General features: G+C 45.3%; 48 protein-coding genes and 1 riboswitch (2 of these 49 cut by a window edge). Of the genes, 6 read left to right on the top strand and 42 right to left on the bottom strand.

All coding sequences use genetic code 11. The annotated features are described in order from the left end of the window. From AC3WTJ_RS24045 to AC3WTJ_RS24035, 3 genes are all read left to right on the top strand, one after another. Nucleotides 1-943, top strand: the 3' portion of a protein-coding gene (locus tag AC3WTJ_RS24045) for an MFS transporter (protein ID WP_492523961.1). 299 nt of this gene lie to the left of the window's left edge; only the last 943 of its 1242 coding nucleotides appear in the window; the start codon falls outside the window, past its left edge; the stop codon is at nucleotides 941-943. Nucleotides 944-1011: 68 nt separating this feature from the next. Continuing rightward, a complete protein-coding gene (locus AC3WTJ_RS24040; RefSeq protein WP_492523960.1) occupies nucleotides 1012-1533 on the top strand; it encodes a hypothetical protein in 522 nt (173 codons plus the stop codon). Nucleotides 1534-1622: 89 nt separating this feature from the next. Then, complete coding sequence (locus tag AC3WTJ_RS24035; RefSeq protein WP_492523959.1) at nucleotides 1623-2249, top strand: nitroreductase family protein; 627 nt, start codon at nucleotides 1623-1625, stop codon at nucleotides 2247-2249. Between the two features lie 157 nt (nucleotides 2250-2406). Here AC3WTJ_RS24035 and AC3WTJ_RS24030 read toward each other — a convergent pair whose 3' ends face one another. The 7 genes from AC3WTJ_RS24030 to AC3WTJ_RS24000 form a co-directional block, all read right to left on the bottom strand. Continuing rightward, entirely contained in the window at nucleotides 2407-4650 is a 2244-nt protein-coding gene (locus AC3WTJ_RS24030) for a glycosyl hydrolase family 95 catalytic domain-containing protein (RefSeq protein WP_492523958.1), read from the bottom strand. 15 nt (nucleotides 4651-4665) lie between these two features. Further along, complete coding sequence (locus AC3WTJ_RS24025; RefSeq protein WP_492523957.1) at nucleotides 4666-5544, bottom strand: carbohydrate ABC transporter permease; 879 nt, start codon at nucleotides 5542-5544, stop codon at nucleotides 4666-4668. Between the two features lie 19 nt (nucleotides 5545-5563). Then, nucleotides 5564-6496 carry an ABC transporter permease gene (locus AC3WTJ_RS24020; protein ID WP_246239323.1) on the bottom strand — a complete coding sequence of 311 codons (933 nt, stop codon included), beginning with the start codon at nucleotides 6494-6496 and terminating at the stop codon, nucleotides 5564-5566. A 115-nt stretch (nucleotides 6497-6611) separates the two neighbouring features. Then, nucleotides 6612-8252 (bottom strand): extracellular solute-binding protein, encoded by a 1641-nt coding sequence (locus AC3WTJ_RS24015; protein ID WP_492523956.1) that lies wholly within the window; start codon nucleotides 8250-8252, stop codon nucleotides 6612-6614. Nucleotides 8253-8454: 202 nt separating this feature from the next. Continuing rightward, the gene (locus tag AC3WTJ_RS24010; RefSeq protein ID WP_492523955.1) at nucleotides 8455-10779 is read right to left on the bottom strand and encodes a helix-turn-helix domain-containing protein; all 2325 of its coding nucleotides are present in this window, start codon (nucleotides 10777-10779) and stop codon (nucleotides 8455-8457) included. Nucleotides 10780-10864: 85 nt separating this feature from the next. Next, nucleotides 10865-11992, bottom strand: a complete 1128-nt coding sequence (locus AC3WTJ_RS24005) for an alginate lyase family protein (RefSeq protein ID WP_492523954.1) — start codon at nucleotides 11990-11992, stop codon at nucleotides 10865-10867. A 119-nt stretch (nucleotides 11993-12111) separates the two neighbouring features. Continuing rightward, a complete protein-coding gene (locus tag AC3WTJ_RS24000) occupies nucleotides 12112-17052 on the bottom strand; it encodes a chondroitinase-B domain-containing protein (RefSeq protein ID WP_492523953.1) in 4941 nt (1646 codons plus the stop codon). A gap of 542 nt (nucleotides 17053-17594) precedes the next feature. On the opposite strand from AC3WTJ_RS24000, the gene AC3WTJ_RS23995 reads away from it, so the two are divergent. Continuing rightward, entirely contained in the window at nucleotides 17595-18248 is a 654-nt protein-coding gene (locus AC3WTJ_RS23995; protein WP_492523952.1) for a FusB/FusC family EF-G-binding protein, read from the top strand. Nucleotides 18249-18308: 60 nt separating this feature from the next. On the opposite strand, the gene AC3WTJ_RS23990 is transcribed toward AC3WTJ_RS23995, so the two are convergent. The 15 genes from AC3WTJ_RS23990 to AC3WTJ_RS23920 form a co-directional block, all read right to left on the bottom strand. Next, complete coding sequence (locus tag AC3WTJ_RS23990) at nucleotides 18309-18614, bottom strand: hypothetical protein (RefSeq protein WP_492523951.1); 306 nt, start codon at nucleotides 18612-18614, stop codon at nucleotides 18309-18311. A gap of 75 nt (nucleotides 18615-18689) precedes the next feature. Then, complete coding sequence (locus AC3WTJ_RS23985) at nucleotides 18690-19181, bottom strand: NAD-dependent epimerase/dehydratase family protein (protein ID WP_492523950.1); 492 nt, start codon at nucleotides 19179-19181, stop codon at nucleotides 18690-18692. Nucleotides 19182-19306: 125 nt separating this feature from the next. Next, nucleotides 19307-19795, bottom strand: coding sequence for a cupin domain-containing protein (locus tag AC3WTJ_RS23980; RefSeq protein WP_492523949.1), 489 nt, complete (start codon nucleotides 19793-19795; stop codon nucleotides 19307-19309). A gap of 17 nt (nucleotides 19796-19812) precedes the next feature. Next, complete coding sequence (locus tag AC3WTJ_RS23975) at nucleotides 19813-20049, bottom strand: tautomerase family protein (protein ID WP_127450801.1); 237 nt, start codon at nucleotides 20047-20049, stop codon at nucleotides 19813-19815. A 49-nt stretch (nucleotides 20050-20098) separates the two neighbouring features. Further along, nucleotides 20099-20839 carry an SDR family NAD(P)-dependent oxidoreductase gene (locus tag AC3WTJ_RS23970; RefSeq protein ID WP_492523948.1) on the bottom strand — a complete coding sequence of 247 codons (741 nt, stop codon included), beginning with the start codon at nucleotides 20837-20839 and terminating at the stop codon, nucleotides 20099-20101. 51 nt (nucleotides 20840-20890) lie between these two features. Then, nucleotides 20891-21520 carry a DsbA family oxidoreductase gene (locus AC3WTJ_RS23965; RefSeq protein ID WP_492523947.1) on the bottom strand — a complete coding sequence of 210 codons (630 nt, stop codon included), beginning with the start codon at nucleotides 21518-21520 and terminating at the stop codon, nucleotides 20891-20893. Then, the gene (locus AC3WTJ_RS23960) at nucleotides 21517-22062 is read right to left on the bottom strand and encodes an NAD(P)H-dependent oxidoreductase (protein WP_492523946.1); all 546 of its coding nucleotides are present in this window, start codon (nucleotides 22060-22062) and stop codon (nucleotides 21517-21519) included. The genes AC3WTJ_RS23965 and AC3WTJ_RS23960 overlap by 4 nt, the downstream gene beginning before the upstream one ends. Nucleotides 22063-22092: 30 nt before the next feature. Then, a complete protein-coding gene (locus AC3WTJ_RS23955; protein ID WP_492523945.1) occupies nucleotides 22093-22416 on the bottom strand; it encodes an NIPSNAP family protein in 324 nt (107 codons plus the stop codon). 92 nt (nucleotides 22417-22508) lie between these two features. Further along, on the bottom strand, nucleotides 22509-23078 hold the full coding sequence (locus AC3WTJ_RS23950; RefSeq protein WP_492523944.1) for a TetR/AcrR family transcriptional regulator: 570 nt from the start codon (nucleotides 23076-23078) through the stop codon (nucleotides 22509-22511). Nucleotides 23079-23305: 227 nt separating this feature from the next. Then, nucleotides 23306-24154 carry a DUF6454 family protein gene (locus AC3WTJ_RS23945; protein WP_492523943.1) on the bottom strand — a complete coding sequence of 283 codons (849 nt, stop codon included), beginning with the start codon at nucleotides 24152-24154 and terminating at the stop codon, nucleotides 23306-23308. A gap of 37 nt (nucleotides 24155-24191) precedes the next feature. Beyond that, nucleotides 24192-25037 carry an ABC transporter permease gene (locus AC3WTJ_RS23940; protein WP_326060017.1) on the bottom strand — a complete coding sequence of 282 codons (846 nt, stop codon included), beginning with the start codon at nucleotides 25035-25037 and terminating at the stop codon, nucleotides 24192-24194. Next, nucleotides 25034-26215: an extracellular solute-binding protein gene (locus AC3WTJ_RS23935; RefSeq protein WP_492523942.1), complete on the bottom strand. Its 1182-nt coding sequence runs from the start codon at nucleotides 26213-26215 to the stop codon at nucleotides 25034-25036. The genes AC3WTJ_RS23940 and AC3WTJ_RS23935 overlap by 4 nt, the downstream gene beginning before the upstream one ends. 24 nt (nucleotides 26216-26239) lie before the next feature. Beyond that, complete coding sequence (locus AC3WTJ_RS23930) at nucleotides 26240-27271, bottom strand: ABC transporter ATP-binding protein (RefSeq protein WP_492523941.1); 1032 nt, start codon at nucleotides 27269-27271, stop codon at nucleotides 26240-26242. 35 nt (nucleotides 27272-27306) lie between these two features. Then, nucleotides 27307-28131 carry an ABC transporter permease gene (locus tag AC3WTJ_RS23925; protein ID WP_492523940.1) on the bottom strand — a complete coding sequence of 275 codons (825 nt, stop codon included), beginning with the start codon at nucleotides 28129-28131 and terminating at the stop codon, nucleotides 27307-27309. A 5-nt stretch (nucleotides 28132-28136) separates the two neighbouring features. After that, the gene (locus AC3WTJ_RS23920; protein ID WP_492523939.1) at nucleotides 28137-29168 is read right to left on the bottom strand and encodes a LacI family DNA-binding transcriptional regulator; all 1032 of its coding nucleotides are present in this window, start codon (nucleotides 29166-29168) and stop codon (nucleotides 28137-28139) included. A gap of 241 nt (nucleotides 29169-29409) precedes the next feature. Between AC3WTJ_RS23920 and AC3WTJ_RS23915 the strand changes: the two genes are divergently transcribed. Then, nucleotides 29410-30954 (top strand): glycoside hydrolase family 26 protein, encoded by a 1545-nt coding sequence (locus AC3WTJ_RS23915; RefSeq protein WP_492523938.1) that lies wholly within the window; start codon nucleotides 29410-29412, stop codon nucleotides 30952-30954. Between the two features lie 77 nt (nucleotides 30955-31031). Here AC3WTJ_RS23915 and gudD read toward each other — a convergent pair whose 3' ends face one another. Then, complete coding sequence (gene gudD / locus AC3WTJ_RS23910; protein WP_492523937.1) at nucleotides 31032-32399, bottom strand: glucarate dehydratase; 1368 nt, start codon at nucleotides 32397-32399, stop codon at nucleotides 31032-31034. Nucleotides 32400-32573: 174 nt separating this feature from the next. Between gudD and AC3WTJ_RS23905 the strand changes: the two genes are divergently transcribed. Beyond that, a complete protein-coding gene (locus AC3WTJ_RS23905; protein ID WP_492523936.1) occupies nucleotides 32574-33437 on the top strand; it encodes an alpha/beta fold hydrolase in 864 nt (287 codons plus the stop codon). 51 nt (nucleotides 33438-33488) lie between these two features. Here the strand turns inward: AC3WTJ_RS23905 and AC3WTJ_RS23900 are convergent, their stop codons facing one another. The 19 genes from AC3WTJ_RS23900 to AC3WTJ_RS23810 form a co-directional block, all read right to left on the bottom strand. Next, on the bottom strand, nucleotides 33489-33872 hold the full coding sequence (locus tag AC3WTJ_RS23900) for a hypothetical protein (RefSeq protein WP_492523935.1): 384 nt from the start codon (nucleotides 33870-33872) through the stop codon (nucleotides 33489-33491). Nucleotides 33873-33955: 83 nt separating this feature from the next. Beyond that, nucleotides 33956-34094: riboswitch (cyclic di-AMP (ydaO/yuaA leader) on the bottom strand. 58 nt (nucleotides 34095-34152) lie between these two features. Beyond that, nucleotides 34153-34983: an alpha/beta hydrolase gene (locus AC3WTJ_RS23895; RefSeq protein ID WP_492523934.1), complete on the bottom strand. Its 831-nt coding sequence runs from the start codon at nucleotides 34981-34983 to the stop codon at nucleotides 34153-34155. 54 nt (nucleotides 34984-35037) lie between these two features. Further along, on the bottom strand, nucleotides 35038-35520 hold the full coding sequence (locus tag AC3WTJ_RS23890; protein WP_492523933.1) for a MarR family winged helix-turn-helix transcriptional regulator: 483 nt from the start codon (nucleotides 35518-35520) through the stop codon (nucleotides 35038-35040). Between the two features lie 24 nt (nucleotides 35521-35544). Continuing rightward, the gene (locus AC3WTJ_RS23885; protein WP_492523932.1) at nucleotides 35545-36657 is read right to left on the bottom strand and encodes an oligogalacturonate lyase family protein; all 1113 of its coding nucleotides are present in this window, start codon (nucleotides 36655-36657) and stop codon (nucleotides 35545-35547) included. Between the two features lie 25 nt (nucleotides 36658-36682). Then, complete coding sequence (locus AC3WTJ_RS23880; protein WP_492523931.1) at nucleotides 36683-38395, bottom strand: DUF8769 domain-containing protein; 1713 nt, start codon at nucleotides 38393-38395, stop codon at nucleotides 36683-36685. An 82-nt stretch (nucleotides 38396-38477) separates the two neighbouring features. Continuing rightward, complete coding sequence (locus AC3WTJ_RS23875; protein WP_492523930.1) at nucleotides 38478-40031, bottom strand: extracellular solute-binding protein; 1554 nt, start codon at nucleotides 40029-40031, stop codon at nucleotides 38478-38480. Between the two features lie 46 nt (nucleotides 40032-40077). After that, the gene (locus tag AC3WTJ_RS23870; RefSeq protein WP_492523929.1) at nucleotides 40078-40974 is read right to left on the bottom strand and encodes a carbohydrate ABC transporter permease; all 897 of its coding nucleotides are present in this window, start codon (nucleotides 40972-40974) and stop codon (nucleotides 40078-40080) included. A gap of 12 nt (nucleotides 40975-40986) precedes the next feature. Further along, complete coding sequence (locus AC3WTJ_RS23865) at nucleotides 40987-41964, bottom strand: ABC transporter permease (RefSeq protein ID WP_127450834.1); 978 nt, start codon at nucleotides 41962-41964, stop codon at nucleotides 40987-40989. Between the two features lie 96 nt (nucleotides 41965-42060). Further along, nucleotides 42061-44397, bottom strand: a complete 2337-nt coding sequence (locus AC3WTJ_RS23860) for a helix-turn-helix domain-containing protein (protein WP_492523928.1) — start codon at nucleotides 44395-44397, stop codon at nucleotides 42061-42063. Between the two features lie 188 nt (nucleotides 44398-44585). After that, complete coding sequence (locus tag AC3WTJ_RS23855; protein ID WP_492523927.1) at nucleotides 44586-46025, bottom strand: PAS domain-containing sensor histidine kinase; 1440 nt, start codon at nucleotides 46023-46025, stop codon at nucleotides 44586-44588. Between the two features lie 77 nt (nucleotides 46026-46102). Beyond that, nucleotides 46103-46735 carry a class I SAM-dependent methyltransferase gene (locus AC3WTJ_RS23850; protein WP_492523926.1) on the bottom strand — a complete coding sequence of 211 codons (633 nt, stop codon included), beginning with the start codon at nucleotides 46733-46735 and terminating at the stop codon, nucleotides 46103-46105. Nucleotides 46736-47021: 286 nt separating this feature from the next. Further along, the gene (locus tag AC3WTJ_RS23845; protein ID WP_492523925.1) at nucleotides 47022-48422 is read right to left on the bottom strand and encodes a sulfatase family protein; all 1401 of its coding nucleotides are present in this window, start codon (nucleotides 48420-48422) and stop codon (nucleotides 47022-47024) included. A 70-nt stretch (nucleotides 48423-48492) separates the two neighbouring features. Then, the gene (locus tag AC3WTJ_RS23840) at nucleotides 48493-50163 is read right to left on the bottom strand and encodes an ABC transporter substrate-binding protein (RefSeq protein ID WP_492523924.1); all 1671 of its coding nucleotides are present in this window, start codon (nucleotides 50161-50163) and stop codon (nucleotides 48493-48495) included. 22 nt (nucleotides 50164-50185) lie between these two features. Further along, nucleotides 50186-51079 carry a carbohydrate ABC transporter permease gene (locus tag AC3WTJ_RS23835; protein WP_127450845.1) on the bottom strand — a complete coding sequence of 298 codons (894 nt, stop codon included), beginning with the start codon at nucleotides 51077-51079 and terminating at the stop codon, nucleotides 50186-50188. A 28-nt stretch (nucleotides 51080-51107) separates the two neighbouring features. Next, entirely contained in the window at nucleotides 51108-51923 is an 816-nt protein-coding gene (locus AC3WTJ_RS23830) for an ABC transporter permease (RefSeq protein WP_397369014.1), read from the bottom strand. Nucleotides 51924-52219: 296 nt separating this feature from the next. Continuing rightward, nucleotides 52220-54547 (bottom strand): helix-turn-helix domain-containing protein, encoded by a 2328-nt coding sequence (locus tag AC3WTJ_RS23825; RefSeq protein WP_492523923.1) that lies wholly within the window; start codon nucleotides 54545-54547, stop codon nucleotides 52220-52222. A gap of 172 nt (nucleotides 54548-54719) precedes the next feature. After that, complete coding sequence (locus tag AC3WTJ_RS23820; RefSeq protein ID WP_492523922.1) at nucleotides 54720-55751, bottom strand: zinc-dependent alcohol dehydrogenase; 1032 nt, start codon at nucleotides 55749-55751, stop codon at nucleotides 54720-54722. 44 nt (nucleotides 55752-55795) lie between these two features. Next, entirely contained in the window at nucleotides 55796-56788 is a 993-nt protein-coding gene (locus AC3WTJ_RS23815; RefSeq protein ID WP_492523921.1) for a hydroxyacid dehydrogenase, read from the bottom strand. Between the two features lie 42 nt (nucleotides 56789-56830). Next, on the bottom strand, nucleotides 56831-57671 hold the 3' portion of the coding sequence (locus AC3WTJ_RS23810; RefSeq protein ID WP_492523920.1) for a Gfo/Idh/MocA family protein. Its footprint extends 188 nt past the window's final position; the window shows 841 of its 1029 coding nt (coding positions 189-1029); its start codon lies beyond the right edge, outside the window — the gene reads right to left on this strand; the stop codon is at nucleotides 56831-56833.

Here is a 57671-nt window from a genome sequence, read left to right as displayed (position 1 = left end):
CGGGTACTTCGTCTTTGGCTTAGGAGGTGCCCTATGGATACTATTTGCCGGACGTATCATTGAAGGTATTACTGGCGGAAGTATAAGCACGATTTTCGCCTATTTTGCAGACATCATTCCGCCGCAACAAAGAACCAAATACTTCGGATGGGTGAGCGCCGTTGTTGGTGTAGGCACGGTCATAGGCCCAACTTTAGGTGGTTTACTTGCCAAATTTGGTTATGCTGCCCCCATGTATTTTGGAGCTATTATTACCTTATTGAATGTTGGTTTTGGATTGCTATATATGCCTGAGAGCCTTGACAAGAAAAATAGGCTGAAAGAGATTACCTTTGTAAGGTTAAATCCATTTGCGCAACTCACAAACCTGCTTTCCATGAAAAGCTTAAAAAGATTGCTTATCTCCGCGTTCTTACTGTGGATTCCCAATGGATCTTTGCAGGCTGTTTTCTCTCAATTTACCATGGATACTTTCAGTTGGAAGCCTGCACTAATCGGTCTTATGTTCTCAATTATCGGATTCCAAGATATTCTTTCACAAGCATTGATTATGCCGAAGCTTCTGACAAAATTAAGAGATGCACAGATCGTCATTCTTGGGATGGTTTCGGAAATCATAGGTTACATCCTTATTGCGTTATCGGCTTTGTTTACTTTCTACCCTCTTTTTATTGCTGGAATGTTTATATTCGGTTTCGGAGATTCGATTTATGGACCCTCCTTCAATGGGATGCTGTCCAAATCTGTCGATGCAAGTGAACAAGGCAGGATTCAAGGTGGCAGCCAGTCTATTCAAGCATTAGCGCGAATGATTGGACCTGTTATCGGAGGACAAATCTACGTCTCGCTAGGCCATGCTGCACCTGCTTTTATGGGGATGATTCTGATCGCTGCGGCGATATTTGTTTTGTATAGGGGGACGATGCATAAGCGCGTAGTGTAATTAAATTTTTCCATAATTGAAACATTCTTCATCTATGTTTCGTCTTTGGTTGCGGAGGTAGATCTGCAATGAAGAAACTTATCATATTGTTTGCATTAATTATTATTCTAGGAGCTTGCAGTAATATGAAAACTAGTAACTTAACTGAAACTTATCCAGTTGTCACTGAATCAAGTGATTCGGTAGAATCACTTGAACTCAAAACTAGTTTAACTTTTCCTAATGAAGATATATTTTCAGCCACTTTAACTGCTCCAGACATAATACATTCAAATGAAATGATTAACGTGGAAGCCTTATTGAATAATTCATCCGACCATTCATTTACTATTGATCATGCATCAGGGGTGTTTTATTTTATTGTTAAAGATAAAAGCGGTAAACAAGTAAATACTTTTGTGATGCCTTTAATAGCTAAATCCCAAGTGTTACTTGGTCAGGGTAAAATAAAAGAAATTTATACATTCAAAATCGAAAAAACTGGAACCTATGAGATTTCAGCAACTGCTAAATTCAAAATAAATAATGAGAATATTGAGAAATCATACAATATAAATACTAATAATATAAAAATTAACATAATTAATTAATTCAATGTATTCATTGACATTCATCCAAATATAGGCATATGATTCGTTTATACTATAAGTCTTGTACATCCTATAGGAGGCATCCATCCATGAGTGATTTTTCAACAATTGTTAAAGAGCGTAGGTCTGCCAATAAATTCATCCCGAATATTGAAATTCCTAATGAAGATTTGACTGATATCCTGAACACGGTAAAATTTGCTCCATCTGCTTTTAACCTGCAACATGCCCACTACATCATCGTTAAAGACCCTGCTATAAAAGAGGAAGTTTATCAAGCGGCTTATAAACAATATAAAGTTCAAACGGCTTCGGCTGTTATTCTCGTATTAGGAAACCTAGATGCTTATAAAGATGCCGCTAGATTAAATGAGGGATTACTGCAACTCGGAGTGATCAGCAAACAGGAATATGATATGACGGTGGAAGATGTTACGAATTTTTATGAAAATCGAGGCGACGGCTTTAAGCGCGACGAAGCGATCCGAAATGCCAGCCTCTCGGCTCAACTGTTCATGCTCGCTGCCAAGGAAAAGGGCTGGGATACTTGCCCGATGATCGGATTTGACGCGGAAATCATGCGTCAAATCCTGCATATTCCAGACAATTATGTTCCCGCCCTGCTCCTCACGATAGGCAAAGAAGATTTAGAGAAACGCAGACCGCGTGGCTATCGCAAACCAGTGGGAGAATTCACTAGTTTTGATCGCTTCTAGAATGTAGCAAACAAAAAGAAAAAAAATCCCGGCGAGGAAGATCTCGCCGGGATTTTTTGTGCTAACGGATTGAAATGACCTTATTCACTGCTTTCAGCGCAGAAATTGCAGCTAAAGGGCCTTACCTCCGCTACGGTTAACGGATGGTAACGCTCGGTCACAATCGGCCAGAGTGAAATCCGTAAAGCCTCCACGGCTTATGTCCCCCAAAATAACATGATACCTTGTCATTTCCTTGGACAGACTGCACACGCAGATCGGGTACTGCTTCGCCAACGAAAAGAATAACCTCTTCACCTGCATGCAAATCCAGCGATATTTCATCGTCGATGAACGATTCACCAGACACTCGAACCGTTTTATCATTAGCGATAATGTTCCAGCGCACAAACCCCTTCCACCCCGTCTTAACCAAGCATGGCTCTCCTGCCAAACTTTTTACTCGGATCCACTGGGTGACGGCCTCTTTGCGCACGGCGCTGACCAGGAAAGCTCCTTCCGCTCGCAAATCATGGAACGCCAGCTCCCTCCAAGCTTCCGGCACCGCCGGAAGCACACGCAGCTTGCCGCCCCAGCTCTGAAGCAGCATATCTTGTATCGACTCGGCACCGGCCAGCGGTGTTTCGATCACCGGTCCCGCTTCCTTGTACATCGTATTCGGCTTGATGATCAGCAAAAGCGATTGCAGCAATCGCAATGCCTCATCCCCCCAACCAAGAACAGCAGCAATGGAAGCTGCCCCCGTCATGCTGAATCCCCGCAGATCGCCTTCTTTGCCCAGCCAATGGCGCAAAGAAGTTGCGATTAGCTCGTGCTCTTCTTGTGTCTCTCCTCCAGTCAGGTGCAGCGGAAAAATCGCCAGCAAGTGGCTGAAATGACGATGCCCGTAAGCAAGCGGCATATCTTGCCCAACCATATACCCTGTCTCATCGACGGGTAGCGGAACCAGCTTCGCCAGGATGTCCTCCCAAACCGGAATTAACGAATCCTTTATAGCCAGCTTTTGACTAATATGCAGCAATGTCTCGCATCCCCAGCGGAGCAAGGATAGATCATAATGGCAATCCCGTACGGTGGTGCGCATAAATGATCCGTATTCCGGTGAAATCGTCGGAGGCAAATGAAGGAATCCGTCTGTCCCCTCCTCTAACAAATGCCGATAATAGTTTACACTGCGTTTTAAAATCGGGAATAAAACTTCCCCCAGTATCCTTTCATCCATGGAATATCGGTAATGCCGCCAAATACTATGACAAATCCAAGTCAAATTTCCGACCTCATCCTCGACTTGGGCCTTCAAATCAAAGCTGCAGCTGCGCCCTAATCCAGCCGAATCATGCCGGCAATCTTCCGGTACATTCAGAATCAAATTATCCCAGTTGTCAGTTAAGGTACGAATCAGTGACTCTCCCATTGGCAAACGATTAGCTGTATATACCGGCGAGTAACTCATCTGCACGTTCATATTGAACCAAACACCTGGCCATGGTGTGGATGTGAGCCATGGTCCTTGATTATCGATTAATGGCTTGTCCGGTCTGGTTGCCGATGCCAATTTGTACATTTGAATCCAATAAAAGCTTTCAAGACGGCCATCCGGCAATGAGACAAAGCTTTGGCGATAATACTGATGCCACCAATCACGGTGGGCCTGCACCCATTCTTCAAAATCGGCAGCCGATGCCTGCGCTACAGCCTCTACAGCTTCAGTAATCGCCGATTCATTGTGCCCATTGGCAATGGAAAGCCAGCAGATGCGGCGATTCGGAGAAATCTGCACATCCTTCCAAGCGGTCACGCAGCCATCCTCACCCGAATAGCGCTGGGTACAGACATGTATGCCGTCCGCTACTTCCATGTGACCCACTTCAGTCGCAGGAATATATTGATTAAAATTCACACCGTCTGCATTTTTGAGTACAGGGTCAACTTCCGGATAGGCATACCAGGCACATCGGGCAGCGCTTTCGCCGGGAGATGTCTCAATCTCTACAGCTATTACCGGATAGAGACTATGTACAAGCGAGCGAAGCTTGACTTCTCCGCTCGTTGTTGTCAGTGTCGCCTGCAATTCAGCATTCCACAAGCTAACCCGCATATGTGTCGGATGATAGATTCTTCCTGACAATTCCAGATCCAGCTCGCCGAGCGGAACACGAGGCGGAAATCCGGGTTTGTCCACCCGATTTGCCGTCACATCCGTGCGGCCGGTAACCATGCGGAGAACATGCCGTTTGCTTGCATGCTCTTCGCCATAAATCATCGTACCCAGTAAGCCGTTGCCAAGGAAGGCCCCTTCATCCCAGCTAACCGGCTTTACTACCCATTCCATATCGTTGGCTGACATGAAACGTTCCCAATCTACCTCCATATGAATCGCCGAACTGTTGCTTTCTTTCACGCCTAGTCTCCTCCTTTATCCCTTGATGGCACCAATAAGCGCACCTTTGACGAAATATTTCTGCAAAAATGGATAAACGAACAAAATCGGAACCGTAGCAACGATAATCGTCGCATACTTCAACGTAGCGGCAAGCATAGCCGCATCCCCGTCTGAAGCCCCTGTATTCGCATTGGCTTCCCCTTGCAGCAGGATCTCCCTTAGCACTAATTGCAGCGGATAGAGCGAACGCTCCTGCAAAAAAATCATTGCATTGAACCAGGAATTCCAATGGCTCACACCGTAATACAGCAGCATCACGGCGATTACGGGCATCGAAAGCGGCAGTACGATTCGGAATAAAATGACGAAATCGTTCGCTCCGTCCATTTTGGCCGACTCCTCCAGTGCATCGGGAATGGCTTCAAATGCGGTCTTCATCAGAATCAAGTTGAACGTATTAATAGCCTGCGGAATGATAAGCGCCCACAGGGAATCAACAAGCCCAACTCCCTTGACCGTCAAGTAGAGCGGGATCAACCCTCCGCTAAAGAACATGGTAAAGATGATGAATAACATAAGCGGCTTGCGGTATTGCAAGCTTTTGCGCGAAAGAGCGTAAGCTCCGAATGAGGTCAGAGTAATATTAAGCGCTAAGCCCATCAGTACGACAAACAAGGTGTTTCCATAACCTTTTAAGATCATCGGATTGCGGAAGACATTCGTATAGGCATCAAGCGAGAAACCAATGGGACGCCATAAAATGCCTTTGTGCCCCATCAGGCTTCCGGCGTCACTGACGGAAGCAAACGCCACATAAAGCAGCGGATATACGGTAAGGACCATCAACAAGAAAAGCAATACCGTATTCATATAATCGAAGCATTTCTCAGAGAAGCTCGCTTTGTTCAGCATGATGATCTCTCTCTCCTTTTTACCACAAGCTCGTATCGTTAAATTTACGGCTTAACCAGTTGGATGAAATGAGCAGGACAAAATTGATGACCGAGTTAAACAAGCCCACCGCTGAACTGAAGCTGTAATTGAAATCTTGCAGACCAACACGATAGACATAGGAGGAAATCACGTCAGCTGTTTCATACGTACCCGGGTTATACAGCAAAATGATTTTCTCAAACCCGACATTCATCATACGGCCGATATCGAGGATTAGCAGAATAATGATCGTTGGCATAAGTCCCGGAAGGGTGACATGTGTCATTTGCTTCCATCGTCCTGCGCCGTCGATTTTGGCTGCTTCGTATTGCTCTTGGTCGATCCCGGTTAAAGCAGCTAAGAAAATGATCGTCCCCCAACCGATATTTTGCCAGATGCCTGACGATACATACACCGTGCGGAATAAGCTGGGTTCGAGCAAAAAGGTAACGCGCTCTCCGCCGAAAAAAGCGACAATATCGTTGATAACCCCTTCACTGGAAGTGAAATCCTTGAGAATCCCGCAAATGACAATCAATGAAATAAAATGAGGCATGTACGTTATCGTTTGCACCGTTCTTTTAAACAAAGCATGCTTTAATTCATTCAGCAAAAGTGCTAAGACAATCGGAGCCGGGAATCCGAATAGCAACTGATAGAAACTGATAAGAACCGTATTCTTGATCGTTCTCCAGAAATAAGGACCCGTAAAAAATTCGCGGAAATGCTCGAATCCGACCCAATCGCTGCCCCAAATGCCAAGTCGCGGGGAGAAATCCTTGAATGCGATCATGGCCCCATACATGGGCGCGTAGTGGAACACAACATAGTAAATCAGAACAGGAAGCAGCATCACATAGAGCAGTTTGTTTTTACGAATATCCAGTAAAATGCCGAAGTTCAATTTCCTTTTTTCCTCAAGGGTTGTCATCGGCTTGGTTTTGGAAATCATGGTGTTCATAGCATCACCCTCTCCATCCTTGGCGCTGTTAGGCGGAAGGCCGGAACGCATCGTCCCTTCCTCCGCCAGTATTGCCGTGGACTATTTATCTCTTATTGTATCGATCCAGAGCGCCTTGATAGATTTGGGTGACCTTGTCGATTCCCATCTCTTTGATCCGCTTCACATAATCATCAAATTTGTCGATCGGCTCTTTGCCCATTACAAATTTGACGAACATCTCTTCTTTGTAACTCGTAATCGCGGTGTTTAATTTGGCGAGTTCTTTACTTTCCTCGGCTGTCGGTGTTAAAAAGAGCGGCATCACGTGCTTGACAGCGTCCGTTTGTTCCCAAATCTTGATCGCTTCATCTTGTTCTTTGAACGTATTGAAACTTTTCCGGCTATCGCCCAGGAATGGACCGTTCGGTTTCGTGTATTGGGAAACCATTTGTTGCAAATTATATTTCGGATCTTTCGTAATTTTTTCAGAAAACTTAGGGACGCCGTTATCCATCGTGTAGCTTTCGCCTTCAACACCGAAGTTAAATAGCATGCTGCCTTTTGGGCTATAGGCGTAATCCATCCATTTGACGGCCAGTTCCGCGTGTTTGGAATCCCCAGAAACCGCCTTACTTGCAGCCGGGTTGTATTTGAAGTCACGTTGACCGATGAATGCGCGCTCGCCTTTATTCAACGTAGGGTATGGAGCAGCAACGAGTTGGAATTTCGGATTTTTCTTCTTACCGGTATCCATCCATCTGCCCATACCTCCGCTCAATAAGCCGACCGTTGCACCAGACGCATCACTCATCAATTTGGTATCCAGCGACTTGGAGTCCGTGTTAAGCGCAAAATCCTTATCCAGCAATCCTTCGGCATACCATTTGTGCAGCAAAGCCAGCGCATCCTTGAATTGAGGATCTATAGGACCGTATTTCACTTTGCCCTGATCGTCGATATAGAAGCGGTTTGCTGTTTTGTAAGCACCGATAAAAGCGTCTTGAATATTTAATTCATTGCTGTACTGCGCTGAAAATGGTGCTGTTGCCCCTTTTTTCTCCTTGAACGCCTTGAGCACCGTATACCACTCGTCAATTGTCGTAGGCACTTGTAGGTTCAACTCATCCAACCAGTCTTTGCGGATCATCGGTCCCCTGAATACCAATCCGTTGTCTGGCCGAATCATAGGGAATGCGTAATAGGTACCGTTGTCCGTCTTGATCATTTTATCCAGCTCTTTATCCTGCTGAAGCAATTTCTTTAAATTCGGAGCATTTTTATCGATCAAGTCGTTCAGTGGTAAAATAACCTTGTCCGTGATCGCTTTCTCAGGCCCGCCTGGATATGCAGCAGCTCCACCGCCGCCCCAATTGTATTCAATGACATCAGGTAAATTATTCGAAGCGATCAACAGATTGAATTGGTCCTTCGATTGGCCGTCTGCAGGGTGCGTATACTTCACCTTAACACCAGTTTCGCTCTCTAAGCGCTTACCGAATGGCGATTCAGCCAAGTTAGGGACGAATGACGCCAGATTCGTGTCGATCTGTTCCCAAGAAGTTAAAGTATCTTGTGTGCTGATCGGATATTGGCCTGCTGCGGCTGAAGGTGTTGCCGTCGTTTTCGCCGTTCCTGTTTCACTTGGCGCCCCCGTATTCACTTTAGAACAGGCAACGAACATGCTCGAAGCTACTACAACGCTTAGCGCGATGCTAATTGATTTTCTTTTGGAATGTTTCCTCATAGGTAATCCCCCTCGTATCATATCGTGCAACTCGTCTTGCAGCACCATGGCTTAAGTATGGAGGGTAGACCACCTTTTTGAATATCGTCAAAACTGCAAATCCCCCTTTAAAATCCGTAAAAGGCAATCATCAGAATCCAAAATAGCTATTCAAAAAATGAAAAGCCGCCCAAGCAAGCTTGTACGACTTCCATAAAACAGATCACAATGGTTTCAGTTCTTTGTATTTCCCTGGTGTGATGCCCTCGAATTTCTTAAACGTCCGGTTAAACGTATTGATATCGTTATATCCGACCTTTCGCGCAATTTCCATAATCGATAACGGCTGTTCGGTTAGCAGCTTTTTGGCCTCTTCCAAACGTGTACGGCTTATGAAATCAAGAAGAGCATCACCGGTTTGAGCTTTAAATTGTTTGGATAGATAAGAAGGCGTGATGCCAAATTTCTCTCCAATCATTGAAATGTTCAAATTTTCTTCGGCGTAGTTAGCCTTCACATAAGCGCTAACCAGATCGCCAAGCGGACTATGCTCCTGCTTACGATCGGCTTGAATGGACTCACAGACCTGTTCGAGAATCGAAAGAATTTCTCTTTTCATTTCTTTGATGGTTTCACATTCCGATAATCGTTCCACAGGATTGAATTGTTCCATGAAGGACTTTTTATTCCCTTGGGAACCGATTTCATTCATTGTTTTCAGCATCGTGCTCGCCAGATCGAACATCAGACATTTGCCCAGCGGCACCGATAAAACGGAATTGGACACATTTGTTTCAATAATTTGCTCAATGATCGAGCTCGACTTTTCATAATCGCCAGTCTTGATAAAATTAATCAATTGCTGCTCCACGTGCAGCGGATAATAATAAGTTCCTGCCTGCCGGACAGCCTCGGAGCTAGGTAATTCGTCGTAACGAATGATCGCTCCGCTTCCTTTCACAAGTCGATAAGCCATCGCCGACAAAGCTTCTTGATACGCTTCGGCAATACCAAATAATTCCTCATGAGTAGCGCTGATCGACACTGTCAAATGCACATGAAAATGATCATGCAGGAATAATTTCACCGATTCAGCAACTCGGCTCAGCTCATCCATATCCGGTTCTTCGGAGCCAAAATTAAAAATACAGGCTTGCATATCTTCAATTTCCGTCGTGAAACCCCGGTTCTGTAAGCCGATGACTTCTTCCACCACATTCATTAGAATGAATTGCATCAATTTTATTTTCTGCGGATCCATGGCTACATCTTCCTGAAATTTGCCGAAATGATCGATGTGAAACAATATCACCGCGAAATGCGAAGAATCCAGCCGGATTTCATGAGCGGAAAGCGATTCATGCACGGGGATATCCTGTTCCAGGTTACCCTTCAGCAGCCCCTGTAAGAAATGGGAACGAATGGCGTCACGATGTTGGTGCAACCGACGGTCCACCTGCTCTTTTTCCGCAAACGTATTATTGAGCGCATCTTGCAAAAAACCGTATTCATTCGTCCCCTCCGCAAACGAAATCCCTGCTTTCATCGAGAAACTTCGAATGAGGTGATGAATCGGATTGTAATTTTTGCGCAGGAACAAGAACGTAACCAGCCCTCCCAGAAGAAGACTAAGAATTATGCTTGCATAGACCAAGCTTTTCATATACTTCATCTTATCGTCAAAGCGCTCGGCAGGAATCATCGACATGTATTTCCATCCTGTCCTGGCCGAGGTTGTATACGATACAGCCACTTGTTTAGCCGCTACATCCCCGTAAAAAAGTCCATTTTCCCCTGTGAATTTATCGTAGGTGAGAAAATCAGGGGTTTGCTCAAGACCGCTGGAAGCAACTAATCGATTCTCTTTATCTAGTACCGCTACCGATGTTGCTTCGGACGGCGGGATATTGGCCAGCAACTTGGAATCTTTCATGACAAACAGGAGCACAGCTCCGGGCTGATCCCGATTCGCCAACGTAACGGATTTGGCAAACAAAACCGCTTTATAGGCATTATCATCCTCCGTTATCGTAACCGGGGTATACTCCTGAATGTAGCGTTGATCCAAATATGTCTTCCACGCCTCATTGCCTTTAAGGGTTTGTCCATCCAACATTTGAAACAGCTGGCGGCTATCTGTCCGATTGCGTGTGGATATCACCGTGTCGCTATTTTTGTAATACAGATAAATTTGTTCAATAAACTCATTGGCTGTTTGATAAACCCGCAAATCATTGGATATAGTGACTAAATCGTAATAATCGTTATCCGTAAGCGGCTGTGAGGTATTGATAAAAGCGTTCACCTGTTTATTCAGCGAAATTTCCAAACTCAATCGCTCAATACCGCCCAGGCTGTTGTCGATTGCCAATTCCATCTGCTTCAGTGCGTTATTGTTGGCGCGATTCACCTCCGATTCGACCACATGCCAGGAAGCCGCATATAAAATGCCGCTAATGATAATCGGAACAAGAAGAACCGAAATATAAGAGGTAAGCCAAGTAACGATGACACTGCGTTTATTGAACCGGATCCGATTAAACTTCATTAGTCCTAACCCCTTATCGCCATGATGTAACTGCTTTCATTTATTATAACGAATATTTGTAGAACCGTCTTGCCGATCTAACAACTCAAAGCCAAAGCAGCGGTTGCCGGATCGCTATATTTCGTCTGACTTCAGCCTGCTGAGGGTTTTGTTCGAGCGTTCTCCATAAAGCAAGCAGCCTTTCAGAACCATTGGCAAGCCCGGCAAATAAGAAGAAAGACATAGCGACCGGCCAATCCTCATCATATTCGACATCAGCTCCGTAAGGCCACAATCGTTTATTTTCCAAATACGGCAGTAGAAATTGGATTCCCTTCTGTACGCCTCGGCCATCAGGAAGTCGGAATTCCCATAGGTTATCTTCCGGTGTGGCGAGGATATGCGTGAGCGTGACAAAATTATCCAACGTGAACAGAGAATACGCATAAGGCTTCGTACGAGACAATTCTCTTGGAAAACTGCCATCGAGATCCATCTGCTCCGCGAGCAATCGGCTCTTGTATGCTTCCCTGCAATAATCCAGCATACCAGAATGACCCGTTAACTTTGCAAAAGCTGCTGCCTGTACAAACCAGCAAATTCCGTGGTTGTTGGGCTCATTTCTTTCTTCCACTCCTTGTGGGTGCTCGTTCATCCATTGCAGATATTGCGCGAACCAGTTGGTGACCTCTTGCAAAACCTGTTTATCCGGCAAGGAGATATCATCACTATTCAGCACGTGTACAGCTGCCGCCACATCAATCAGATGCAGCGTATCGATGACCCCGATCCCTCGTCCGTTGCAAACACCAGGAATCGCTTGTGCATAAAGCAAGTGCGGATTCATTCGAGTGTTCTTGTCTATAAAAAATGCGTTTAACAGCTGCACGGCTTTCGCTGCATATTGCTGCTCCCCCGTTATACGGTAAGCGGAAGTCAAACAGGCGACCAAGGAGCGCATGCGTCTAAGCAAATTTCGATGTTCATGGAAATTATCCGGATTGCTTTCACCGTCACGACGAACATAAGGCAGCCCATCCGGCGTATTTGGATTGGGCCACCAGTAATCTCCATTTGAATAATAATCGTGCGCACTTCCGGGGCTTTGCAGAGCTCTAGCTTCTGTGATATGTATGCTTGGAGAAGCCAGTGCAGCCTCAGCCCCCTGAAGGATCGTCTCCAAATCCAAATATTGACCCCAGTTCTCTTTGTTTACTTGGTAAATACCTTTCATGCTCCCTAGCTCCTTTTTATTCGAATATATAAAGCACTAAATGCAGCAGATCAGCTCCGGAATTCCGGGAGGCCAAATCTGCTGCATACCATGTGGCGTTTATTGCAGAAACTGCTAAACTACGGCCGATCCAACATACGCATGACGACTGTTACGGCTTCCGCCCTTGTAGCGGTAACAAACGGCTCGAAAGTTTGATTCTCCCGACCGTTTATGAGACCTAGCGATACCGCTTGCGAAACCGCCGGCAAGGCCCAAGCTGGAATCAGAGGACTGTCGCTAAACTTGGTTGAAAGTGAACCGTCCTCTTTTGGCGAGTAGGCTCTTACAAGCATAACAACCATTTCTGTCCGATTAATGGATGCATTGGGACGTAAAGACTGGTCTTCATATCCCTGCAAAATTCCTGCTGCCAGCGCTGCACCTAGTTCTCCCTCCGCCCATGCTGGGATATCCGCTTGATCGGTGAATGTCCGTATCGACGATTCTGACTTCAAACCTAAAGCTCGCACCAGCATAGCAGCGAATTGTAATCTTGTCATCGGCTCGTCAGGTTTAAAGCTTCCGTCCGCGTAACCGTTCACGATGCCTTTGGCCGCAGCGCGAGAGATTTCATCCGATGCCCAATGTTTCGACACATCTGCGAAAGATTCCTGCGACGGTGTAGTAGGCGAAGGATTTACAGGCAGCGGATTGGCCGGTTCAGGCACTGGATTCGGCACCGGCACTGGCGCTGGCGTAGGCGCAGGTGTTGAGCTGTTGCCGGATGAAGAGTCCCTCGAAGAGGAACTGCTGCTGGATGGTCGCTGCACCATGATGTTATACGTTTTATGAGTACCGGTAGGCAACGACACATCGATTAGAATAACACTGCCGGCCCCGGCAATGGTAAGCGGTTCGCTTTCGCTGCCGCTGCGAACGGTTTGCCGCACAGCGCCGTCAACACTCACTTGAATCTCAGCTGCTTGACTTGCCGATGTTGGTGTCACTTTCAAGCTGCTAATTCCCGTTGGGAGCATGACCGTGTAAAAAGTGACATCCGATTGGAAGGTAGGCGCAAAGGTCAGATTCGAGCTCAACTGCAAGCTGGTCAAGTCTGGCGTCCCTTCTTCCACTGGCAGCTTCCGGCCAGCAGATGGCCCAACATCCGCAGCTGTAAGAGGGCGAAGTGTCAAATCGCTCGCCGGTTCGTACTCATCGCTACCCACATCAGCGGAATGCAGCCGTCTTTGACCGTCCATATCGTCTGACGCGATATACGGACCTTTTGCCGCATCAATCGCAGGGCTTTGCGGCGATATACGGATTAATCCGTCGCTGCCACGAATTAGCTTCAGATCGCCTTTGTAAGTGGCGCTTACAACCGTTGCATTCGCTGCCACAGCAGCAATCCCATCGGCCATATTGCCGACATACGTTGGCCGGCCTGCATCTGTGATATCTTTTGACTCATTGAAAATAGTCCCTGCATTACTGAAAATCAAATTGTTATAAATTTGTGTTCCCGTTGGCTGGAACGTGCGCTGCGCAATTTTTACCGCCGATGCTTTATTGCTTAAATTTACGAAGGAATTGTTGTAAATTTGTACATTGTATTGTCTCCAATGCCCGCGCAGCAGCTCCTGCTGTCTATCCGGCGTAAGGCTCCTTAGCTCTGCGAAATCGTTCGCACCCGTGCCCCAACGGATAATCGGATTTGTACCTCCGTCCGGGCCTGCATCTTCCGTTCCGCCATCCAGTTGAACGGCATCATCCGTGAGCCCTTCCATGTAATTATTATAAATTTTGTGGTCATTGCCATAAATGCGAAACCCGCTAGTACCTGCTTTCTTGCCATCCGCGATGATGAAATTGCCATAAAAGCTGTTGCGATGGCCGTGACGGGCAACCATTCCTCCATAAGAATTGAGGACGGTGTTATAACGGATTGTGTTATCACTGCTTTTCACCGAGACGATTTCGTCTTCCCCGTTTAATCCGTCAAACAAATTGTATTGAACCGTCACATGCCCGGGGGCCAAAGATAATCCGGAAAGTCCTAGACGGATCGCTTCCAAACCATTGCTCACTCGCGGACCGATATCATGAAAGTGGTTGTATTCAATCACATCATATTGCGAAACCGCGTCCTTGCCGTCATACGTAATCACGGCTCCAAAGCCGGTCTTCGGTCCGATATCATTATACGCGATACGGTTGTGGCTGCTCGTCCCCTCAACCCGAATATAATGCCGGTCAGTCCCGCTGTCTGTGAGCAGTGCCGTATTCGGCGAATGCGATGTTTCCCCCGTATACACGGTTCCATTAGGATCATAATTGGCACCGTAACGGCAGCTATTTTCCACGCCGATGACACACCAAATTTGTTTGCTGACGTTATTCTCAACCTTCGTAAAACGGTATTTCTGACCTGTTTCATCCAAAGCAAATGTATTTCGCAATATTGAAATATTGCTGGAATCGAAAAGCTGCACCCCTGGATGCACGCCACTCATACTGGCGATTCTTTCATCCGGTACTGCTCTGCTCTTCAGTGTATCCTCCCCATGCTCCGATCCGCCGCCCGAGTGAAAGGTGAGCCCCTCAACTTCGACGTATTCGGAGTTGTCGATATGCATGTAGCTGTCACCGGCTATAACAGCCTTGCCCTTCTCCGCAGCAACAATTCGGATCGGAAGCGCAGCTGTCCCTTTTTTATCCTTCACTACGAACGGACCCATTTGTTGATAAGTACCGTTTTGCAATTCAATCGTCATGCCTTTCGCAGCCTGATCCAGCGCAGCCTGCAATCCTTCCGAAGTGCTGACTTTCACCACTTGAACAGGAGGCAGCGGTTCCACCGGCTTATCACCTGCCTGCGGCGGCCCACTTGGCACAGTAGGCTCTTCTACATCAGGCGCTGTACCTGTGTAAAGCTCAACTTCCGTTATGCTGTTCCAATTGCCTGAGCTTCCCGAAGCTGTATTGCCATATCCGACCAGCCGCAAATACCGGACGGATGCCGGATTACTTAGCACATAAGGTTGAATAAGCTCATCCCCAACCTGAAGAACACGGCTTGTACGCTTAGGAAGCAAGACGGTCGGATTCGTGAAGTCCGCTTGATTTGAACCTATAATCTCGAAATGAGTTTGACGGTCGAGCGCATTTAAGAAAGCAATATTCAAATAGGTGATCTTTTCGGGTTGCCCTAAATCGAACTGCAGCCACTCCCCTTGACCTGAAGCGGACCAGCGGACATCATTATCCCATATCCCGTCCACCACATTCGCGGGAATATTCGTTGTATTCGGCTGATAGGAACTGGCGGTAACCGTGCTTGCGTTCAACGGTATTTGACCGTTCGTTCCTTTGGCCGATAGCCTATATGCCTGGAGCGAATAAGTATTCGTTGCATCTCCACTTGATAAACGCATATTGATTTTATTCACGCCGGGTGCCAGCGGCACATTGGCTAAGTCACTCACCGGCTGATTCATGCCATCGTTATTTGTCAAAGTCACCGTCGTCGAAATACCTGCGCCAGCTTGCATCTCAAACCGAACAGGACTTGCATCCTGTGGAACAATGACCTCATACCCGCTCATCTTCGAAGGTGAAAATGGTGTGTTCATCCCTAACTTTTGGCCGCCTGCCCATACATCCAAGCTAGAGAGCTGGATTTCCGGCATTTTCTCGGCAAAGGTGAAAAAGGATCCGTCTGTCAGCACCACATCTGTTGCATAGTAGACACCTCCATGCAGTTCCACTGGAGTCAAAGGATGCGGTACCGCGTCGTTGAAATCACCGCTTGTACTCGTTAACAGCAATCCGCCTAACGGGAGCATGGATTCCGGGAAAGCGACTTGCACCGCTCCGACATTGCCGGTATTCTGGACTTTCCACGTCCGCGCCGACTGCTTGAAGCCCGTACCGTAAGGAACCGACGGCGCGGTACTTCCGTTATCTCCCCAGAGAAGATACTGCTTATCCGCTAAAGCTCCTTTCGCATTAACGACGACCTGAGATGCCGCCGGTCCTTCACTGCTCCGGCTTGTCTCTTGGGCCAATGCGCCTTGCTGGTCTCGTACAATCCCTGCGATGTTATGGCCAAATGCCGCATTGGCCGATGCAGGCCATACAATTTGAGGCGACAAGCCGGCCGAGACATAATCCTTCCCTCTTAGCGGGGTTCCGAACTTGAGGGCCATATACGTTTGCACTTGATTTTGCTGAATACTGCTCAGCGAATCTCCAAAAACGATCATTTCAGCAACTTGTCCATCATAGCCAGACCCCCCCGTGACAGCCGAACCGAGAGACATCGGGTTACTTCCGTTGCCAAGCATCGCAAGACGAGCTTGAGATGATGTTGCAATTGTTTGTCCATCTAATGTAATGGCTTGATAAACGTTACTTGAAACGGATGGACGCGATTCGTACTGAAAGCCCCAGCTGTTGTATGAAAGAGGCGGAAGCGAATAACCCGTTGTTTGCCGTGGATTACCGGATGTGACTGCACCCGAATCCCACAGGATTTGTGAGGTGCTTGAGAAGAACGGGATATAAGCTCCGAACCTTCCTGTGCCTTGTAAAGTTTCATAGAAAATTTGCGAAGTCTGATTGGATAAAGTGATCCCGCCGGTAACCAAATAAGCACTTGCTCCTGCAACGGTTTCATTCTGAGCAAACAGCCCGTCTTTATCCAATAGAAGACTTCCGTTGCCTGAACGTATGAATTGGACCGACGGTTGGAAATTTAAGGAAGGATTGGATGCCACATACTTTGGTTTCGTCCGTGGGCTCTTGTCCCCGACGGTCCCGTCGTTGATGAAATCGTTCCCTTGCGGACTGCTATCCTTCCATTTCGTCACTTCACCATTTCCGTTTAGCGTCATGCTGGGCGGATCCGCTTTCAGCCACAATTTCAGCAAGTTGGCATCGATACCACCAGGTGTCCCTGTCGTCTCACCTGTGGCACCGGCTTTGGAGATACCTGCGGGCAGACTTGTGAGAATTAAAGTTGCTGCGAGCATCAAGCCGATCTTTCGTTTCCAAGAAACTTTGAATACCTTGTTCAAACATACATCACCCCTTCATCATCATGAAACTCTCAGGCATCAATATGAATGCTGACTAGCGTGAAAGCCAATACACACATCATATGTAAACCCTTACAAACAATAAATCATCAAAACCTAAACTCATCGTCAAAATCTCGAATACCACTGATCAATATCGGAAATGAACCATTAATTTGTAGGATCAACCTGATTTCACTAAGAATCGAAGGGTTTTCTCCATATTCAAAAAAAAAGGACCTGCACGCCGGCAGCCCCTTCATCCTGTTTCATGTATTTATGAATGATACATAGACTTTCCTTTGAAATACCGTCGTGAGTCTTTTATAATAGATGTTATCGCAAGTATAAGGAGTTGGTATCGATGGCAATAACCGATTGCCAGATTGGCACAGCCTCATGCAAAGCCTGTTTTGGAGGCGATACTTTGCATGGGCGGGAATTGAGCAGTACAAACATCGCCTAATTCAGCATAGATCGGTTCCACGATGTGGCTTTGCACCTTATTGATTTTACGATTCTAAAATAAGGGGCTGTTCCATATGTGTGAACCATTCATTAGAAACCATCAATTCAATTTTATTAAAAAACAAGTTGGGATTCTGGAGCATGCGTTGAAAACGAACGCAGATCCGAAAGTATTGGAATCCGTTCGGTATAGCTCAGAATCGAAGATTTCTGAACTATTCCCAGATGCTACAGACAACCAGAAACAAATGCTGGAAACCATTTTCAAGCTGAAAGCAGCGGAAGATTTTCAAAAACATCTTAAGGCGTTAGAGCCTCATTTGATGGAATTTCCGCCAATTAGCGCAAAGCAGATTCAAAAGCTATTCCCCAAGAACAAAAAGCTTAAACTGCCTGATTTGTCAGCGATCGACTACCGATACGTCACCTATCTTAGTTGGGTCGATATAGCGACGAATAAACTATTCATTGTCTATCAACTGAATGGGCAATTCGTTGGGGTAGAAGGGAAATATACTCCGACTAACAAGAAAGGCTTTTGTTTTTTATGTAATAGATATGAAGAACTTGCTCTATTTACGGCAATCTCCAAGAAAAGGCCGGCTCATACTACGCCTGATTATTATAAAGCGGTCGGTAACTATTTATGTATGAATGGTCAAGAATGTAATAAGAACTTGACGGATATTGCTTCGTTAGAAAAGTTTATTGACGCTGTGATCGGTTAAATGAAAGACCGGGACCTCTTGCTGCATAAGGTCCCGGTCTTTTTCTGGATTCTGGCGGAATCACATTGCTGGAATCTCAGAAGGCACCCGCAGATTAATTACATCGATGCCCTTCTCATCGCGAGCTTTCAAGTCTTTTAGAAACTCAAGGAAGTTATATCTAGGTTTCCAACCCAGTATATCTTCAGCCATAGATAGGTCATGTTGTTCCACTTGCTCCGGCAATTCCATCTCGTACTTGTTCAGTAATTGAATGGCGCCTGGAACTTGTGACTCGCACCACGCAGGACCCTTTTTCTTAAAGTCTTGAATAACATCCATGGGCATACCATGATTTGTATGTACAATTGTGCGAAAAAGCCCCACTTTCTTCTCCAAAACGGCCTTAACAGAAGCAACTGTAGCTTCAGCTACATCCCTTCTATCCACACCATTACGAAGCTAACGAGCACCGAACTCTAAATAGGGACGCGGAATAAACTCATGGTACCGCAGCATCGCTATCGAGGCACCTGTCATTTCATGATAAGTTCTACTCAAATCTTCACCAATAACTTTACTAACTCCGTAGACTGATCCCCAGCCATAGGCCATTGAAGAAGCATAGACGATAGATTGAATTCCAGCTTGCTTGCATGCCTCCATCACATGAAAGGTTCCATCCACGTTCACAGCAAAAATCGTTTCATCACTTACAGGCGGGTTATGTGCGCTATGCCAGGCTGCCAGATGAACAACCGCATCCATGCCTTGTACCGCAAGTCGTACATCACCAGGGCTTCTTGTGTCGCACCTTACAAACTCGAGTTCCCTCAAATCGTCTGTATTTGGAGGCATAATGTCTGCCATCCTAACCGTGTAACCAGCATGAACTAATGCTCTGCATACGGCTTGACCGCCATTGCCCGCGGCTCCGGTAACTAGAACTTTCATGATCTCACACCACCTAACTTAGTATATTGGTTATCTATTCGTCATTCTACATGCTACACCTGCCGATGCGATATAGAAAAAACACCGCCTAATTTAACGGCGATGTCTTCCTTCTAGATGATATTTTATTTAATAAATTGATCTAATGGGCCTAACGTAACCGCATTATACTTCTCAGAAAGCTCCAAAAGTCTAGGAATATCAAACGGAGCAGGAGGAGGAAGCTCTTTCCTTAAAGCAGGTTCAGCCATTTCCAGGAACATCCCTAAAAATTCTGCACGGCTGAAGAAGTTCAGAAGGCGCGCAGGCTTGCTGCCAACGACCCGCAAACCGTGTGCAATACCTTTCGGCAAGAACACAAATGCGCCAGCTTTCGCTTCGATCTTCTGTCCATCTAGAAAAAAGTCAACTTCCCCATCTAAGATGTAAAAAGATTCGTCTTCCTCATGATGAATATGATAAGGAGGCTCAAAGCCTACCGGTACCAGGCATTCTACCATTCCAAACGAATTGTTGGTAGAAACCGCGTCGGCTTTCACCGTCATCAAAGTTCCTAAATACCAAAAGTCTTTACCGACTTGGCTTTGTTGCGTATTTATTGCATGACCAGACATTGTAATACGACCTCCGATTACTTCAACTTCTCAGCAAGCTTTTTGCGATATTCCAAGGCAGGCAGTCCACCCCAACCCCAATTATCGGTGTCAACTTCTTCAATAACCACAAAAGTAGATTCTAATGGTTTGTTCAACACATTGAGCAGAACTTCACTAACCCCTTTAATAATCGCTGCTTTCTCTTCAGCGGTAACGGACTGACGATCCGGCGTTGTGCCCTCACGGGTCACTTGGATATTTACGATTGGCATCGAAATTCTCCCCATTTCTATAAAATTAGATGGATCTAATTTGCTAGATTTACATCGTACCCGCGTTTTGCCCACCATCAACATAAAGGATTTCACCAGTAACAAAGTTCGCAGAATCCAGGTATAAAACAGCATCTACGATGTCTTTAGACTCACCCATGCGTCCAACTGGATGTAAACCGGCAAGAGCATCATGTGTCTCAACAGCGTGCATTGGTGTTTTGATGACACCCGGCGAAACGGCATTTACGCGAATACCACTTGCTGCATACTCAATTGCCAAAGATTTGGTAGCTGACTTCAGACCGCCTTTCGTCAATGAAGCAAGCACAGATGGCACTTTTACCGATGGCTGATCAACCAGACTTGTCGTAATATTCACGATGTGTCCTGAGCCTTGTTTCAGCATCTCCGTCACTGTCCGTTGCGTAACGTGGAAGAAGCCAACCACATTCGTGGATAAATACGTTGCAAAATCTTCTTCGGTATATTCCGTAAATGGTTTAGACATGAAAATCCCAGCGTTATTAACCAGCGTATCAATGCGTCCGAAGTGGGTTAACCCCTCTTCGATTAAGCGCTGTGCGACTTTGGGATCGGCGATATCACCAGCGACGAACCGCACGCTTTTTCCTGTGGGATCTATTTCTTTCGCAACCTCAGCCAATGCCTCTTCGCGTCGTCCATTGATCACGACTTTCGCTCCCTGATTCACCATCTCGATCGCCATCGCTCTTCCGAGACCGCTGCTTCCGCCAGTAATCACTACTACTTTGCCTTGTACCGTCATTGGTTATTCTCCTTTATGATGATGTTCTAGATGTTGATTGACTGAACCGACTTACAGTTGTTCGAACAATTTTACAAACTCTGCCGGCGATTGCAGCCCAGACAAGCTGAATTCCTCATTAATCACAAAAAATGGTACGCCTCTGACACCGAGTTTTTGAGCGGTACGCTGTCCTAGTTCTACTTTGTCCAGCCCTTCACCCTGAAGAAGGCGCTCTTTGAGCTCCGCGGCTTCACCGATGCCGACGGAAGATCCTATTTTCACAAGTTCATCTGCATCGCCGATATTTACGCCCTCTTCAAAATAAGCTGTATATATTTTCTCAATCAGTTCCACTTTTAAGTGCTCAGGAGCCATCGAAATCAGCTGATGAGATAACACGGTATTAGGCGTATATTGTACGATATCCATGTTATATTTAAGGCCGAAACGATTCCCGTTTTCGTGATATTGCTGCTTCCTTGCTTCGAATTGAGCAGCTCCGCCTAACCGGCCGATCATCACTTGACGATAATCCTCGCCCTCAGGACGAATACCTGGGTTAATCTGAAAGGCATTCCAACGGACAGTTGCCTTTTTATCTTCCGGCAATTGCTTTAGAGCGGTTAACAGACTAGTCGTTCCCATACGGCACCAAGGGCAACTAGTATCCATATACACGTCAATCAGCAATTCGCTCATTTTGTCAACACCTCAGCTGGTCTTACCGTTTTAATATGGTTGACGAAGTCTTTGCTGCTTTGAGCTAATCTTTCCTCTGTTACGTCAGAAGTGTCGTTTAGAACAAAGTGAGGCAGATAAGTGCCGCTAATAAAGCGAGTGAGCGCCTGCATTGGCGTCAAAATTTGTTCAATTGTAAAGCGGTTGGACCCAGTTGCTTGATAAGACTCTTCCGTACCATACGCGGAAATCGCAAAGCCAAATTCTTTACCGACTGTTTTAGTTGCTTCTGGTCCATAAGCCCAGTTGTAAAGCAGGACATTATCAAACCATTTTTTCAGTAATGGCGGTGTGCTGTACCAAAATAGCGGGTATTGGAAAATAACTCGATCGTGTGCCTCAACCAGTTGCTGCTCTCTAGCGACATCGATATTTTCGTCCGGGTACTCTTTGTGCAGTTCATGAATCGTGATATCGTCATGTTTTTGCAATTCATTGACCCATGATTTGTTCCAATTGGATGCTTCGATGTTCGGGTGAGTTACGATAACTAAAATTTTCATTGTATTTGCTCCTATTCAGTAGTTGGATTTTTATTTGTTTTCGAAAAAGGGCACATCTTTCATAAAAATGCTTTCTTGCTTTTTAACCAACGGTCCATCAAGTTCCGAAAGTCGTTTTACTTCAATCCACTCCGGGTCATTGCGGAATTTATCATAGTTCAGGTTACGATCCTCCATAGAAGCATGTTCAACAATATAATAGAGCCGGTTACTGGATTCATCGAAATCTTCCCAAAAAAGCGTTATTTTCATCTGATGTTTATTAAATAATTGAATAACATGATCCCTGAATCTATCTAAAATAACCTGCATCTTGCCAGGATTAACATCATAAATCCGCAGCTCATATATCATCCTTTACGCCTCCTAGCAGAAAGTTTCGTTCATTCATTCCATTTACCTATTAAAAGGTAGGTTTGCAAGAATAAAATCAATCGCCTATCCCTTTACGTCAAACCGGCAATTAGGCCTTCTGCGATCACTTCAAACCTGCTTCTATCGCGAAAACTTCTTGCAAGCAACTGCGCTCCCTGAAGAGAAGCCAAAAATTTATGAGCCTGCACATCCGCGGCACCTTCAAAGTTAATATGCCCTTCCCGACGCCCCTGATCCAATACGCGTTCCAACCATGTTAAATTTGTGGTGAAAAACTGTGCTAGCCTGTCTCGTACTTTTGCTGATAAAGTAGCCAATTCCGTAGAAAGCATGACACTTAAGCACGTGCAGTAATCCTGTACAGGGCCATCGAAAATCAAGATGAATTTGCGCAATTTCTCTAAGTTGTTTTGTGTTTCGAAATCGATTTGCGCAATGGCAGACAGCGAATGTTTGTGATAGCGTGTGATCAGCGCTTCTCCTAAATCCTCTTTGTTTGGAAAATGATAATGAATGCTGGCTGTGCGTATCCCTACTTTTTCCGCAATATGTGCATAGCTGAATCCGTTAAATCCAACTTCTTGCACAATGTTCTGTGCTGTATCTAAAATAATCTCTGCGGTATTTTTATGATTACTCATCGCGTTCTACCTTTTAGTAGATAGAGTTTCAACTCCTCTCTTTCTCGGATATTCAACCGCCCACTCATCATACTATGAACGAAGTCATCATGCATAATATAGAATCGTGATACTGAATATCTCGTTTATAGATACCTGCTCGTATATTGAATAAGTACAATCCACATAGCGAATCCTATTGATAAATGAAAAAAGCACTCTAGTGAGTGCTACTTCATTTTGATCGTTTAAATAGCTGCTTCATAAATCAGCATTGATCCGTCATTATCGTCCGGAACAGCATATAGCCTGATGGTTTCACCAACAATCTCTAGGAACACTGGATTACGGGTAATCACATGACCTTGCGGAGAAAATTCAGTAATAGGTATTTCGTGAAGGGTTTCTAACGTAAACAGATCTATTAGCGCTAATCCACCCAACTCGTAAGGCTTGGATTTGCTAGCAGGATTGACTAACTCAGAGATGCCGCTCACAATCATTTTTCCATCGCCTACATATTGTCCATCTTGATAGTCGATAAAATGATTCGTATTTTCTTTATCCATCAGCTGTCGCCCACATGAGTCCCATACATAGAATTTGCGTGAGCCCCAGCTGTTGCCGATTAACTTACCATTCTGTGCCTCATGGACTAAGCCACCGATATGATCTTGAACTCGGAACGCTTCTTCAGCTTTTAATGTGAGAGGATCTACTGTGTAAACAATAGACTGACTGTGAGGCCGATATTCTGCGACTGGCACCCAAATATGCGTACCATCAAAATCAATACCACCCGGATGATACATATCAGCCTCACCCAATGATGTCTCCTTCACAAGCTGTCCTTGACGATTGAAGACAAATAAATGGCTAACTCCCTTGCCTGGTGTACGATCATAACCTTGTTTAGGTTGGTCATACCTCATTGGCCATTCGATAAGTTCAACCGATGACATATAAAAGAAGTCGCCGATTCGAACCATTCCTTGGGAGTGGTAATTGTTGAATTGAAGTTCTACTTGGTTTTTCAGCACCCATTTCGTGCTACGTGTTAGATTTCTGAACCGAGCGATGAGATTCTGATCATCCATGTGCTATTGTCTCCAGTTAATCTTCATTTGCATCAAATCATCTAGCCCTAGCACTCTCTTCTGTAATCATACTACGAATATAAAAGTACCCCATAACCGAACAAAGCAGGAACGTAAAGAAAGCGATCGCCGCAGCTAATTGTTTCTCTTGGAACACACCGAAAACCTGTTCCATCGATACCCCTAACATTTGCGGAGCATTGGGCCCAATGAGAAATGGAGCCGTAAATGAACCGATCACACCCATAAACACAAAAGTAACGGCCACTAGCAATGTTTTATACGTCAGCGGCAAAATAAAACGGACAAAGATTTGTAATTTACGTGCTCCTACGTCCTTTGCGCTTTCAATAATGGAATTAGGAACTGCAGATAAGGCTGAACCAAGCAACATCGTCGTAAAAGGAATGTTAAACCACAAATTCGCAATAATAATCCCTTTCATGTCGAAAATAATACGCGGCATTTCTCCACCGTTCACCAGCAGCAGCAGGCGTGAAACCCACCCATGGTTGCCAAGCAATTGGATCAAGCCATAGGTCGCGATCACAGATGGGATAAAGATTGGAATCATATACAATTTACGTATCCATTTTACCATCGTACCTGTATTAAATCTCATATAAGCAGCTAAAGCATAGCTGATAATCAGCACGAGAATTACGGAAACAACCGTCACTTCCAAGGTGAAAATAATGTTGGAGCGCATTAGCTTATCCGTGAATAAATACGTGTAATTGGATAGATCATAGCCGCCCGATTTATTCGTCAAGCTTTCCTTAAAGGAAATGATAATAGGAATGACGACAGTGACAAAAAGTAATAAAAAAGAGGGGATAACCAGAAGTAATCCGAATATCCCCATTTTCATTTGTTTACTCATTGCGCAGCAACTTCACTTTGCCAACGCTTCGTCATATCTTTATCCAGTTCACCAATATTGAACGAGCGGAATCCTTCGGACGAACCTTTGAATGAATCTTGAATTTCTTTGGACATGTTAGAAAGCTTAATGCCTGGGAAGCCATGCATTTTATCGACAACTACGCCTTGTGCCTCAGGTGAAAGAACGAAATCCAGGAACTTGTAGACAGCATCTTTCTTCTCGGACAACTTAGGCACCATTAAGTATGTTGGTCCGCCGTTAAAACCAGGCGTCAATTGCGTCATTTTGGTTGATTTCGGAAGCTGGCCTTTTGCGACTTGCTCAAGCACCATGTCGGACCAAGCCGGAATCATATCGACTTCACCGCTTGTCAACAAATCTAGCGTCCCTTGGTTTTTCTTCGGATAAATACCTTTACCATACACAGATTTCCCAAGTTCTTTGAGCAATGTAAAGCCTTGATCCCAACCTTTTTCAACGCTTGGATCGGAATTATGAATCGCTTCTTCCGGCAAGAACTTATACAGGGCAGTTGCTACAAAGGAGTTACCAGCCCCACCTGTGGATGGATCGTTATAAGCGAATTTGGACGGGTTTTTCTTGATCCAATCGTACAGTTCATCCAATGTTTTTGGAGGTGTTGCTACTTTATCGCTGTTATAAGCCAATACAACGGCAGATGAGCGGTAAGGAATAGCGAGATTGGAGATATCTTTTATCGTTTTTTCATCGACAGCAGCTAGATTTTTAATTTTGTCAGTTGCCAAGGTATCCCACAGATCATCTTTTTGTCCCCGTGTGACATTAGACAAGCCATCTTCATACAAATCGATATCGCCGGATCCTTTATTCGCTTGTTTGGCAGCAAGTATACGGTCATATGTTGGTTGTGCGCCCGTACCTGAAGGAATGTAAACCGGTTTTACCTTCACATCTGCATTTTGTTTCTCAAACATAGGAATTATCGTGTCCCACAGATCTTTAACATTTTGCGATCCCGTAAAATAGAAGGTAAACTCAACAGGTTTTTTGGTATCTGCCGTTGCTTTAACCGGAGCGTTGCTTGGAGCAGCAGATGAACCTGCATTTGTCGCAGAATTACCACAACCGGTGATGAAAGCGGCCGTAGCGGTCATTAAAGTGACTAACGTAATTGCGGATTTCTTGCGTAACATGATATTGCCTCCTTGGATTTGGGTTTAATTTTCGGAAAATGCAATGATTTTGGCAAAGTTTGCTTTTACATGTTGTCCTGTATGGAGATCCTTGACAGAATCCCTTGGTTGAAACGCCCGGATTGTTCCGTACTGAGGTAAATCAATAGATACTTCCGCATAATGACCAAGCACCATCACTTGTTTAATTACACCCGAAAGGCCTTGTCCTTCTTCACTTTCTATGATCACATCTTCAGGTCGAACGGCAAGGTGTACATGCCCGGACAGATTTTTTGTATTTGGAAAACTTAGATGCCCGACGGTAACGCGTTCGGCAGCGATCACCCCTTTCAAAAAGTTCATTTTGCCGATAAATTGAGAAACGAACAACGTACTTGGTTCATCGTAAATTTCTTGTGGCGAAGCGATTTGCTCGATGTTTCCTTGATTCATAACGACAATACGATCCGAAATCGATAAGGCTTCTTCCTGATCATGAGTGACGAATACCATCGTAAGGCCTGTTTTGGACTGAATTTCTCTTAGCTCTTCCCTCATCTCGTGGCGAAGCTTAGCGTCCAGCGCGGAGAAGGGCTCATCGAGCAAAAGAACAGCCGGCTTCAGAAGCAGTGATCTTGCAACCGCGATACGCTGCTGTTGACCACCGGAAAGTTCGCCCGGATATTTCTTCTCGGCTCCAGGCAAGCGAACCAACTGCAGCACTTCATTTACGGCTTTATCGATTTCCGCCTTTTTGATCTTGCGTATTTTAAGACCGAATGCGAGGTTGTCATACACCGTCATATGCGGCCATAGATTGTAACCTTGAAAAACCATGGATGTCGGACGTTTCTCAGGAGGCGCTTGAAGCACACTTTTACCCTCAATGAGAATGTCGCCGGAATCGGGATCGAGAAAACCTCCGATGCTGCGAAGAACGGTTGTTTTACCGCAGCCTGAAGGGCCAAGCAATGTAATTAACTCCCCTTTACGGACATCTAGAGAAATTCCGGTTACGCCTTCTCCGGTTTTATAGCGTTTCGTTAATTGTTGAACTGAAAGCTGAATGTCCATGTGTGCCCCCTTCTATTTTAGGAATGGATCTGTCGTCATTTGAGTTGGAAGCCGCTGGACATAATATCTGCGCTCACAAAGCGCTGTGCAGCAAGCAAAAGAATAATCGTCGGCGCTGTCAAAATAATGGAAAATACAGCTCCCGCATAGGCCGGATAATCACTGATAATCGAGTACATGACAATCGGCATCGTTTTATAGTTTGGGATACCCACAAGGAATGTGCCCTGAGCTTCATCCAGCGAATTCAAGAACGTAAAGATAGAAGCTACGATAATTCCCGGCATAGCCATAGGGAGCGTAATACTGCAAAACACGCGAAACGGGCTCGCCCCTACATCCCTTGCCGATTCCTCTTGCGCCATATGCACATTGCGGAAAGCAGCTGTTGGAATCCACGTCATGAACATGAGTACGTTAATCATATGGATTAAAACAACGCCTATTAATGTGTTCATCAGTCCGAGTTTGAAGAAAAGCACAGCAATCGAAACATAAAGTCCCATTTTCGGAAAAGCATGTGTCAGAAGAAACGAGAACAAGAAAAACTTGCTAAGTGGAAATCGTATACGCGCAAACGCATAGGCTGCCGGAATGCAAAGCACAATAGAAAGTGCCGTTACGATCGTTGCGATGACAAAAGACAAGCCGATTGATTTTGCAATATCTTCTTGCTGGAACACAAACGTCCACCATTTCAGTGACCACTCATGCGGCAAGATATCGGGGTAAGTCCATTTGCCGGTAAAAGCCAGAATAGCAAGATTGAGCAGCGGGCCCAAGAAAAAGATGACGAACACAACAAGGATGAGAAATTCTACGATTTTACGCGGGCCAATTGCTTTTAAATACCAACGCATGCGGACTAACCACTCCTTTCAATAGAAAATGTTTGAGTCGACTGACGGACAATAAGTTTGGGTACTAATTGCTTGGGATGCTCAATGTAGGCTTCCTGACGGATTAACTTGTCGAGCAAACTGAAAGCCTGAATCCCCATCTCTTCCGTATTGACCCTGATCGTTGTCAAAGAGGGTGAAAACATAGCGGCAAAATCAATATCATCGAAGCCGACTACCGCTACTTGTTCGGGAATGCGTACCGACTGTTCCAGCATAAACTTCATAGCGCCGAGCGCGATCATATCGTTGGTAGCAAATAACGATGTATATCCGCCTGCGCGAAACTGCTCCCAATGGGCACGCATGAGCTCATACCCTTCGCCAAACGTGGACGTTGATGCCTGTAAGATCGAACTTGACGGGAACGGAATCCCCAATTCTTTCAAATGATTTTTGAAGCCCTTCAGTCTCAAATTGTGACTACGATGCGTTTGTGGTCCAGCAATTACGAAGATGCGACGATGACCCTGATCTGCGAGATGTTCAGCAACCATTCGGCCGCCTTCCTCGTCTTGATTCACAATGTGCATGACACCATCAACATCCGTAGAGCCATTGACCATGACATAGGGAACTCCGAAGTTTGCGATGTAATCAATCACATTCTGCTGTAAACGGCTAATCAGGATTAGCCCGTCCACCCTTTTTTCCATCATAAAATCAGCCGAACGCAGCGACATTTCATGATCCGTCGTTACGAAAACGGAATAATTCATGCTTGCCGCTGTCATTAAAATTGCATCTAGAATTTTCCCATAAAACGGATGGGAAGCAATCGGATGATGCCGGCGATAAATCAGAACGCCAATGTTATGTGTTCTTTGTGAAACCATTGCCCTTGCTACGGCGTTGGGCTTATATTGCAGTTCTTCAATCAGCTGCAGCACTTTATTGCGTACTTCCAAGCTGGTATAGCCCTTGCCAGATATCACGCGAGACACCGTGGATTTGGATACACCGGCGCGCAGGGCAATTTCCTTAATCGTATGCTCCATGATGCGACCTCATTTCTGTATGTGAGACCGTTCCCACACACTTAATTTAACTTAGAAATATTATTGCTGTGTTAGCAGCAAGATAAGTAATTGTAAAGGCAAAAAAGCTGCCCCCAGGTTATCGCAACCTTTGGAACAGCCCAGACCTCTCCATTGACCGTCTCCCAGCTTTGGGCATACAATTAACTTACTGAATCTACGGAGGCAATTATCTTCCTTACGAGAGGAACTTACTTATCCCATGTTTAAAAAGGTTGTCTGGACAATAGGTACCATCTTGTTGGCAAGTTGCATCGCGGTCACTTTTTTTGTCATGGATACGGAATTAAATGACCTCGAACAAAGCCGATCAGAACCTGCTGTTGCACTAACGCATCCCACCGTTGTTTCCTCAACTCCCAAGCCCGAACAGCCGGATATTTTAACCTATTGGACGAACCAAGAGAAGAAATCCGCACAATCCGGTTATTCAGAAGCCGCAGCTGCCTATCAAAATCGGATCGCTGCCTACTCAGCTGGTCTTCCTTCGATAGCGCCACTAACCTATGATTGGTCCAGCATCCAAAGTCCTTCAGCGGAAATGGAGCTTTATCTCCGCGTTCCTATGACAACGGAATCTACCCATCTTGCAAAACACGAGCCAGCATCTGGGGCTTATATAGGTATGTTAGGGGCAGATCGCAGAGTTGGGTACGATGTTACGAAAATTGAAGATGTGTACGGTCGAAAACACGCTCTTTATTTGGCTTATGTCGGTTGGCGAAAAGTACAGACCGATACGAATACCTATTTCCCGGCGCGAACTGCGGAAAGAGTGAAAGAACTCGGCGGCGCACTCCAGATCGGTTGGGAGCCGCGCTTTGGCTTGGACGACGTGCTGGATGACGAATACGTTCGCCGTTTTGCCCGGGAAGCCAAGGCTTCCGGCATTCCTATTTTCTTGCGTTATGCTTCGGAGATGAATGGCGCATGGGTGCCATGGCATGGAACTCCCCAGCAGTATATTGAGAAATTCCGCCTTGTTCACGACATCATGGCCGAAGAAGCGCCTAATGTTGCGATGGTTTGGTCCCCTAATTTCTCGCCAACGAACACGATTGACGACTACTATCCAGGTGACTCTTATGTAGATTGGGTTGGTTTTTCTTTGTATAGCACACCCTATTCAGGAGACAAAGAGCAGCTAAATGGGACCGTAATCGATACTTTCGCTCCTCTCTATGAGCGTTATCGCCATAAGCCCATTATGATTTCAGAGGGCGCTATTGCTCACACCTATTTACCTACGAATCAAACGTACTGGAGTTGGTCGGAAGGCCAACTGGGGTACATGTACGGTTTACTGCCGCGACTGTTTCCGCAGGTGAAAGCGATCACCTATTTTAACTTCAGTCGAGCTCAAGCAATTCGGACGAATGGAGCTTATGTGTATGATATCGGGGAAAACCCATTCATGGACGGCTTTTATCAACGGTTAATCCAATCCGATTGGTTTATAAGCAAAGTAGAGACAGGTGTTGATCCCATCTCTTATCGCTATACGCCTGTTACCGGTCAATCTCTTCCTACTGGCAAACAAACCGTTCTTGTTTATCCTAAGCTGGAGAACGAGCGGGGTGAACCTCCATTTGCTATCGCCATTTACCAAGGTAATCAGCTTCTTGGCGTCAGTTATGAGGCTCCCTGGGAAATAAACATTCAAGTGAATGCGGAATCGGCGTCAGAACCTTGGTACGCTATCGCTTACAATGACAAGATGGAGCCCACGGCTGTCAGCAAAAAGTAAATGAAACTTGACCTGAATATATGTAAAAATAGCCGCTGTTTCCCCCTAATCAGGAAACAGCGGCTATCTATGATCAACTATCTCAAAAGACAAGGACGTTTGTTATCAAATTTCCAATTAGGGATATAAAACTGCATAGCCAGCGCATCATCGCGAGCTCCCAAGCCCTCTTGATTGTACAGCTGATGCGCCTTCTCAATGGCGTCCATATCAAGTTCTACTCCCAGACCCGGCTTGTTCGGAACCTCCACCATGCCTCCAACAATCAGAAACGGCTCCTTGGTCAACTGCTGTCCATCCTGCCAAATCCAGTGCGTATCAATGGCCGTTATTTTTCCCGGCGCTGCTGCTGCCACATGGGTAAACATCGCAAGCGAGATATCAAAATGGTTGTTCGAATGAGATCCCCAAGTGAGCCCCCATTCCTGACACATCTGAGCTACTCGAACAGAGCCCTGCATCGTCCAGAAATGTGGGTCGGCTAACGGAATATCGACAGATTGCAGCTGAATCGTATGGCCCATCTGGCGCCAATCGGTAGCAATCATGTTCGTTGCCGTTGGGAGGCCTGTCTCACGCCGGAACTCGGCCATGATTTCACGGCCTGAATAACCGTTTTCTGCTCCGCATGGGTCTTCCGCATAAGCCAATACGTGATGCTGATCACGGCACAGGTGAATCGCCTCAGCTAAAGACCATGCCCCATTAGGGTCAAGGGTAATTCTGGCTTGAGGGAAACGTTCCGCCAGCGCAGTGACCGCTTCAATCTCCTCCTCACCGCGCAGGACGCCACCTTTTAACTTAAAATCATTAAAGCCATATCGTTGATACGCTGCTTCGGCAAGTTTCACGACGGCTTCGGGTGTAAGCGCTTCCTCATTACGCAGTCGAAACCAATCATTCGCTGCATTCTCAGCGCCCAGATACGGAAGGTTTGTCCGATTCCGATCCCCGACATAGAACAAGTAGCCTAACATCTCTACTTTATCGCGCTGTTGACCTTCTCCTAGCAGTGCTGCAACCGGAACATCCAGGAATTTACCTAAGAGATCGAGTAGTGCTGCTTCCAATGCCGTAACGGCATGTATCGTGATGCGTAGATCAAAAGTCTGCAAACCGCGTCCTCCCTGATCCCGATCAGCGAATTGCTTGCGAACTTTCGTAAGAATGTTATTGTATTGGCCGATCGATTGACCGATAACCAGTGGGCACGCGTCTTCAAGCGTTTTACGAATATTCTCGCCGCCCGGTACTTCACCTACGCCCGTATGACCTGCACTGTCTTTGAGAATTACGATGTTACGTGTAAAGAATGGAGCATGCGCTCCACTAAGATTGAAGAGCATGCTATCATGCCCTGCAACTGGAATTACTTTTAGTTCGGTAATGATTGGCGTGCTGGAAGCTTGATTTCTCGATGGCTCATTTAGCAGTTCTTGTTTCATGGCTGATCTCTCCCTTTCATGTGGATGAATACCAGTTTAATGAAGATAACAACTAATTAGCTTACCTTAAATTAAATTGTACCACGTCCTCTAGCTCCTAAGTACTTAAATAACTCATATTCACATATTTTTGTTAGGGAATAGTATGCGCTCGCCGGAGAGGAAGTTGACATTATGGTACATTATAAAAAAATGAAGATTGACGGTTGGGAGTTATTTTTTCGCCAAGCCGGGAGTCCATACAACCCAACCATCATCCTTCTTCATGGTTTTCCAAGCTCATCCCATATGTTCAGGGATTTAATTCCTCAACTCACAGACCACTTTCATCTCATTGCTCCTGACTATCTTGGATACGGAAATAGCAGTATGCCTTCCACAGAAGAATTTGCTTACACCTTCGAGAATCTATCCATTCTGATTGAAAAGTTAATTGATAATCTCGGCATTTCCCAATATATATTGTACACCCATGACTATGGAGGTCCTATCGGGTTCAGACTGGCCGTTCGGAATCCGCACCGTATTCTAGGATTCGTTATTCAAAATGCCGTAGTCAGTGAAAACGGCTTAGGGGAACCGTTCGATCTCTTCAAAGCTCTCTGGGCGAATCGAAATCCTGCAACCGAAGCGGCCTTTGCTCAGCTTGCAACCTTTCATTTTACAAAAATGCAGTATGTTACGGGCGTGTGTCATCCCTACCGGATTAGTCCCGATGGTTATTTAATGGACCAGTTATTTTTGGATCGACCCGGGAATAGCCAAATCCAGTTGGAATTGGGCTACGATTATCGGACCAACGTCGAACAATACCCTGTTTGGCAGCAGTACTTGCGAACTTATCAACCTCCTACGCTCATAACCTGGGGCAAAAATGATTTTATTTTTACGGTGCAAGGGGCTCTTGCTTTCGGAGAACTATTAACGTGTGTGGAAACTCACTTTTTATGCGGGGGCCATTTTGTTCTGGAAGAGCAAAGCCAGCAAGTTGCGGAGCTTATCACGCGCTTTTTTGGCCGTATCTATTCACTTAAATAAACGAAAAAGGAGCTGCCGCCAGGCAAGCTCCTTCACTATTGTTGAAGATCGTTAAATGGTATGGCTGATGTACGCTCTTAGGCAAGGATACGGGCCACTGAAAATATGCGCCATGGTTACGATAAAGCTGAGGTGATCCTGTAAAATTTGGAGCGTGGTTCCGACGCGATGGGCTAGCGATTGTTCAACCGCTAATTCCTTTTCCGAGCTAAGTTGGTAAAGCAGCTCATTGTTTTGAGCGACCGTTTTGCTAATTTCCATTAGCGTCTGTGTTTCGACGTCTGATGGTTGGTAAGCCAAATTCGGAAATTGAATGTCGTACGCTTCCAACCGCTGTTTTAAATGAAGAATCTCCTGTTGACGCTGTACAGAATCGTTGGCTCTCTTCCAAGGGAGAAAATTCTTCCATTCTTTGGTTACTTTCATAAGCAGCATGTCTAGTTCCTCCTATTTTCTCTAGAAGAGAAAAAGGAAGCGAGGGAATAGAACCTTAAATCACATAGTTCCATTAAATGTTTCTATCCATTCTTTCTACGCTGACGAAGTTAGCTGACGGATTCGGGTTGAAAGTTAACCCTAACACTTTACATGTGTACTCACCCCAGGAAACTTGGTTCCCCCGCTTCTTTAATCTAAAGAATTAAGCGTATTTTATCAATTTACTCCAATGTATGAGGAGAAGCAATAGTAATATTTTCTTATCTATTCTATGTCCTTAGTCATGCATCCCTTGTAACCAAATCATGATCCGATCTACTACTTCCATATATCTTTGCCCAACTAGCAATCCGGTGTGAGTCGTTTCCCTAAATCCTGTATATTCAGCATGGAGAAGGTCCGCTGTCGCCTTTCCCCTCCGGTCATCCTCTTCACTATTAATGGCTTTAATAACCAAGGCTGGATGAATCATCAAACTGCTGTCTATCGATATTCCACCGCTTACTCCCAATGAAAAATAAAAATCGTTAAATGCTTTTAATGACTCCACCGTTATATACTTTCTCTGAAAATCAATGTCATCTGCTGATTCATCTATACTGGAATTCTCATCTCGGGATGGTGCAGGCATTAAAACGCCTGTTGTCATAGCAGCTATTTCTTTGTAGGGTACAGCTTCATAAACTTCCTTGCTTATGCTTGTATCGATCACCACTAAACCTGCAAGTTCGATGGTTTCAGCCAGCTTTTGGCTCAAAATTCCTCCCATGCTAAATCCTATGAGAATTGGTGGAGCCTTACACTCGGCCAAAACCTCTTTGATATCCTCCAAATAATCTTCGAATGTGACATTTGTCAAATCGAGCACTCTACTTTTGTAGTGCCCTCTCAAATTCATAACATAACAATTCCATCCCCTGTTTATAAAGTGTGGGATGTATTTGCTCCACATCCAACTGCCCGTGTAGGCACCGTGTACAAATAAAAGCGGAGGTCTTTTTGAAGCTCCCTTCTGTAGCTCAACTCCCTCGAAAATTTCTACAAATAGATCATTTTCTCCGATATATTTCACACGATGATCCGGCAAATCTTTTGTGTAATCTTTCATGATAAGCTCCTCCTCGTTATATAGTTTGACGTCAAACTATTACTCTAAAAAAAATTAAAAGTTTCTATAAATTTTCGTTAGAATTCTCAGTAATTCTTCCTTTTCTTTATCCGAAATGTCCATATAAAAAACATCTAACATTTTCTCTGAGATGGTTTCGAATACGGGCTTCAGTTCCTCCCCTTTTGGTGTTAAGGCAACATAGACGACCCTTGAATCTACGGTGTCCCTTTCTTTTGTTACGTATCCAAGTCGGACCAATTTGTCGACAAGTGCAGTCACCGTAGACTTATCTTTATCAATTTTCTTGGCAATTTCCGCCATAGTCAATCTAGGCATCTTAAATAAAGCAAAGATAATATCCCCATGTGAAATGGCAATATCGTCGACTCCATATTTCGCCATTTCGGATATGATAAACCGATTGGTCTTTTCTCTAATTCTGGATATAAGTGATACAGCATCTGTTGGTTTCATATCTGCATTATAGTTTGACGCCAAACTAATGTCAATGATATATTCGAGGCAGTCGATCAAACTAGCCGGCTGCCTCGAACATGGTCACAACTCCACTTTATATATACAAGGAATACCTTCCATATCAGAAGTAAAGATGATAAATGTGCCATCTGGAGAAAAAGCCGGATGCGGATGAGCATCCTGTGTGTTGCCGTATGACTTCCAGCTGGTTCCATGGGAGCATAGCCGCTCTTCTTGTCTCCGTTCTACATCCACTAAATAGATGAAGTGCTGCTCGGGCAGCTGCCCATCCCCGACGATCATCGTATGATTGGCATTCGAAATAAAGTGGCAATACTTGGAGCAATTCATCCACACTTCTTCCACTAATGTCTCTGAGTCCATGAAACGGATACTTTCGTGATAGAGATCATCTTTATGTCGGTACACATAAGCGAATCTAGAGCCATCAGCAAGCCAATATTCATGCGTGATGAGCTCATCATGCGTCTGTTTCTTCGCACAGCGCAGCCGCGTCCCGTCCTTTTGGACTAGCCAGAGTCTGGCATCAATCAGATGCCCAGGACCTTCATGACAAAATAAAATGGTCGATGGGTCATTGGGACGAATTTGCGGATGCCCGAGCCAACAGTCCAGCTCCTCATGTACGATATGGCTGGTTCGCTGTTCGATATCCAGGTAGATGATTCGGCAGTGCGGTTTCGCTGCCCATTGCGGCTCGAAATTGGACCAATCCCCTTTGCCTGGTACGACATCCTTTTCATTGATTTCGACTAGTACGAGATACTTGTCATCTGAGCTGAGACCGGGATTGGCATTGGATTTCCAACCTGCAGGTGTCGTATAGAGAACGTCTTCCATCAGCGTCGTCATATCCAATCGCATAATTCGCTGATCCCTGCAATATATCAAGTAGTTGTCGTCACTCGTCAGACTGCAGCTGAAATCGTGAATATCGGGTCCTTCCGTTAATTGCAGGGCCGTTCCATCGTTGAGATCCATCCGATAAAGCTGACGGGATCCCCCTCGCTCGCTTGCGTAAATGAGATAGCGATTGTCGTTTGTGATCATTTTATAATAAAAATAAGGATGATGATTCACCTGCTCCGGGACTGTCAAACGAGTCATAGATCGGCCCGTATAGGCATCGGCAAACGGAAGGAACTCGTTACGAGTCGTAGAACCTTTAGCCATCTGTGATCACTCCATTCTCTTAATGTTAGGGCCGAGGCCGCAGCATCTTCATCTTCTCGGCAGGTTTAAGCGGCAAAGTCAATTGCAGTACCGAGCGGTTTGGAGCACGGAATTCCGCCTGAACCTCTGTGTTCGCTTGTACGACGGAAGCAGCAGCGTCGAGCTCATCTCCCCGCTCACCCAAACGCCATGCAAACAGTAGTAGTGCCTCCTGCATGCTAGCGAAATCAAATTTCTTCCGCTCGCCGGTGTAGATGACATAGTCAAGAAACCGTTTATCCCGCTCCTGCCCAAGCTCCCATCTTGGCTGTTCCCCGTCAAAGGCTGCGAATATTTTTTTCACCTGCAGTGTCTGCCCAGCTATGTGTACCAAAGCTGAATCGGCTGCTGGCGAAACAGCCTCCGCCTTAACCTCATGCAGGCTGCCTCCAATCTCAAAGCGAACTCTTAGGTCCGCTGATTCGATAGTCCCGTCAATGGGATCAAGTCCAATGTGCGTATTGCCGCCATTCGTGCAAAATCCGATGCCGAACAACACATCCTTCCCCTTTTGAACACTGGAATAAATTCCGGAAGAGTAGTCGTAGCCTTCGTTCAGAAGGCGCAAATGAATGTAGGTGGATGCGTCACCATTGCGTACATAAGCTAGCAAATTGCGGCGCTGATTCCACATCACATCTTTGCTGAAGGTTCCCACACTAACCGGCCCTTCCATATATGTAGTTGCTTGGTTAACCGTATTGCCAGTTTCGTCTTTGCTAATCGTCTGTACATGCTCCGCTGTTTCTGTACGTTTGAATGCCGGTATGTACTTCTCAGGACATCCGATATCATTGCCATACCAGTCCAGATTGTATGTCAGTTGATCGTCTGGCATGAAGTTCAACTCCCCTTGGCTGGCAAGCTGCAAGAACGATAAAACTTCCGGCGTCATCATCGTATGATAGGCACGGCTGTGCGGACCTGACCATTGCTTGCTGGGGACATGGAAATGCTCGGCAACCATCCCCCATGCCACATCCAGCATCTCCGAGCTGAGCTGTTTCGCTTCCGCAACTTGGGTCGCAGTATGAATGCTGGACAATTCCTGTATCGCCACGATCGTGTATGTCGGACTGTTAAACTCCTGGAAAGTTCCCAGCTGTTTCGTGTATTCGCTAAAGAGGCGTAAACGCTCCAAGCCGTAATTCAAGTACTTTTCTTCGCCATAGACCTCGCCTGTAAGCAAAGTAACGAAAGCGCCCATAATGGCAATGTTCGTATAGCTAGGACCTACATTTCGCTTGATAATGGCGTCGCATGCACAATAAAGCGCATGCCTGATTTGTTCGCGAAGCCCCGCGCTCAAGATATCGGAATGCCTCTGCTCGGCCAGCACCAGCCGCTTGCCGCAGAAGTCCGCCCAATTCCAATCTGGCGGAGCCATTCTCTCAAGCGGCTCTTCGTAGAACCAAGACCAGATCCCGAAGGTAGCATGCTCCGGATTCTGATCCTGCAAGCTGATTACCTGCTCAAGTATACCTTGTGCTCGTTCTACATGAAGAGGCTGGCGGCTGTCCAGCAACCCCAGCGTATAAACACAAGCTGCCAGGGTCGGGTGAGTAAACGCTACATTTTTTAACGTACTGTGATAACCCGGCGTATGGAAAGGCTTGCGAACCATCCGCAATTCAGGCGTATAGTCTTCGTGCCATTTCTCAAGCTGATTAAGCAGCATCTTATTTGAAATTATTGTCATTGTGAATTACACTCCCTTATCCGTATAAAATAGCCCCCCAACTCCTGTTCGAATCGGGAGGCTGCTTAGCCTTCTATGCCGTTTACTTGCCCTTCACATTTTTCTCATACCAATCTTGCGCTAATTTATCAACGTTATCGCCGCCGAGACGTTTCCATTCCTTGCGAAGCTGTTCCATGCCCCATTGCGGTGAATATTGTGCACCGCCTGTAATGACTTTTGTTTCAATATCATCCGACAATGGGCCGAATGACGTAGACGTTTCGCTCAGTTCAGGGAATGTCGGGTTGAACGGAATATCGCGTCTGTATTTATTTTTCATAGCCACCTTGAGTGATTCACCCTGCACTTTGGCATATTCTTGAGAGATCGCATCCGTTGCCGCCATCACAGCGAAATCCTCTGGTTTCGGACTCCATTGATCGAGCACCGCATACTCTGGCGCATAGATCGTTTCCTTCTTATTCTTCTCGGCATCAATCGTTTGAGGAACACCATTAACCAGCTTGTAATGAACACCTTCCGTGCCGAATCTGACATCGAACCAGTTTTTGTCTATCCACCAATCCAGCAATTTGATTGCGGCTTCTGGATTTTTCATATCCTTATTAAACACAATCAAACGGTTTGCCGGCGGTTCTTGATACAAGCCGAACTTCCCATACTTCGTTGATACCGGCTCCAACGGTACAAGCTGCGAATTAGGTACATTCTGCTTCAATTCACGGTATTCGGCACTAATGTTCCAACTTGCGAAGTAGATGCCTGCTTTACCTGTCACGAATAGCTGTCTTTCCTTCTGGAAGTTCTTGTCTGTGATATATTCTTTGTCAATCAGCCCTTCATCGAAGAAAAGCTTAAGCTCAGCAAGCACATCGGCATACCGATCCGTTAACCCGCCGTACACGATTTTATCATTATCGAGATACCAGTTACTCTTGTTGGATGCGTACATCGCCTGAATAATACCCGTGTAATTATAGTTAAAAGCAGCACCCAACGTGTCATTTTTACCGTTACCATCAGGATCTTTATCCCGAAACGCCCGCATCACAGTGACCAACTCATCCATGGTTGTCGGAGCCTTCAGTCCAAGCTTATCGAGCCAATCCTGGCGGATCCACATGCCATGATTCGCGATGGCGTCAATGCCACGTGCGCTGGTTGCCATATAGGTTTTGCCATCAAACATCGTGTATGGCTTTAGTTCCGGATGCGCTTTCAAATAGGCTTTGTAGGAGGTGCTGTATTTCTCGATATATTCGTCGATCGGTTGAATGGCTCCCTGCTCTTTCAATGTCGCCATATAATCTCGCCCGAATTCCCACATCATATCCGGAGCTTCGCCGGCTGCGATGAGTGTGTTTAATTTCTTCGTTGATTCGGTCCGTAGGATCGGAACCCACTTCACATTAATACCCGATTTCTCATTGATGTATTTGGTCGTCCGGTTACTCTCATAAGTTCCCTCATCACTCGCCACTTGGCCGCGGTCAAGGATGGAAACGCTGACTTCCAATTTCTTATTCTCTCCTGACGATTTTCCCGTATTATCTGTGCTAGTTGGAGAGGAGCAAGCTGCAATTGTGAATAAAGAAGCGACTAGCGTTAAAGCTACGTGCTTTTGTTTCATCATGAAATCTTCGCCTCCTGCAATAAGAATAATAAGTTTGAATTTTCTTTTAGCCTTTAATTGAACCAATTAATACGCCTTTGACAAAATACTTCTGTAAGAATGGATAGACGCACAAGATCGGAAGCACCGAGATAATGATGGCAGCAGCCCTTAAACCCTCCGGAGTTACCATCGTTTGCATAGAAGCACCTTCGCTCCCGTTCGTTGCATTCGTATTAAGCAGGTTCTGGCTTGTCGTATCGATCATCTGCAGCAGCTTCACCATCAAAGAAAGCTTCCCCGAATTCGTGATATACATGAGCACATTCATATACGAATTCCACCAGGTAACCGAATAAAATAACGTCAACGCCGCAATAATCGGCATGGAGAGCGGAAGAATAATTTTCCAAATAATGAACAGGTCATTAGCTCCGTCAATCGCTGCAGATTCCTCAAGTTCCGAAGGCAATCCTTCAAAAAATGATTTCATGACGAAAAAATTGTACGTGCTTAGAAGACCAGGCAGCCAAAGCGCCCAATACGTGTTCATGATGCCCAGCGTTTTAATGAGAATATAATTGGGAATGATCCCTCCGCCGAACAGCATGGTGAAGGTTATGATCATAAGCAGGACATTCCTGCCCTTGAGCCGCTTGCGACTTAACGGATAGGCCGCCATGATTGTTGCTACAAGGTTAATGGAAGTTCCCACAACCGTAATGATTAATGTATTTTTCATAGCATTAAACAGCTGGCCGTCTTCAATCAAGTTTTTAAAAGAAGTGAATGTGATTTCCTTCGGCCATAAGAACACTTCCCCAGACATAATGGCCCGAGAAGAGCTTAATGAGGTAGATAGCACATGAATGAACGGGAACAACGTCATCATGGCAAGTACCGCCAGAAACACATAGATGACACCATAAACCAGCTTAACTGACGAGCTCTGACTGCCGGACACCGCATTCCCCTCCTACCATAGCCCATTCTCGCCTAAGGCTTTAATTAATCGATTCACGCTGACCACCAGAATCAAGCCAATGACGGATTGAAACAAGCCAAGCGCCGTCGTATAGCTGTACTGCGCGCCTTCAAGACCTACATGATAAACATAGGTGCTGATGACATTCGCGACCTCTGAAACCGCTTTATTTTGCAGCACGAAAATATGCTCGAAGCCCACATCCATCATCTGACCCACACGCAGGATCAGCAGAATCGCGATTGTGGATCGGATGCCCGGCAGTGTAACATGCCAGATGCGACGAAGCTTGCTCGCTCCGTCAATCTTCGCTGCTTCATACAGCTGAGGATCAATGCCGGCCATGGCGGCAAGGTAGAGAATGGTTCCCCAACCTGCATTCTGCCATATTCCCGACAAGATGAATGTAATCGGCCACCAGAAGGTGCTTGCCATGAAATAGATCGGCTCAATGCCGAACAACTTCACCAAAGCAAAGTTTACGATCCCCGTGGAAGGAGACAGCAGCGCGATAACAATGCCGCCAAGCACCACCCAGGAGATAAAATGCGGAATATAAAGCAGATTCTGAATCGTTCGCTTGTACCATTCCAGTCGGACTTCATTTAAAAGGATGGCCAGAGCAATAGGAACCGGGAAAGCGAAAACGATACTGTACACATTCAGGAGAAGCGTATTCTTTAATACATTGAAAAAATCCGGACTCGTGAACAATCTGTTGAAATGTTTTAGGCCAACCCACTGACTCCCCCATATCCCATCGGCGAAACGATAATTTTTGAAGGCAATGATCTCACCGAACATCGGCGTATACTTAAATAGGAAATAGTAAGCAAAGATGGGAAGCAGCAAGAGATACAAGTATTTATCCCGCTTCACATACTTCCATGCCCGTTTAAGCTTCGTTGTTTGCTCCTTCTTCCCAATAATGGCTTGTGCGGTCGTGGCCCCGACAGTTCGTGATTTCATGTCCCTACCTCCTTTCAGTTCGATGTCTTGCACCTTTATGGTAACGTTCCAGAATCGATTTGGCATATAGACACTTTTTAAACATACACACCTTTTTTAACCGGAAACGGATTCGCTATTTTTATCATCTTCGCCTTTTTTAAGATTTTCCCTGAATTCCCCTGGTGTTAGGCCCGTATATTTCTTGAAAATGCGTATAAAGCTCTGAACATTGTTATAACCTACGCTCTCCGCAATGGTGTTGACTTTCAGCTTTGAACCCAGCAGCAACTCCTTTGACTTCTCCATGCGGATCTGAATCAGACAATCCATAAAATTAGTTTCCGTCGTTTCCTTGAAAAGCTTGCTTAAATAAGGAACGCTTAGCTCAAATTGCGCAGCTAACAGATTAAGCGAGAGATCGCTATCCATATAATGCTGTTCGAGATATGCCAGAACCTGCTCGATGGTATCGTGATGCCCTTTGGAGAGCCGTTTCTCTTCGGTCCGCACAATGAGCTGATGCAGGAAATCGGACATGTAGCTCTTCAGCTCAGCTACTTTGACACAGCTTTCAATCCGGTCATAGATGTTTTCCTTCGGATCCAGGAATTCTTTGATTTCGAGACCTTTATCCGATATGACCTTAATGGATTTCATAATCATCTGAATGCACATCTGCTTAATTAACTCGGGAGGAACATTGCTTGCCACGACCTCGCCAAAAATTTTATCCAGCTGTGATCGAAGCTTGTTTTTATCCGTTTCCCGAATCAGGTTGACGACAGAATCAATTAGCGCTGTAATCCGGTAAAATTTCTCATTATAATTGCTGCCCGCAATATCGTCGATGGACACAACCGTGTTGTCGCCCATAATCAACTTATATTTCAATGCATTCAGTGCTTCTTCATAGGAAATCTGGATGCCTTCCAAATTGGATTGCGGACTGCCTACACCAATGGTTACCGTTTGTTTAAAATGAATCCCTACATAATTTTTCACCAGATCAGCCACTTGCAGAGCTTGAATTTGATTGCCTTGCGAATCCTCCGATTCGAAGCTCATAATGACGGTGACTCTCCCATCGGTCAACTCCACGGAAGTCCCCTTGCATACGCCTGCGATGAGTTCGTCCGCAACATTGCTGATGGCATAAGTAAATAAATACACATCTCGCGGAGTGTGATTCTCTTGGATACGATCCAGTTCAATGATGAGCACGATGAATTGTTTATGATATAAATCTATCCCGAGCGTATGGAAATAAGGCTTCATCCGGCTATAGTTCGTTTTATCCCCCATTAGCAGACTCATGATCAGACGCCATTTCAACGCAGGCAAGCTGTCATTCATTTGTTTCTGCAAGGATTCGTTGTCGGAAATCATCTGTTTGAAAAACTGCTCCATATAGGTAAGGTCGCCGGTGCGGACCGATTTCTTACCCGCAACGGAATGAAAGAAAAGCTCAAGAGGCCGGAACGTGTAGTTGCTTACTGCAAAGACAAGCACAATAGCTAGCAAGAACATTCCCGCTGTCACAACCAGTAATAAATTGCGAACAATCATTAAAGGTCGGTTCATTTCGGGATCGGGGACGATACTGATGTATTTCCAACCATTGTAACTGGAAGTTAAATAAAAGGTTGTGTAACTTCCGCTTTTCGAGTGCGTCGTGATATAACCGTTATCCTTAAACTCACTTATCTCGGGGGCGCCGGGAATCGTGCTGAAGGAATGAAACAGATGCTCTTTGTTCTGCGAAGAAATAATCATCCCTTGGTTATTAATAACTAAGGTTTGACCTGCCCTTTGCTGGTCTACATCTTGAATGAGATTGGATAGCGTGCTTTCCGCGACATTGACAATAATGGCACCCTTGCGAAACTGCGGTAAACTGATTAAGGGGTAAGTCCGCACCAAGGTAATCATATTTTTCTCAATTTGCAGTCCTGAGCTGACCTCCGTTACTTTTCTGGTATCAAGCCATTCGCCGTAGCCCTTCATGCTCACATAAGCATCATGCCAAGCCATATCGTAGAAGCTGGATTCATCCGAGTACGTCACATCGGTCAACAAGCTCTTGTTCGCAAGAGAATACAAATAAAACGAGGAGATATTGCTGTTCGTAAACATCAGCGTCTTGAACCGCGTGTTCAAAATGCGGAAATAATTGAGCCGCAGTTCATCGCTCGCATATCTGCCATTGAGGAATAACTCGACATCGGGTTCTTGGATGAAATTAATTGTGCTCGTATCAATTTCATGCAGCATCATTTCAATCTTCTGCTGACTGAGATGAAGCAGGGCTGTATTCGTGCGGCGGAGCTGATCTTCCATGCCCCCTTTCGAGCTTAAATAGGACAACCACACGGTGGAAGAAATGATGATCAGGAAAAACACACCATAAATTACCTTGAATCTGGCCGATATGTTACCTTGTAAAAATCGCATGGTTATCTCCTTTTCTCCGCATAAAATAGAGGCTCGACAATGTGGCGCATGTCTATTGGTAGCGCTTACAAATTACTAATTGTAAATCCTTTCCTCATATGATAAAGCAAGAAAGGGGATTGTTCAACCTGACAAAAGAAGGTAACTACCGGTCAAATGGAAAAATCCCTCCAAGTAAACGGCACTGTCTACCTGAAGGGATATGATCCTGACACATCTCTATTTTTTATCGGAAGCTCGATTTGCACCTTCGTTCCGTGGTTAATCTTACTTTGAATCGTCAAATCTCCATTATGTCCATGAATAATTCGTTTGCAAACCATTAGCCCTAAACCGGTGCCATTCGTCTTTGTCGTGAAAAACGGCTCCCCCAACTGAGTCAATTTATCTTCTGAAATACCGACACCTTGATCTTCGACGCAAATAATCAGTCGTTGATCCAGGATATTTCTTACGGATAACTGTATCAATCCACCATTTCCCATGGACTCAATCGCATTCTTCAAAATATTAATTAAAACTTGTTTAATTTGGTCTGGAATACAATAAATAGACGGGATGTCTTGATCCATGTCCATTTGTATTTGTACGTTATACAGATGAGCATGGGGCTGAAGAAAAGCAATGACACTTCGAACAAGCTCCCGGGGATTACTCTCCAGATAGTAACTCAAGTGTGGTTTCGCCAACGTCATAAATTCATTCACGACATAATTGATATGCTCGAGTTCTTCCATCATCACATCAACATAGTCGGCATTTTTCGCTTTTAGTAAATGTACGAACCCCTTTAAGGAGGTTAACGGATTACGGATATCATGAGCGATGCCAGCTGCCAATTGGCCAATTAACGACAGTTTCTCCGATCGGATAATCGCTTCTTCCGATTTCTTGCGCTCCGTAAGATCGCGAATGACGCTCTGCATGACCGGATTCCCAATATTCTTGTGAACATAAATCGAAGATATTTCCGCATCAAAAAGCGTGCCGTCTTTCTTGCGCATTTTCCGCTCCACAAAATCACTGTAGTTATCCATCTGCATAATCTGTTCAATTCGCTCAATAATCACTTCCTTATCCGTTGGACAGAAATAATTATAAATCGAAGCTCCAATGAATTCATCGGATGAACTTTCACCAAAAAGTTTACAACAGGCATCATTCACGAACAGAATGAGCCCGTCTTTATGCAAAACAATAGGTTCAGGATTAAGCTTGAGCAGCCTCCTGTACTGTTTCTCACTTTCAAAAAGCTCCTCTTCCACTCTTTTCTTTTCACTAATGTCTCGTTCCAACCCGACAAAGCCAACTACGTTTCCGTCCCTATCTTTTAAAGGCGAGACTGACACACTGGCAATAAAAGTCGTTCCGTCTTTTCTAAGTTTTAACGCTTCGAAATCCTTGACTTGCTCGCCATTGATCAATGACTGGTACAATCGAAGAGCATCTTCTTTAAAATCATCCGGTGTCATTGGCAATATTTGACCAATAACCTCTTCCCTCGTCCAGCCATGTAACTCTTCAAATTTCTTATTCACTTCCAGCACAGTTCCATTTATATCGACGATTACAATCCCATCGGATGTTAAATTCATGAAGGAATCAATTAAGTATTCTTTTAAATTCATGAGTAAATATCCCCTAGTTCAATCAAGTGATAGTAAGTGTATTCGTCTCCAATGGTGAAAAACCTTTATTAAACGCCCTATTCAGACGTTTTTTTACATTTTATCATTAGAAATTTAAATGGCGGTTTATTTTCCGCATTTTTATGCGGCTCAACAATTTCCGAAAATTCTAACAATCCGTATTTCCCAAATTCTTGAGTGACCGAGTCTGCGTCATAGAAAAACATTTTTACACCTGCGGCGGTCTCGTAGTAATCTTTACCCAATTGTTGGCCCTTTCCAAACATAGGGGCTTCTTTTGAAATCGTCGTAAAAACCATATATCCATTCGGCTTTAACTGGTTGTAACAATCCTTGATAAACTTTGCTCTCTCGTCTTCATTCAATAAATGAATAAGCGCATAGCTGAATATGCCGTCATACAGCTTGTTCTCAAACGGCATGTCAGCCACTGAACCATGAAAAATGTCAATGTGAAGCCCTTCTTGCCGGGCCAGTTCAATCGCTGTTTTCGAGATCTCAATGCCTGTTACATGGATGTCATTATCCATAAAAACTTTAGCGTTTCTACCATACCCGATGCCCGGTATCAAGATATCCTTGACGTTTTTCTCCAGGAAAAAGTCCTTGGTCAAGATGGCTGAGTCTGCAGGTTCAAATCCCCACATCCTTTGATTCTCGATAAAGCTGGATTCCCAAAACTCTGTCATTCTACATTCTCCCTTTATATGTGATTTTGGCTTATTATCTATCAGCAAGTTGTATGCCCATTATAGAACGAACGTTCTAAAAAATCAAATTTTCACATTGTCCGATATGAAAAAGCGTAATGCGGAACTACAGTCCACTATTTCGGTGAATAGTGGGCGTATAGCGGCTGGCAGCCCCTCGCCAGACACTAAAAAGAGACCGCCAGCGGCGATCTCTTCCCATTCACAACGAAACGCTGAGAAACTGCGAGTCATCTCGTGTGTCATTTCGTGTCTCATTCGCGTGTCATTTCGATGAAACAGCAACGCTTCTCCCCGACTCCTGATATCTTTCGAGGGTAAGCTTCATGGCTTGGACGATCTCGGGATGCTCGTCAACCAGATTCTTCGTTTCACCAATATCTGTACTGAGATCATACAATTGGTACAGCGGCGACCCTTCCGGTTCTTCGCCTGGCTTTGGGAAGCTCCATCCGCCCGAGCCCGGGCATAACTCCAGCTTCCAGTTCCCTTGGCGAATAGAGAACGCCCCCTGAATGGAATGGTGAACGATGGCTTCTCGCAATGGCCCTTCATATGGCTGATCCGCCCAAATGGGCAGATTGCTGACACTATCCTCACCTGCGTCCGAGGGTAACGTTACTTCTACTATCTCTGCAACCGTTGCGAGCAAATCCGTCAGGCAGACGGGTTCATCGCTCATGCGCCCAGCTTGTATGCGCTGCGGCCATTTTACAATCAGCGGTATCCGATGCCCGCCTTCATAAATATCCGCTTTATGACCGCGGAAAACATAACTTGGGTTATGCCCAAATGCTGCAAGCTCCTCATAATTTGCTCGAGGCGAGCAGCCATTATCGCTCGTATAGATGACGATCGTATTGTCGGACAACTGTAATTCATCGAGTTTGTGCATAATTTGGCCGATCACATCGTCACACATGAGCACGAAATCACCATACGCGTTCGTGCCGGATTGACCAACGAAGGCTTCCGATGGCAGGATCGGGGTATGCGGAGCAGGTAACGGGAAATAGATGAAAAAAGGCTCATCCTTGCATTGTTCGATCCACTCCAATGTTTTAGCTGTAAGTTTAGGAAGTACTTGCTGGTGTTCGAAATCCGGTGCCGTAGCCCCTTCACGCCAATAAGCCACCGGATCATCGTTGCGCGTGATGCGATCCGGCAGTTGAGTAACCCGGTCGTTTTCGATATAGACATAAGGAGGCATATCCAGCGATGCGCTAATCCCGTAATAATAGTCAAATCCATGTGATATCGGCCCCTTTTGAACAGGCTCTCGATAATCAACTTCACTTTCCGCGTCGCCCACCTTCGCCCATTCCATGCCCAAATGCCATTTGCCGATACAAGCCGTCTTATAACCCTGTTCACGAAGTAAACTGGCGACTGTCATTCGGCCATCCTCGATGAGTGGTGCGGAGAATCCATTAAGTACTCCCTTCTTGAGCGATGAACGCCAATTGTATCTTCCGGTTAAGATACTATATCGAGATGGCGTACAGACGGCCGATGAAGAATGAGCATCCGTAAAGGCGATCCCTTCTTTGGCCAATCGGTCAAAATGAACCGTATGAATTTTGGAATTTTTATTCAGATAGGAAATATCGCCGTACCCCATATCGTCCGCCAGAATATAAATAATGTTCGGTTGTTTGGATTTCATCTGTTTCTCCTCCTAAATGGCATGGGCAGTTCGAAAAGCATGGATTTCCTCCATGCTTTTCACTAGAACTTTATTTTTTCATTTTCGCATCATAAGCGGCTTGATAGATGTCTAAATATTTTTTCAGATTCATATCGTTCAGTTTCTTCACATAACCGTCCCATTCTTTATCAATATTAGCGTCACCTGTTGTGAAACGAGCGATCATCTGATTGATATAGTCCGTCAATGTCTTCTCTAGATCAGCAAGCTCTGTAGCCTGGTCATTGGAGAAGAACAAAGCTGGAAGGACAGACTCGGGCTTTTGCCTATATGGCTCATAGTTATTTCTGGTCTCTGTAAAGAGCTTGACTTCCTGTGGATTTTTCGGATCTGCCATCTGCCCAAGCCGGAAATCGTTGGAACGAAGTGACGGTGCGGATTGCCCGCTCCAATTGATATTGTTCGTTGCATTGGTTGGAACGGCACTAGGAAGTGTTTTCCAGATCGCTTGTTTTCCGTTAATGCCTAACTCTCCGCTTGCTGCATAATCCCACTCGGTTCCAGGACGGCCAATCGTTTGACGTAACGTCATCTCGGTATTATAAAGCAGGTCACCTAAACGGAATGCAGCCTCTGGATTTTTCGCTGTGCGTGTTACGACATAATAACCTTGAAGTACGCTTGATTTCCATGGCGTCGTCTGTACACCTGCAGGTCCTTTCAAAGAAGGAACGGATTGCACTTCCAACCACCTGCCGCTCGGACCGCTAAAAGTTGTGAAGATCCCATTGTGCTGTGCAACTTCGCCGCCCAGAATGTTAATATCCGGATTCTCGCCCATCGCTTTCGCTTGATCTCGATCTTGTGTGAACGATTGCGGAGCAATCAAACCCTCAGCGTACAGCTTGTGAAGGTAAGTCAGCCCTTCTTTCCAACCTGGTGTATTAACCGATGTCGTCACCTTGCCATTATCAACATATAACCGAGTCGTAATTCCGGAGTCTAGAACAAATGAGTTCATGATAAAAGAATCGATATTTACGTTCGGCCCAACCGCTGCACCCGACAACGGAATTTCATCCGCTTTACCATTTCCATTGGGATCTTTCGTCTTAAATGCTTTTAGAACGTTATACAAGTCGTCTGTTGTTTTCGGCATTTGAAGACCTAACTTGTCTAACCACGGCTGGTAAAGCCACATTTTCTGCGACATTGAGCAGTGATAGCACTCATTCACTTGAGGCAAAGCATAGATTTTACCCCCAGGAGCTGTAATCTCATCCTTAACCCCTTGAACGATATCGAACATTTTCTTCGTCTCAACACCGTACTGATTAATGTAAGGTGCGAGATCCAGGAAATCTCCTTGCGTGCCATAAATCAACTGTTGGGTTGGCGAGATTCCGAAACCCATGATGACGTCAGGCAGATCACCACTGCCGAGCACAAGGTTCAACTTTTCCACAGCCGACTTTTCGGGAGCAACCGTCCATTCAATATGAATATTCGTTTTCTCTTCCAAATATTTCGTAAACTCGTTGTTCGCGTAATCACTTACGCCCGGAAAACCTTTGACCAATACTTTAATCGTCGTTTTCTCTTTGGTTATCGGCAATTCACCAGCTGCTGTGACGTTGCTGGTTTTCACTGGATCCTTGGCCGCTTCTGCAGGCGCATCTGCTTGTTTATCTGCACACCCTGCAAGGACAACCCCGCTTGCAAGAACAAGGCTTAATCCCATACCCCACATTTTTTTCATTTCAAGAACAACCTCCCCTTATTTATCCTTTCAAAGAACCAATCATAACGCCTTTTATGAAATACTTTTGCACAAAGGGATAAACGAGCAGTAATGGCAGTGATGAAACAACAATTAACGAGTATTTCAAAAGTGCGCGTAAACCTTCTTGAGCAGCGATTTCTTTCATGTCCAGCATGGAAGCATCCACTTCGTTTTGCACCAGAATTTCTCTTAAAACTAATTGCAGCGGATATAACTTCTGATTATCCAGATACAGTAAGCCGTTAAAATATTGATTCCAATAACCAACCGCAGAATAAAGGGCCACTACAGCAATAATCGGACCTGACAGCTGCAAAACGATTGAAAACACATAGCGGAAATCGTTGCACCCATCGATCTGAGCCGCCTCCAGCATTTCGTCCGGCAATGTCGTTTTGAAATAGGTACGTGTAATGATAATGTTAAACACACTCATCGCACTTGGAATAATCATCGCCCACGCCGTATTCAGCATTCCCAGATCTTTGACCAATAGATAAGAAGGAATTAGCCCCCCTGAGAACATGGTCGTGAAAACAAACAACAGCATAAACCAATTTTTTCCGAATAAATCTCGTCTGGAAAGCGGATATGCAGCAGCAATGGTCAGCACAACACTGAGCAATGTACCTGCTACCGTATAAAAAACGGAATTTCGGAAGGAGCTCCAAATCAATTTGTGCTTAAACACAGCCGCATAGCCATCTAAGGTTGGTTGTACGGGCCACAGCCAAACCTTCCCCGAGATCACGGCGTCAGGAGAACTGATAGAAGCGCTTACAACAAACACTAGCGGGTACAGGATGACCACAAGAAACAGACAGATCAGCAGCATATTGACCCAATTAAACCATTTGTCACCTCGTGATTCGAGGATATGTGACTCTTTCATACCTCTTTGTACCTCCCCTGCTGCACCGTTACCATAAGCTTTCTTGCTTTGCACGTTTCGCGATTTGATTGACAATAATAAGCATGGCAAGTCCAACAACCGATTTGAACAAATTAATAGCCGTTGAGTAAGAGTAATTCATCGCTTGTGAGGCTAGACCTACCTTATACACGTAAGTATCAATAACCTCTGACGTCCTCAGGTTTAATTGATTTTGTAGGAGCAATACCTTCTCGAAGCCAGAATCCATAATATGTCCTGTGTTCAAAATCAGTAAAATGATGACAACTGGCATAATACCGGGAATATCGATATGCAAAATTCGTTTAAATTTGCTGGCGCCATCGATCACAGCAGCTTCATGCTGAGACGGGTCAATACCTGAAAGCGCTGCCAAGTAAATGATGCAAGAGAAACCTACGTTTTGCCAGATGCCCGACCAGACAAAGACAGAACTAAAATAGCTTGGCTTCGCCATGAAATGAATGGGTTCAAACCCCAGCACCCCAAGCAAAAGATTGACAATCCCCTTTTCTGGATCCAGAAGGACGAGCACAATCCCCGCCATAACGACGACAGAAATGAAATGCGGAGCATACGTAATCATCTGGACTGATTTCTTAAACCACTTGTTTTGAATGTTGTTGATGGCCAGTGCCAGAAGGATCGGGAAAGGAATACCTGCAAGCAAGCTGTAGAAATTTAAAACCAATGTGTTTTTTAAAAGGGTGCCAAATTCATACGAGTTAAAAAATCTTATGAAATGTTTAAATCCCACCCAACTACTGCCTGTGATTCCTTTTGAAGCAATAAAATTTTTGAAAGCAATTTGCGCACCATACATCGGATAATACTTGAACACGATAATGTAAAGAACAGGCAATGCTAATAAAACGTACAGCTGCCAACTGCGATGCAGCTTCTTTAGGAATGACATTCGTTTGATCCCCGTATTGGCTTTTGTCATCGTATTTACACTTGCCACCGTTTTCAATGGGGTAACCTCCCTTCGTCGTTGTATAGCTTCAATGTAAGGGTTACCCTCGTTGCATGTATATATGAAAACGTTTAAATCCTGTGCAATCCTTAGGTTTTGAGGATGTGCAATTGCTTTATTCATGTGCAAATGTTATTTTCCCTCTAAACATTCACTTCTACAGTCCTTTGATAAACCGTTGCGCTAACCCCATGCAGCCGCTTAAAGGCTCGGCAGAATGTATTGGATGAGGCGTATCCTACCTTGTCAGCTATTTCTTGAATGGCATAATCCGAATTTTTTAATAAATGCTTCGCTTGTTCCATACGCAATTGCTCCAAATAATCGGAGAAATTGATACCGGTTTGATCCTTGAAGAACTGTGACAGATACACTTTGGATACACGAAGTCGATCAGCGGCTTCATCCAGACATAACGCCTTGTCGGCAAAGTCTTTCTGAAGCATCGTCCGAATATTATCCAGTAGTTCAATGTTACGGCTTGATCGCTGCTCCACAACATGCTGGCAAATCGTCGCATAAGCAAGACGAATCGCAGTAAAATGCTGCTGCAAACTCTCATAAGAAGGCTCCGCGCCATCTATACGCTGTATTTGGATATAAACCTCCTCAGCTTGCATGCCTAATTGCCGTAAAAGCTTGACGAGATTCCCCCACAATTCGCCAATAAATAAACGGAGCACGGTTTGTGAGAGGTGCCTGTTCTCAAAATTTTCGGTATATAGTGCCTGCAATAGGCGTGTTACCTCCTCCTGTTCACCTGCCAATGCCACATTCATCAGACGTCCTTCCATGTCTTGCGGGTAATGGTAATCATTAAGCGCCGCTGGGAGCTCATCAAACCACTGCAATCCGTCCTTGTCTAATCGAACTAACGCAAACAGTGCCTCTCTAGCCTGCTCATATGAGCGTGAGATTGCGGTTACCCGGTCACAGAACCCCCCGATGCCACAATCGGATACAATTTGAAACCGTAAATTAATCGCCTGACAGACTTGTTCCATAAGTTTCGTTATGTTTTCACGATGCTTGTTAGCGTCATGCGAATATACACTAAGTAATATAGCTATTTGGTCTTGCGCCACATCATAGGCAAATCCGTCTGCGCCTACAAGCTCCCTGATTAACTCAGCGGATGCGAAGCGTACTCGATCCAGATCTTTCAGCAGCCGTTCATTATAGCCATTGTCATATCCTTGAATGCGAATGAGCGCAACGACATATCGTCGATCCTCATCCTCCATCCCTAACCCTAGATGTTTGAGCAGGATATCTGCATCCCTTGTTGATAGAAATTGTCCTTGCATAAGCCTTCTGAAATAGGATGCGCGTAATAAAGGCACCTGCAGCTCCAGCTCGGATTGCAGTTTACGGTTGGAAAGTGCCAGCCCGGACACAGCTTCACTTATAAAGCCATACACATCGTGCTGTTTCACTCCGCCTCCAACGAGTTCTTTCAGCGACTGGGCAAGAGCTCGAAGCGGTTTGCTATTCCGATATGCAAGGAAATAAGCCATGGAAACACCGATCACTAGAAAAAGCAACGTTAAGGAGAAAATAATCTTTTGAATATAATGTACTTTTCCTAAAAGAATAACTTTCGGTTGACCAACAACGTATGTCCATCCATTAATCGTTGATTTTGTATACGTCACAATCATGGATTGATTATTCAGCTTTTGCTCAACAATGCCCTGCTGTTCCTTCAGATCAGCCAATCGGACGGGAAGTCCGGTATTTTCACCAGATAACGAGCTCATAATACGGCCTTGGTCATCCAGAATATACGCCCAGCCGCCTTGCGATAAGTTAAGTCCCTGAAACAGCTTGCGAATTTCAGCTTGATCAATCATAACGGCGATAACCGCCTGCGGGTTACCCGGTAGTCCTAACGATTGTAAATACGTCATCATTTGGTACGAGCTATCTCCGATACTCATGTGTTCTGAGGGGAGAAAAGAGCGGGAATGATAGGTCTGCAGCCAATTCTTCTGCATCTTCTCTGTATCTCCGCCATCATAAACGGCAATCCGGCTAAAAAATTCGTCCATGGTATAGCTGGAGCCCGGCGTTAAAACAAGGTCGCTATTCTTAAAAAGAATATAATAGTTATAGACGAAGTTATTGGAAAGCTTGAAATCATATAAGCTTTTAATCGTATCTAGGACGGAATACGTGTTGGCACCTTGGAAAGGATCCGTCACCGTCATAAATTGAATGACTTTTGTGTTGGCCGCAACTTGACGTCCAATTGACGTAATCTCATCCATTCTTCGCTCAAGAATATCTCTGCTTTGCTCCAGAACGAGCCTATGATTCTCCGTGGCATCCTTCTCCATCACATGAATGGTTTCTCGGTAGACGATATAACCAATACCTAACAGCATACAAATAAATAAAAGATAAGGGATTAGCATACGAATAAAAACTTTATGTCTGACATTCGTATCCGGTACAAGCCACTTGCGCATGGGGCGTTTCCTCCTTGTTACCTCTAAGCCAATTGGATTCATTTACTCTCAGTATAACAAAGTATTGTGAGCGCTTGCATAAAATTTCGCCTAGACTGGACGGCCTGTAACGATGTTTCTCATCGTTACAATAAAAAAGAGCTAAGCACATACAGCTGCTTAGCCCCTCATTTTATTTAACTTCACAGTCAATCATGACGTGAATGGTATCTCCCTTATGCTCGTTCCTTAATTGGAAAGCCCGGGAAACCTCCGCTAGCGGAACGATGTGAGTAATCATTTCCTCCGTATTCACTAATCCGTCGAGAACCAGACGCAATCCTTCATCGAAGTAACGCCGATTATCGATGTCACGCTTGGGTTCCGTTGAAAGGATATCCAGCCGTTTTTTATGCACCTTGAAGAAATCAACCGGCTTGTGACAGGTTCCAATGCACCCATACATGACAATTCGCCCATTCTGCGCTGCAGCATTAATGGCATCGACCATACCTGCTCCTTCCAGAAGACAAGGAATGACGACATCAAAGCCATCCGGGAAATCTGCGCCCACGATATCCATCGTATCCGCATGTTCATGAGGAATTTTGTACGTATGGGTGGCGCCATATTTGCGTGCAAGCGCCAGTTTCTCGTCAAACAGATCGGTGACGACCAAATTTCTGGGACTAAACATATTGATAACCTGTGTCATCACTAGACCGCTAACACCTTGCCCCGTAATCAAAACGTTCTTATTCGGGGAAATGTCACCGAGTTCTGCGGCATGGATAATACCTGGCAGCACTTCAATCAGCGAGCCCTCGATTAACGGCAAATCTTTGGGCAATACCTTGAGAGAAAACGGGGTGCAGCATACATATTCGGCAAATGCTCCCCAAACATAACGTAATGCAACATGATCGCCAACCTTGACACCTATTACATTAGGACCGACCTTATCAATGATGCCTGCAACTTCATGTCCCAGCCTTGTAGGATACGATATAAATTCAGGCTCGCGCGCGCCACGGAATACTTCAACATCACTGCCGCATATCCCCACCCACTTGACCTTAACCCTTACTTCGCCATCCTTGGGTTCTGGAATCAAGGCTCTTCTTACGCTAATTTCACCAATGGCGTCCATAACCGCACACATCTGTGTACCAGGACCATCATATTCAACCAATTCCATGGGAGGTACGGACATTTTTCTAACCATTTACATAATTCCCCTTCCATCTACCAAAAGTTTTCTTCAGCCTGTTAAGCCATAACTTCCCACATTTTCTCGTTCACTTCATACATGGTTTTCTCTTCCTGCAAGCCTCTAATGATGTCTTCGACGACTTCCTCCATTAAAGCAAGATGTCCTTGTACGGAGGCTCCGGCAATATGAGGTGAGAGAAGCACATTAGGAAGAGAGCGGATAGGATGATCTACAGCAAGAGGCTCTTTTTCAAACACATCCAGAGCAGCAAAAAATCGTCCGCTTTGAAGCTCTTCCATGAATGCCTGTTCATCTACCACAGGACCTCTAGAAGAGTTAATGAAAACAGCACCGTCCGGAATGAGCGCGAGCAATACTCGGGTCAGCATTCTTTCCGTAGCAGGAAGCTTGGGCGCGTGAACCGAGATAATGGGGCAGCTCATAACCTCCTCTAGTGTAGCCCTCTTAGCATTCAGCCGAGCTGCTGCTTCTTCGCTCAAATAGGGATCATAAATGCGAATATTAACTTGAAAAGGCGCAATCAGCTTAATAAACGCGCGAGCCGTAGAGCTGGCCGAAATGATGCCCACAGTACTTCCGGTAAGTTCTCTGCCCTTCAAACCAGCAATCTTCCATTTGCCATCCCGCATGGTTGAGTCAAATTCAGGTAAATGCCGAAGAGTTGTCAACAGCGCTGCCAGACAATATTCACCGACACTTAAGGCTATTCTTGGAGCCGCTGAGAAAACTTTGACCCCTTGTGCGAAAATTTGTTTGGGAACAAGGTTTTTCACTGTTCCGGCTGCATGTCCAACGGCACGAAGCTTGACGGCTTTCTCCAACATTTCATCAGTCAAGCTTGGCGAGCCCCAACTCGTAATAATGACTTCCGCCTCAGCAATTCGTTCTGAAAGCTCTTCCTGCGTGTAATCACGCCCTGTCTCATTCCACACAGGTTCGAAGTACTCATTTATCCGTGCACGGCACGCCTCTGAACAGACTTCATCCAATCGAGATTGTGGTGATAACACCAATGTTTTTAACTTCATTGCAGAAAGTCCTCCTTCGTTTTCCTAAGAAGAATCCAAAGCTTAAAGCTGCACTACCTGACCGGTCCGCATAGATTCAAAGCAACCATCCATGACCTTCATCACCTGGATGATCTCCCGGCCTGAAGCCAGCGGTTCACGCCCTTCTCGAATCGCATCGGCAAATTCCTCAAGCTGCCATTTGAAATTAGGGAATGTTGACTCACACGTTTCCAGCGTCTCGCCGTTCAGGCTAAGTTCATACTCATCCTTCAGATGCAGCAAGCCGTTCGATCCAATTAAAAAGCGCTCATAAATGCTGTTCTGCGTCGACCATATCCGCTTCCCAGTTAGCCCATCTTTATCGGTTGGGCGGCAACCGGCGTTAAACGACATCCACACATTCGCCATTTGCCCCTCGCCAAAATTCATGGAAATGGCTACTTCATCTTCACCCGACCAATTCGGGTTGTTGGAATGTCCCTGCGCATAAACGGACTTCGGAGCTCTTCCATATGCCCACTGAATATAGTCTAGAATATGGCTTCCCCATAATGGAATGATAAATCCGCCAATTTTTGCTTCGTCCTTCCACCAGTCCGCAGCCGGCTTATCCATATGTGCCAATAACATCGCATTGATGTTGATCAAATCGCCAATGGCTTTCTTTCTCACCTGGCGAATTGATTCCATAACCGGTTGATAGAAACGGCGGCTTTGCCCAATCATTAACGTAACGTTGGCACGTTCCGCTGCCTCCGCCATCTCCTCCGCTTCCTGCACGTTCATCGCCATAGGCTTCTCTACCAGCACATGTTTGCCGGCATGAAGTGCCTTAATCGAATATTCCGCGTGAAGATCATGCGGCAGAAGCAGTAAAAATGCGTCAATATCCGGATCATTT

It is taken from the genome of Paenibacillus sp. FW101-FHT12H11, assembly GCF_058790355.1.
The sequence above is the reverse complement of the archived record's forward strand: the minus strand, read 5'-3'. Positions and strand labels throughout refer to the sequence as shown.

Excerpts from the sequence above, each read along its gene's own strand:
- AC3WTJ_RS24040 (WP_492523960.1), top strand. The coding sequence starts at position 1,012 with ATGAAGAAACTTATCATATTGTTTGCATTAATTATTATTCTAGGAGCT.
- AC3WTJ_RS24035 (WP_492523959.1), top strand. The coding sequence starts at position 1,623 with ATGAGTGATTTTTCAACAATTGTTAAAGAGCGTAGGTCTGCCAATAAA.
- AC3WTJ_RS24025 (WP_492523957.1), bottom strand. The coding sequence starts at position 5,544 with ATGCTGAACAAAGCGAGCTTCTCTGAGAAATGCTTCGATTATATGAAT.
- AC3WTJ_RS24020 (WP_246239323.1), bottom strand. The coding sequence starts at position 6,496 with ATGACAACCCTTGAGGAAAAAAGGAAATTGAACTTCGGCATTTTACTG.
- AC3WTJ_RS24015 (WP_492523956.1), bottom strand. The coding sequence starts at position 8,252 with ATGAGGAAACATTCCAAAAGAAAATCAATTAGCATCGCGCTAAGCGTT.
- AC3WTJ_RS24010 (WP_492523955.1), bottom strand. The coding sequence starts at position 10,779 with ATGAAGTTTAATCGGATCCGGTTCAATAAACGCAGTGTCATCGTTACT.
- AC3WTJ_RS24005 (WP_492523954.1), bottom strand. The coding sequence starts at position 11,992 with ATGAAAGGTATTTACCAAGTAAACAAAGAGAACTGGGGTCAATATTTG.
- AC3WTJ_RS23995 (WP_492523952.1), top strand. The coding sequence starts at position 17,595 with ATGTGTGAACCATTCATTAGAAACCATCAATTCAATTTTATTAAAAAA.
- AC3WTJ_RS23985 (WP_492523950.1), bottom strand. The coding sequence starts at position 19,181 with ATGAAAGTTCTAGTTACCGGAGCCGCGGGCAATGGCGGTCAAGCCGTA.
- AC3WTJ_RS23980 (WP_492523949.1), bottom strand. The coding sequence starts at position 19,795 with ATGTCTGGTCATGCAATAAATACGCAACAAAGCCAAGTCGGTAAAGAC.
- AC3WTJ_RS23975 (WP_127450801.1), bottom strand. The coding sequence starts at position 20,049 with ATGCCAATCGTAAATATCCAAGTGACCCGTGAGGGCACAACGCCGGAT.
- AC3WTJ_RS23970 (WP_492523948.1), bottom strand. The coding sequence starts at position 20,839 with ATGACGGTACAAGGCAAAGTAGTAGTGATTACTGGCGGAAGCAGCGGT.
- AC3WTJ_RS23965 (WP_492523947.1), bottom strand. The coding sequence starts at position 21,520 with ATGAGCGAATTGCTGATTGACGTGTATATGGATACTAGTTGCCCTTGG.
- AC3WTJ_RS23960 (WP_492523946.1), bottom strand. The coding sequence starts at position 22,062 with ATGAAAATTTTAGTTATCGTAACTCACCCGAACATCGAAGCATCCAAT.
- AC3WTJ_RS23955 (WP_492523945.1), bottom strand. The coding sequence starts at position 22,416 with ATGATATATGAGCTGCGGATTTATGATGTTAATCCTGGCAAGATGCAG.
- AC3WTJ_RS23950 (WP_492523944.1), bottom strand. The coding sequence starts at position 23,078 with ATGAGTAATCATAAAAATACCGCAGAGATTATTTTAGATACAGCACAG.
- AC3WTJ_RS23945 (WP_492523943.1), bottom strand. The coding sequence starts at position 24,154 with ATGGATGATCAGAATCTCATCGCTCGGTTCAGAAATCTAACACGTAGC.
- AC3WTJ_RS23940 (WP_326060017.1), bottom strand. The coding sequence starts at position 25,037 with ATGAGTAAACAAATGAAAATGGGGATATTCGGATTACTTCTGGTTATC.
- AC3WTJ_RS23935 (WP_492523942.1), bottom strand. The coding sequence starts at position 26,215 with ATGTTACGCAAGAAATCCGCAATTACGTTAGTCACTTTAATGACCGCT.
- AC3WTJ_RS23930 (WP_492523941.1), bottom strand. The coding sequence starts at position 27,271 with ATGGACATTCAGCTTTCAGTTCAACAATTAACGAAACGCTATAAAACC.
- AC3WTJ_RS23925 (WP_492523940.1), bottom strand. The coding sequence starts at position 28,131 with ATGCGTTGGTATTTAAAAGCAATTGGCCCGCGTAAAATCGTAGAATTT.
- AC3WTJ_RS23920 (WP_492523939.1), bottom strand. The coding sequence starts at position 29,168 with ATGGAGCATACGATTAAGGAAATTGCCCTGCGCGCCGGTGTATCCAAA.
- AC3WTJ_RS23915 (WP_492523938.1), top strand. The coding sequence starts at position 29,410 with ATGTTTAAAAAGGTTGTCTGGACAATAGGTACCATCTTGTTGGCAAGT.
- gudD (WP_492523937.1), bottom strand. The coding sequence starts at position 32,399 with ATGAAACAAGAACTGCTAAATGAGCCATCGAGAAATCAAGCTTCCAGC.
- AC3WTJ_RS23905 (WP_492523936.1), top strand. The coding sequence starts at position 32,574 with ATGGTACATTATAAAAAAATGAAGATTGACGGTTGGGAGTTATTTTTT.
- AC3WTJ_RS23900 (WP_492523935.1), bottom strand. The coding sequence starts at position 33,872 with ATGCTGCTTATGAAAGTAACCAAAGAATGGAAGAATTTTCTCCCTTGG.
- AC3WTJ_RS23895 (WP_492523934.1), bottom strand. The coding sequence starts at position 34,983 with ATGAAAGATTACACAAAAGATTTGCCGGATCATCGTGTGAAATATATC.
- AC3WTJ_RS23885 (WP_492523932.1), bottom strand. The coding sequence starts at position 36,657 with ATGGCTAAAGGTTCTACGACTCGTAACGAGTTCCTTCCGTTTGCCGAT.
- AC3WTJ_RS23880 (WP_492523931.1), bottom strand. The coding sequence starts at position 38,395 with ATGACAATAATTTCAAATAAGATGCTGCTTAATCAGCTTGAGAAATGG.
- AC3WTJ_RS23875 (WP_492523930.1), bottom strand. The coding sequence starts at position 40,031 with ATGATGAAACAAAAGCACGTAGCTTTAACGCTAGTCGCTTCTTTATTC.
- AC3WTJ_RS23865 (WP_127450834.1), bottom strand. The coding sequence starts at position 41,964 with ATGAAATCACGAACTGTCGGGGCCACGACCGCACAAGCCATTATTGGG.
- AC3WTJ_RS23860 (WP_492523928.1), bottom strand. The coding sequence starts at position 44,397 with ATGCGATTTTTACAAGGTAACATATCGGCCAGATTCAAGGTAATTTAT.
- AC3WTJ_RS23855 (WP_492523927.1), bottom strand. The coding sequence starts at position 46,025 with ATGAATTTAAAAGAATACTTAATTGATTCCTTCATGAATTTAACATCC.
- AC3WTJ_RS23850 (WP_492523926.1), bottom strand. The coding sequence starts at position 46,735 with ATGACAGAGTTTTGGGAATCCAGCTTTATCGAGAATCAAAGGATGTGG.
- AC3WTJ_RS23845 (WP_492523925.1), bottom strand. The coding sequence starts at position 48,422 with ATGAAATCCAAACAACCGAACATTATTTATATTCTGGCGGACGATATG.
- AC3WTJ_RS23840 (WP_492523924.1), bottom strand. The coding sequence starts at position 50,163 with ATGAAAAAAATGTGGGGTATGGGATTAAGCCTTGTTCTTGCAAGCGGG.
- AC3WTJ_RS23835 (WP_127450845.1), bottom strand. The coding sequence starts at position 51,079 with ATGAAAGAGTCACATATCCTCGAATCACGAGGTGACAAATGGTTTAAT.
- AC3WTJ_RS23830 (WP_397369014.1), bottom strand. The coding sequence starts at position 51,923 with ATGTATGGTGCGCAAATTGCTTTCAAAAATTTTATTGCTTCAAAAGGA.
- AC3WTJ_RS23825 (WP_492523923.1), bottom strand. The coding sequence starts at position 54,547 with ATGCGCAAGTGGCTTGTACCGGATACGAATGTCAGACATAAAGTTTTT.
- AC3WTJ_RS23820 (WP_492523922.1), bottom strand. The coding sequence starts at position 55,751 with ATGGTTAGAAAAATGTCCGTACCTCCCATGGAATTGGTTGAATATGAT.
- AC3WTJ_RS23815 (WP_492523921.1), bottom strand. The coding sequence starts at position 56,788 with ATGAAGTTAAAAACATTGGTGTTATCACCACAATCTCGATTGGATGAA.